The sequence below is a fragment of the Virgibacillus halodenitrificans JCM 12304 genome (genome assembly GCF_001310895.1).
Lineage (GTDB): Bacteria > Bacillota > Bacilli > Bacillales > Amphibacillaceae > Virgibacillus_Q > Virgibacillus_Q halodenitrificans.
The window spans coordinates 1-57,671 of sequence record NZ_BAZS01000025.1; the positions used below are offsets into that span (position 1 = coordinate 1).

The 57,671-nt window shown below is 37.7% G+C and carries 56 protein-coding genes and 1 pseudogene (1 of these 57 running past the window's edge); 40 read left to right on the forward strand and 17 right to left on the reverse strand.

From position 1 onward, the window contains the following. Positions 1-211 precede the first annotated feature (211 nt). The 3 genes from JCM12304_RS12980 (at position 212) to JCM12304_RS12990 (ending at position 4,701) form a co-directional block, all read left to right on the forward strand. Positions 212-2,314, forward strand: a complete 2,103-nt coding sequence (locus JCM12304_RS12980; RefSeq protein ID WP_060680828.1) for a methyl-accepting chemotaxis protein — start codon at positions 212-214, stop codon at positions 2,312-2,314. Between the two features lie 319 nt (positions 2,315-2,633). Then, entirely contained in the window at positions 2,634-4,088 is a 1,455-nt protein-coding gene (gene aldA / locus JCM12304_RS12985; protein WP_060680830.1) for an aldehyde dehydrogenase, read from the forward strand. 112 nt (positions 4,089-4,200) lie between these two features. Further along, on the forward strand, positions 4,201-4,701 hold the full coding sequence (locus JCM12304_RS12990) for a small multi-drug export protein (RefSeq protein ID WP_060680832.1): 501 nt from the start codon (positions 4,201-4,203) through the stop codon (positions 4,699-4,701). Positions 4,702-5,485: 784 nt separating this feature from the next. Here the strand turns inward: JCM12304_RS12990 and JCM12304_RS12995 are convergent. After that, positions 5,486-7,219 carry an ABC transporter ATP-binding protein gene (locus JCM12304_RS12995; RefSeq protein WP_060680834.1) on the reverse strand — a complete coding sequence of 578 codons (1,734 nt, stop codon included), beginning with the start codon at positions 7,217-7,219 and terminating at the stop codon, positions 5,486-5,488. Between the two features lie 211 nt (positions 7,220-7,430). On the opposite strand from JCM12304_RS12995, the gene hpaB reads away from it, so the two are divergent. Continuing rightward, positions 7,431-8,870, forward strand: a complete 1,440-nt coding sequence (hpaB, locus tag JCM12304_RS13000; protein WP_060680836.1) for a 4-hydroxyphenylacetate 3-monooxygenase, oxygenase component — start codon at positions 7,431-7,433, stop codon at positions 8,868-8,870. Positions 8,871-9,111: 241 nt separating this feature from the next. After that, entirely contained in the window at positions 9,112-9,348 is a 237-nt protein-coding gene (locus JCM12304_RS13005) for a DUF3006 family protein (protein ID WP_019379188.1), read from the forward strand. 73 nt (positions 9,349-9,421) lie between these two features. Here JCM12304_RS13005 and JCM12304_RS13010 read toward each other — a convergent pair whose 3' ends face one another. Beyond that, positions 9,422-9,775, reverse strand: a complete 354-nt coding sequence (locus JCM12304_RS13010; RefSeq protein WP_019379187.1) for a SpoIIAA family protein — start codon at positions 9,773-9,775, stop codon at positions 9,422-9,424. A 206-nt stretch (positions 9,776-9,981) separates the two neighbouring features. On the opposite strand from JCM12304_RS13010, the gene JCM12304_RS13015 reads away from it, so the two are divergent. The 8 genes from JCM12304_RS13015 to JCM12304_RS13045 all read left to right on the forward strand — a co-directional run bounded on the left by JCM12304_RS13015 (position 9,982) and on the right by JCM12304_RS13045 (position 18,251). Beyond that, a complete protein-coding gene (locus tag JCM12304_RS13015) occupies positions 9,982-11,475 on the forward strand; it encodes a BCCT family transporter (RefSeq protein WP_060680838.1) in 1,494 nt (497 codons plus the stop codon). A gap of 216 nt (positions 11,476-11,691) precedes the next feature. After that, the gene (locus JCM12304_RS13020; RefSeq protein WP_082388045.1) at positions 11,692-12,354 is read left to right on the forward strand and encodes a helix-turn-helix transcriptional regulator; all 663 of its coding nucleotides are present in this window, start codon (positions 11,692-11,694) and stop codon (positions 12,352-12,354) included. Continuing rightward, a complete protein-coding gene (locus JCM12304_RS13025) occupies positions 12,354-12,728 on the forward strand; it encodes a Rid family detoxifying hydrolase (RefSeq protein ID WP_060680842.1) in 375 nt (124 codons plus the stop codon). The genes JCM12304_RS13020 and JCM12304_RS13025 overlap by 1 nt, the downstream gene beginning before the upstream one ends. A 34-nt stretch (positions 12,729-12,762) precedes the next feature. Continuing rightward, positions 12,763-13,995, forward strand: a complete 1,233-nt coding sequence (locus tag JCM12304_RS13030) for a threonine synthase (protein ID WP_060680844.1) — start codon at positions 12,763-12,765, stop codon at positions 13,993-13,995. Between the two features lie 249 nt (positions 13,996-14,244). Beyond that, on the forward strand, positions 14,245-15,723 hold the full coding sequence (locus JCM12304_RS13035) for an APC family permease (protein WP_060680847.1): 1,479 nt from the start codon (positions 14,245-14,247) through the stop codon (positions 15,721-15,723). An 18-nt stretch (positions 15,724-15,741) separates the two neighbouring features. Then, positions 15,742-17,022 (forward strand): histidinol dehydrogenase, encoded by a 1,281-nt coding sequence (hisD, locus tag JCM12304_RS13040; RefSeq protein ID WP_060680848.1) that lies wholly within the window; start codon positions 15,742-15,744, stop codon positions 17,020-17,022. 15 nt (positions 17,023-17,037) lie between these two features. Further along, positions 17,038-17,280 carry a hypothetical protein gene (locus tag JCM12304_RS19755; protein ID WP_218185784.1) on the forward strand — a complete coding sequence of 81 codons (243 nt, stop codon included), beginning with the start codon at positions 17,038-17,040 and terminating at the stop codon, positions 17,278-17,280. Then, positions 17,253-18,251 (forward strand): DegT/DnrJ/EryC1/StrS family aminotransferase, encoded by a 999-nt coding sequence (locus JCM12304_RS13045; RefSeq protein WP_218185785.1) that lies wholly within the window; start codon positions 17,253-17,255, stop codon positions 18,249-18,251. Before JCM12304_RS19755 ends, JCM12304_RS13045 begins: the two co-directional genes overlap by 28 nt. Positions 18,252-18,378: 127 nt before the next feature. Here the strand turns inward: JCM12304_RS13045 and tatA are convergent, their stop codons facing one another. From tatA to JCM12304_RS13075, 6 genes are all read right to left on the reverse strand, one after another. Next, positions 18,379-18,549, reverse strand: coding sequence for a twin-arginine translocase TatA/TatE family subunit (tatA, locus tag JCM12304_RS13050; RefSeq protein ID WP_060680849.1), 171 nt, complete (start codon positions 18,547-18,549; stop codon positions 18,379-18,381). Positions 18,550-18,587: 38 nt separating this feature from the next. Next, on the reverse strand, positions 18,588-19,181 hold the full coding sequence (locus JCM12304_RS13055; RefSeq protein WP_060680850.1) for a hypothetical protein: 594 nt from the start codon (positions 19,179-19,181) through the stop codon (positions 18,588-18,590). A 62-nt stretch (positions 19,182-19,243) separates the two neighbouring features. Then, positions 19,244-22,345, reverse strand: coding sequence for a molybdopterin-dependent oxidoreductase (locus tag JCM12304_RS13060; protein ID WP_060680851.1), 3,102 nt, complete (start codon positions 22,343-22,345; stop codon positions 19,244-19,246). Positions 22,346-22,347: 2 nt separating this feature from the next. Continuing rightward, the gene (gene nrfD / locus JCM12304_RS13065) at positions 22,348-23,619 is read right to left on the reverse strand and encodes an NrfD/PsrC family molybdoenzyme membrane anchor subunit (protein WP_060680852.1); all 1,272 of its coding nucleotides are present in this window, start codon (positions 23,617-23,619) and stop codon (positions 22,348-22,350) included. Positions 23,620-23,633: 14 nt separating this feature from the next. Continuing rightward, positions 23,634-24,512 (reverse strand): 4Fe-4S dicluster domain-containing protein, encoded by an 879-nt coding sequence (locus JCM12304_RS13070; protein ID WP_060680854.1) that lies wholly within the window; start codon positions 24,510-24,512, stop codon positions 23,634-23,636. A 439-nt stretch (positions 24,513-24,951) separates the two neighbouring features. Beyond that, a complete protein-coding gene (locus tag JCM12304_RS13075) occupies positions 24,952-26,199 on the reverse strand; it encodes an SH3 domain-containing protein (protein WP_060680856.1) in 1,248 nt (415 codons plus the stop codon). A 256-nt stretch (positions 26,200-26,455) separates the two neighbouring features. Between JCM12304_RS13075 and JCM12304_RS13080 the strand changes: the two genes are divergently transcribed. After that, on the forward strand, positions 26,456-27,127 hold the full coding sequence (locus JCM12304_RS13080) for a response regulator transcription factor (RefSeq protein WP_060680858.1): 672 nt from the start codon (positions 26,456-26,458) through the stop codon (positions 27,125-27,127). Positions 27,128-27,219: 92 nt separating this feature from the next. On the opposite strand, the gene JCM12304_RS13085 is transcribed toward JCM12304_RS13080, so the two are convergent. After that, positions 27,220-27,468, reverse strand: coding sequence for a hypothetical protein (locus tag JCM12304_RS13085; RefSeq protein WP_060680859.1), 249 nt, complete (start codon positions 27,466-27,468; stop codon positions 27,220-27,222). A gap of 307 nt (positions 27,469-27,775) precedes the next feature. Between JCM12304_RS13085 and JCM12304_RS13090 the strand changes: the two genes are divergently transcribed. The 5 genes from JCM12304_RS13090 to JCM12304_RS13110 all read left to right on the forward strand — a co-directional run bounded on the left by JCM12304_RS13090 (position 27,776) and on the right by JCM12304_RS13110 (position 32,024). Continuing rightward, positions 27,776-28,492, forward strand: coding sequence for an EAL domain-containing protein (locus JCM12304_RS13090; RefSeq protein ID WP_081504630.1), 717 nt, complete (start codon positions 27,776-27,778; stop codon positions 28,490-28,492). A gap of 213 nt (positions 28,493-28,705) precedes the next feature. Beyond that, entirely contained in the window at positions 28,706-29,479 is a 774-nt protein-coding gene (locus tag JCM12304_RS13095) for a hypothetical protein (RefSeq protein ID WP_060680861.1), read from the forward strand. Next, on the forward strand, positions 29,476-30,777 hold the full coding sequence (locus JCM12304_RS13100) for a glycosyltransferase family 2 protein (protein ID WP_060680863.1): 1,302 nt from the start codon (positions 29,476-29,478) through the stop codon (positions 30,775-30,777). The genes JCM12304_RS13095 and JCM12304_RS13100 overlap by 4 nt, the downstream gene beginning before the upstream one ends. Positions 30,778-30,803: 26 nt before the next feature. Then, on the forward strand, positions 30,804-31,595 hold the full coding sequence (locus JCM12304_RS13105) for an SDR family oxidoreductase (protein WP_060680865.1): 792 nt from the start codon (positions 30,804-30,806) through the stop codon (positions 31,593-31,595). Positions 31,596-31,655: 60 nt separating this feature from the next. Then, complete coding sequence (locus JCM12304_RS13110; RefSeq protein ID WP_019379167.1) at positions 31,656-32,024, forward strand: YbgA family protein; 369 nt, start codon at positions 31,656-31,658, stop codon at positions 32,022-32,024. Positions 32,025-32,155: 131 nt separating this feature from the next. Here the strand turns inward: JCM12304_RS13110 and JCM12304_RS13115 are convergent, their stop codons facing one another. From JCM12304_RS13115 to JCM12304_RS13140, 6 genes and pseudogenes are all read right to left on the reverse strand, one after another. Beyond that, a complete protein-coding gene (locus JCM12304_RS13115) occupies positions 32,156-32,992 on the reverse strand; it encodes a YitT family protein (protein WP_060680867.1) in 837 nt (278 codons plus the stop codon). Positions 32,993-33,310: 318 nt separating this feature from the next. Beyond that, positions 33,311-34,111, reverse strand: coding sequence for a hypothetical protein (locus JCM12304_RS13120; protein ID WP_019379165.1), 801 nt, complete (start codon positions 34,109-34,111; stop codon positions 33,311-33,313). 30 nt (positions 34,112-34,141) lie between these two features. Beyond that, positions 34,142-34,609 (reverse strand): hypothetical protein, encoded by a 468-nt coding sequence (locus JCM12304_RS13125; RefSeq protein ID WP_172675292.1) that lies wholly within the window; start codon positions 34,607-34,609, stop codon positions 34,142-34,144. A 186-nt stretch (positions 34,610-34,795) separates the two neighbouring features. After that, a pseudogene (locus JCM12304_RS13130) lies at positions 34,796-36,387 on the reverse strand (T7SS effector LXG polymorphic toxin). Positions 36,388-36,419: 32 nt separating this feature from the next. Continuing rightward, positions 36,420-36,704 (reverse strand): YwqI/YxiC family protein, encoded by a 285-nt coding sequence (locus JCM12304_RS13135; protein ID WP_060680869.1) that lies wholly within the window; start codon positions 36,702-36,704, stop codon positions 36,420-36,422. A gap of 6 nt (positions 36,705-36,710) precedes the next feature. Continuing rightward, entirely contained in the window at positions 36,711-37,103 is a 393-nt protein-coding gene (locus JCM12304_RS13140) for a YwqH-like family protein (RefSeq protein WP_060680871.1), read from the reverse strand. Between the two features lie 435 nt (positions 37,104-37,538). Here JCM12304_RS13140 and JCM12304_RS20405 point away from each other — a divergent pair, with 435 nt between their 5' ends. The 14 genes from JCM12304_RS20405 (at position 37,539) to JCM12304_RS13210 (ending at position 49,608) form a co-directional block, all read left to right on the forward strand. Further along, entirely contained in the window at positions 37,539-38,171 is a 633-nt protein-coding gene (locus JCM12304_RS20405) for a DUF443 family protein (protein ID WP_369813168.1), read from the forward strand. Next, positions 38,172-38,879 (forward strand): DUF443 family protein, encoded by a 708-nt coding sequence (locus JCM12304_RS13150; RefSeq protein ID WP_060680875.1) that lies wholly within the window; start codon positions 38,172-38,174, stop codon positions 38,877-38,879. It begins immediately after the preceding gene. Positions 38,880-39,129: 250 nt separating this feature from the next. Then, positions 39,130-39,813, forward strand: coding sequence for a DUF443 family protein (locus JCM12304_RS13155; protein WP_060680877.1), 684 nt, complete (start codon positions 39,130-39,132; stop codon positions 39,811-39,813). Between the two features lie 102 nt (positions 39,814-39,915). After that, positions 39,916-40,497 (forward strand): O-antigen ligase family protein, encoded by a 582-nt coding sequence (locus JCM12304_RS13160; protein ID WP_060680879.1) that lies wholly within the window; start codon positions 39,916-39,918, stop codon positions 40,495-40,497. A gap of 240 nt (positions 40,498-40,737) precedes the next feature. Next, positions 40,738-40,938 (forward strand): YjfB family protein, encoded by a 201-nt coding sequence (locus JCM12304_RS13165; RefSeq protein ID WP_060680881.1) that lies wholly within the window; start codon positions 40,738-40,740, stop codon positions 40,936-40,938. 112 nt (positions 40,939-41,050) lie between these two features. Beyond that, on the forward strand, positions 41,051-41,572 hold the full coding sequence (locus tag JCM12304_RS13170) for a cupin domain-containing protein (RefSeq protein ID WP_060680883.1): 522 nt from the start codon (positions 41,051-41,053) through the stop codon (positions 41,570-41,572). 208 nt (positions 41,573-41,780) lie between these two features. Continuing rightward, positions 41,781-42,710, forward strand: a complete 930-nt coding sequence (locus tag JCM12304_RS13175; protein WP_060680903.1) for an alpha/beta hydrolase — start codon at positions 41,781-41,783, stop codon at positions 42,708-42,710. 188 nt (positions 42,711-42,898) lie between these two features. Continuing rightward, entirely contained in the window at positions 42,899-43,924 is a 1,026-nt protein-coding gene (locus JCM12304_RS13180; RefSeq protein ID WP_019379142.1) for a sialic acid TRAP transporter substrate-binding protein SiaP, read from the forward strand. A gap of 19 nt (positions 43,925-43,943) precedes the next feature. Continuing rightward, the gene (locus JCM12304_RS13185) at positions 43,944-44,411 is read left to right on the forward strand and encodes a TRAP transporter small permease (protein WP_019379143.1); all 468 of its coding nucleotides are present in this window, start codon (positions 43,944-43,946) and stop codon (positions 44,409-44,411) included. Beyond that, entirely contained in the window at positions 44,412-45,692 is a 1,281-nt protein-coding gene (locus tag JCM12304_RS13190) for a TRAP transporter large permease (RefSeq protein ID WP_019379144.1), read from the forward strand. It begins immediately after the preceding gene. Between the two features lie 145 nt (positions 45,693-45,837). Beyond that, the gene (locus JCM12304_RS13195) at positions 45,838-46,686 is read left to right on the forward strand and encodes a MurR/RpiR family transcriptional regulator (protein ID WP_019379145.1); all 849 of its coding nucleotides are present in this window, start codon (positions 45,838-45,840) and stop codon (positions 46,684-46,686) included. 158 nt (positions 46,687-46,844) lie between these two features. Continuing rightward, entirely contained in the window at positions 46,845-47,528 is a 684-nt protein-coding gene (locus JCM12304_RS13200; protein ID WP_060680885.1) for an N-acetylmannosamine-6-phosphate 2-epimerase, read from the forward strand. Position 47,529: 1 nt separating this feature from the next. Then, on the forward strand, positions 47,530-48,336 hold the full coding sequence (locus JCM12304_RS13205) for an N-acetylneuraminate lyase (protein ID WP_369813167.1): 807 nt from the start codon (positions 47,530-47,532) through the stop codon (positions 48,334-48,336). A 375-nt stretch (positions 48,337-48,711) separates the two neighbouring features. After that, a complete protein-coding gene (locus JCM12304_RS13210; RefSeq protein ID WP_019379148.1) occupies positions 48,712-49,608 on the forward strand; it encodes an ROK family protein in 897 nt (298 codons plus the stop codon). An 82-nt stretch (positions 49,609-49,690) separates the two neighbouring features. Here the strand turns inward: JCM12304_RS13210 and JCM12304_RS13215 are convergent, their stop codons facing one another. After that, a complete protein-coding gene (locus JCM12304_RS13215) occupies positions 49,691-50,185 on the reverse strand; it encodes a PTS sugar transporter subunit IIA (RefSeq protein ID WP_019379149.1) in 495 nt (164 codons plus the stop codon). A gap of 163 nt (positions 50,186-50,348) precedes the next feature. On the opposite strand from JCM12304_RS13215, the gene JCM12304_RS13220 reads away from it, so the two are divergent. Both JCM12304_RS13220 and JCM12304_RS13225 read left to right on the forward strand, forming a co-directional pair. Continuing rightward, positions 50,349-51,887, forward strand: a complete 1,539-nt coding sequence (locus tag JCM12304_RS13220; protein ID WP_060680887.1) for a PTS transporter subunit EIIC — start codon at positions 50,349-50,351, stop codon at positions 51,885-51,887. Next, complete coding sequence (locus JCM12304_RS13225; RefSeq protein ID WP_060680889.1) at positions 51,888-52,577, forward strand: N-acetylmannosamine-6-phosphate 2-epimerase; 690 nt, start codon at positions 51,888-51,890, stop codon at positions 52,575-52,577. Positions 52,578-52,623: 46 nt separating this feature from the next. On the opposite strand, the gene JCM12304_RS13230 is transcribed toward JCM12304_RS13225, so the two are convergent. Continuing rightward, the gene (locus JCM12304_RS13230; RefSeq protein WP_060680891.1) at positions 52,624-53,430 is read right to left on the reverse strand and encodes a MurR/RpiR family transcriptional regulator; all 807 of its coding nucleotides are present in this window, start codon (positions 53,428-53,430) and stop codon (positions 52,624-52,626) included. A gap of 268 nt (positions 53,431-53,698) precedes the next feature. Between JCM12304_RS13230 and JCM12304_RS13235 the strand changes: the two genes are divergently transcribed. The 5 genes from JCM12304_RS13235 to JCM12304_RS13255 form a co-directional block, all read left to right on the forward strand. Next, positions 53,699-54,271 (forward strand): STM3941 family protein, encoded by a 573-nt coding sequence (locus JCM12304_RS13235; RefSeq protein ID WP_060680893.1) that lies wholly within the window; start codon positions 53,699-53,701, stop codon positions 54,269-54,271. Positions 54,272-54,668: 397 nt separating this feature from the next. Further along, positions 54,669-55,859: a coenzyme F420-0:L-glutamate ligase gene (locus tag JCM12304_RS13240; protein WP_060680895.1), complete on the forward strand. Its 1,191-nt coding sequence runs from the start codon at positions 54,669-54,671 to the stop codon at positions 55,857-55,859. Positions 55,860-56,058: 199 nt separating this feature from the next. Then, a complete protein-coding gene (locus tag JCM12304_RS13245) occupies positions 56,059-56,763 on the forward strand; it encodes a FadR/GntR family transcriptional regulator (protein WP_060680897.1) in 705 nt (234 codons plus the stop codon). A gap of 32 nt (positions 56,764-56,795) precedes the next feature. Then, the gene (locus tag JCM12304_RS13250; protein ID WP_060680899.1) at positions 56,796-57,512 is read left to right on the forward strand and encodes a (Fe-S)-binding protein; all 717 of its coding nucleotides are present in this window, start codon (positions 56,796-56,798) and stop codon (positions 57,510-57,512) included. A gap of 14 nt (positions 57,513-57,526) precedes the next feature. Next, positions 57,527-57,671: the 5' portion of a LutB/LldF family L-lactate oxidation iron-sulfur protein gene (locus JCM12304_RS13255; protein ID WP_019379157.1), read on the forward strand. The gene runs 1,280 nt beyond the window's last position; only the first 145 of its 1,425 coding nucleotides appear in the window; the start codon lies at positions 57,527-57,529; its stop codon lies beyond the right edge, outside the window.

Consider the following 57,671-nt stretch of genomic DNA (forward strand, 5'->3'; position numbering starts at 1 on the left):
CCTCCAACTATGAATAATGTACGATTTTAGTTTATACTCCAACAGTTGCAGTAAGACTATTAACTCTAAAGTAATTGGATATAGCTATATAACACTATTTTGATAGAAATCTAATTTACATCCTTCATAATTCTCCCAGTCCTGCCGATAACATAATGGTAACTACTACTAGTACTTATTTACCATACAACAGGAAGGACAGGACCTAATTATGAAGAAAAGAAATAGTATATCATGGAGATTATCAGGCCTGATTATCGGCTTGTTTCTCGTGTTGTTCATTGCTTATGCCACCGTTTCCAGCAGCATTCTGCACACCAAAGCGGTAGAGGATGGGGAGAAATTTGCAAATGAGCATACGAGATATTATTCTTCGATTTTAAGTGATAATTTGAATCAAACAAAGAAAACATTGGATACAATGAAACTTGTAGTTGAAGGAACTTATAATGACAACACCATAACAGCTGACAGTGTCCTATCGATGATGGAAAATGTACTTGCAAACAATCCATCCATTTCCGGGGTTGCCACTGTTCTGGAAGAGGGGGTATTACCGGAAAAGGATTCTATTGATGCAAGTTTGGTAGATTCACAAAATCGCTTTATCCCTTTTGCTTCTAAAGTAAAGGGAGAGGTTTATACAAATCCCGCTTCTGGATTAGATAAAGCAGGTGATGGCGATTGGTATATCATTCCAAAAGAGGAAAAGAGGTCTGTTTTAACTGAACCTATCTCTTACAAAGTAGGAGAAGAAACTAAATCCGCATCTTCTATTGCTATTCCATTACTATCTAAGGATAATCAATTTCTTGGAGTTATTTCAGCACATTTTGAAATGGGATTCTTGGATGAATTGGTAAAAGAGATGAAGCCAGATGGAGGGTATTCTTCGATTATTACGGATCAAGGATTAGTTGTTGCTAATAGTATTAATCAGAAATTGGTGGGTTCTAATATGGCGGAGGCTCTAGACTGGGCTCCTCTAAAAGAAGGATTAATAGCTGGAAATGTTACAAATACGTATGTGGACTCTAAGCAACTTCAGGAAAAAGCATTTAATGCGTTTGCCCCTGTCAATCTACAAGGAATTGATGAAGTTTGGTCTATTCAAACCGTTATAGGCAGATCTACTATTATTAAGACATTTACTGACTTTGCGGTAATTACAATTATTGCAGGAGCAGCAATGATTTTACTCATGGCTGGAGCTTCTTCCATGTTTATTCATCGTAATTTACGTCCATTGAAATTTTTATATGAATCCATGGGCACCGCAGCTTCAGGGGATTTAACTAAGAAAGTTGACGCGGAAAAAATTCGAAAAGATGAGATAGGCGCTGTGGCGTTGGCGTTTAATGATATGCTGGGTGAAACAAGTAAAGTCATTCAAGTCGTCAAAGAATCATCAACAAATTTAAATGAGTCATCCACAGATGTTTCACGAACAGTAAATGAAGTAACGGCAGCAAGTGAAGAGGTGGCGCTTGCAGTAGATGAGATTGCACAAGGTGCCTCCCAACAATCGGCAGATGCTGAAAATACAAATCAACAAATGGCAGACTTATCAACCCAAATTGATGTTTTATCTGACCTTTCAAGAGAAATGGAACATTTTTCAATGAATGCCAAAGAGTCTACTGACGAGGGAATTGAGCAAGTATCTCAATTGCGTCAGCATAACGAGGCTACCAATGATATGAATAGAAAGGTTCAGCAACAAATTCAGTCTTTGACAAGCCGTATTGCAGCTATTGATAAGGTGATTGAAACAATTCATGGCATTACTGCACAAACAAACTTACTTGCATTGAATGCTAGTATTGAGGCAGCACGTGCGGGTGAGCATGGTAAAGGATTTGCTGTTGTTGCTGAGGAAGTTCGCAAGCTTGCAGAGGAATCCAGTAATGAAACGAAGGTGATTCAAGAGACTGTTCAAGAGATTTTAAATGAATCGGAACAGACCGTTGCATTAATTGCTGAAAATGGAAAATTAATGGAGCAAAATAATCATTCTGTTTCTAATACGGAGGAAGCTTTTAATAAGAATGCAGAGTTGGCCAAACAGCTTGGTCAATCAGTAAATCAATTGTCCGCAAAACTTACAGACATGATGGATTATAAAGAACAGGCAATGACTGCGATTCAAAGTGTATCAGCTATTTCTCAGGAAACAGCCGCATCTGCAGAGGAAGTAAGTGCTTCTGCTGCAGAACAACAGACACAAATGCAGCAAGTAGCTTCATCCACAGAGCAAATGGATAAAATAGCGAATGAACTACAGGACGTAGTAAACCGTTTTAAAGTAGAATAAAAGATGGACCTGGCGCGGTTCTCTTGACCTAAATAGATTGGGTCAGGAGAACCGCCTTTTTGTTTGAAACATGCTTTTTATTTCAATAGACGATAACCCTGTCCTCCTGCTTATAAAATCAATCTGCCACGGATCCTTCCTCTACTACCAATAGTTTTTGTCGCAATGCTAAAGCATCTCCTTTTACTATGAATCTTCTATTTACCGTTTACTCCACCAACATTAGCCATAGAACCGCTCTTGTTTAACTCCTTTTTTTAAGTGGAATAACACCTGTAGACAACAAATCATCTAAAGAGGATGAAGGAGGAGCATAGGCATGAAGAGACATCAATTATACATTAATGGAGAATATACAGATTCTACAGGGAACGACTGGCTTGATATTATTAACCCTGTTACAGAGGAGGTAATTTCTCAAGCCCAACGAGGCACAAATGGAGATGTTGATCGAGCGGTTCAAGCGGCATTTGAAACTCAAAAATCGTGGGAGCTTACTCCGAACATCGAGCGCGGTAAAATCGTTCGCAAATTAGGTGAGGCGATACAGGAAAAACGGGAAACTTTTATTGAATTGTTACAAGAGGAGCAAGGCAAGGATTATGAGCTGGCACAGGGCGAAGTTGATTTGGCCATTGATTATTTTCAGTATATGTCAGAATGGGCCCGCAGAATAGAAGGAGAGATCGTCCCAAGCGATCGGCCAAATGAAAATATCTATATTTATAAAAAACCAATTGGTGTGATTGCGGGTATTGTTCCATGGAATTTCCCTGTATTCATTCTTGCTAGAAAAGTAGCCACTGCACTCGTCACAGGTTGTACTATTGTGTTAAAACCAAGTCAAAAAACACCAAACACAGCAATGGCTTTTACAGAAATTGTAGATAACATGGATGATATTCCTAAAGGTGTTTACAATGTGGTCACAGGAACTGGTTCGGAAGTTGGGGATGCATTAACTAGACATGAAAAAATTGCGATGGTTTCTATGACAGGAAGTATCCCTGCTGGAACAAAAATAATGGAGGCTGCTGCACAAAATATCACCAAAGTTAACCTTGAGCTAGGTGGGAAAGCACCTGCTATTGTAACGAAGCATGCTGACCTTGAGGTTGCTGTTGACAACATTGTAACATCACGCTTAGCCAATAATGGACAAGCATGTACAAACGCAGAGCGTGTATATGTACATGAAGATATTGCTGATACGTTTGTAAGCAAGCTGAAAGAAAGCTTCGAAGGTAAAAAAATTGGCGATCCTCGAGAAAATAAGGATGCAGATGTAGGTCCTTTAATTAGTAACGAACGCTTGGAAGCTGTTTCGTCGATGGTAGAGCAAGCAAAAGAAGATGGTGCAAAAGTAGTCACTGGCGGAGAACGTGCAGAAAGTGAAAAAGGCTATTTTTATAAACCGACCATCCTGACAAATGTAGACCACGAGTCAGCTATTATGCAGGATGAAATCTTTGGTCCGGTGATTCCTATTGATACGTTTAAAACGTTGGACGAAGCAATCGAAAAAGGTAACGACACGGTTTATGGACTCTCCTCGTCTGTATATACGGATGATATGAACGAAGCCATGCGTGTGATTAACGAGTTAAAATTTGGAGAAACGTACGTAAATCGCGAGAACTTTGAGGCTGTCCAAGGTTATCATGCAGGTATGCGCAAATCTGGTCTTGGAGGTACGGACGGAAAACATGGTGTAGAGGATTTCCTTGTTACACAGGTTGTTTATATGCAATATAACAAAGATAAAAACGAATAAAAGTTGTACGTAAAAGAGATTAAAATGTACGCAGTGATGAAACCCGGACTAAACTTTCCTCACAGTCCGGGTTTTCATTTATATTTTTGGTGAAAAGCGAGGGGTAAAAAGAATGAGTATTTATATAGCTTATCTCGTTATTTTCTTGCTGGGAGCAACTCCGTTTTTTGAAGTGGTGGGTGTTATCCCAATTGGTGTAGCAGCAGGCTTAGACGCTGTACCTGTTACCATCCTGGCTTTTGCCGGAAATATGGTGACAATATACTTGTTAATTTTGTTAACTGACAAGGTAAAAGCATGGCTGCATCGTCGAAAGGAAAAGAAGATACAAAACGGAGAGCATGTTTCTGAAAAAAAGGAGATACGCGCTGGAAGGGTATGGAAGAAATATGGTCTTCCTGGTCTTTCGTTAGTGGCGCCATTCATTACAGGCAGTCATCTAGGTGCTATTTTAGCTATGGGATTTGGTGGTTCCAAAATCCAGATAACTGTTTGGATGACGATAAGTGTTGTTGTGTGGACACTTGTTATGGGTTTTGCATCTTATTATGGCATGGGTTTCTTAACGAAGAGTACGGGAAGTACAGGGTTTCTCGCCGATTTGCTGAAATAAAAAAAGCTCTTCTGCAAAGGTTAGGGACAAACATATCTTGTATATTCATAGTTGGAGTAAAGTGTCAACTATTTGATGGTGCTCCAATTCTCGTTACGTGAAAATATTACGCTTTCCGCGGGCGGCCTGCGAGCCTCGGGCCAACAGGATAAGGAAAGCTTCTAAGAGAAACATCGCACGCAGAAAAAGCGGGTTTCTTTTTCAAGGATGTTGGTCATGAAGGCGTTGCGACAATGGGTTTCGATGGGGCGAGTATGCGCAAACGGTCTTTGATGGGACGAGTAATCGCAGTCCCAGCCCCAGGACGTCGCGACTTTAGCCTTCCAACCTTTGTTTGAATGTGGGGTCTCGCTAGTCTCGCTTTTTCCGCGTGACAGGGAAAGCTATGTCAGCAAGGCATCGCACGAAGAAAATGTGTATTATCATTTTCAAGGAGTTTTCATATTTTCCCTCCGCTAGTAAAACCTATACCAGTTGATTGGAATGGAAGATGACGACTCCTGCCGGAATAGCATGAGCTGAAGACCCTGGACGAAGCGTAGCGGAGGAAGCGGCTGAAGCCATGCCGGCGGAAAGCGTTCATCTGCAATGGAAAGCAACGGCGGTAAATGCTCTCCAGATCGTATTTATGTAACCTATAATGCTTTTAAGAACGGCCATTTGCAAACAACCAAGTTAGTATATCCGTTTTCCGAATCATTGATTAACCCCATCATACATATCAGAAACTAAAAAGAAGCTCTACTGTCCCATTCATTGGATCAGCAGAGCTTCTTTATCGACCTTAGGTTAATTGTTGCTCAGCAAATTCGCGATAGAGTGCATGTTGCTTTATTAGTTCCTGATGTGTTCCTATTCCGGTAACCTTCCCTTTTTCAATGAATACAATCTTATCTGCATCGACAATTGTTGAGAGTCGATGAGCAATTATAAAAGTAGTTCTTCCTTCCATTAACCTGCTCAGTGCTTGCTGTACAATACCTTCTGATTGGCTGTCAAGACTGGCTGTTGCCTCGTCCATCATTAAGATTTTCGGATCTCTAAGAAAAGCACGGGCAATTGCAATACGCTGACGTTGTCCTCCAGAGAGCTTGATACCGCGTTCACCAACCTGTGTATCCAACCCTTGCGGAAATTCTTGAATAAACTGTGCTGCATATGCCATTTTAGCAACCGCCCAAAGTTGATCATCATGAATTTGCTTTTCCTCGAGGCCGTAACAGAGATTCTCTCTAATCGTACCAGCCATCATTGGGCTATCTTGTGAAACATATCCAATTTGCTTACGCCAGGATGTAAGAGACATATTTTGAATGGGTGTTTCTCCTATCAAAATTTCTCCCGCCTCTGGAATATAATAACGCTCAAGCATGCCGAATAAAGTAGTCTTTCCACCACCGCTTGGTCCGGCAAAGGCAACCATTTCACCCGGAGCAGCTGTAAAAGTGATGTCCTCTAAAACGGTTTCCTCCTTATTATAAGAAAAAGATACGTGTCGCACATGGACACTTTCTCCTGTTATATCTCGGTCCTTGCCTTCCTGTCCCTTTTCTAATTGCTGATCCAAAATTTCAATAATACGTTCCGTCGCACCCTTTGCTTTTTGAAGCTGTGTAAAGAACATCGCAAAAGTGGTGACAGGCATGATAATTTGAAACAGATAGAGTAAAAACGCAACCAAAGAACCTGTGGACATAGTTCCACTTGCTACGCGCATCCCGCCATAAGCGATAATCATTACGATCACAACCATCATGACAAAATACATAATGGGAGCAATCAGTGCGTAGATTTTTGCTTCCTTCAAGCCAAGATCTAATAATTTTTTAATTCCCAGCTTACCTTTCGCCGCTTCGGCTTTTTCTGCGTTGGATGCTTTCATTAAACGAATTTCACTAAGTGTCTGTTGCACATCACCAGTGAAAATAGCTGTTTCATCCTGCAGACTTCGTGAAATTTTCCCCATTTGTCTTCCAAGTGGTAAGAGGATTAAAACTATGAAAGGGACGCTTATAAGCATTACCAGCGTCATCTTCCAATCCATAATAAGCAGTATGGTGATTGCGCCAATAATAGAAACAATTCCAGTAATAAATTGAGGGAATTGATCAGATATTAGATCGCGAACCACGTTCGTATCATTAACTACACGGCTGACAGTTTTTCCACTTGAAGTTGTGTCAAAAAAGCGAACTGGTAAACGAATGAGCTTCAGCCACATTCTCTCACGAAGTTTTGCAACAACATGCTGACCCACAGCGGATAAGGTATAAATGGATACACCATTCATGACAGCTTGAAAAATAAAAGCGATGGCAATCGCAATTATAATTGGAGTACTTAGTGTTGCTGTAGAGAAATTATCAACAAGGTTTTTAGTCAATAAAGGAACAACTAAGCCAGCGAGGGTTGTAATGATACTTGTCAAAAGTCCGATCCCTAAGAGTATCTTAGGTAATCCAGTCGAAAAAATAAGGGAGAAGAAGGGTTTTATACTAGTTGGTCTATTGTTTTCCATCTGAAATACTCCTGTCAAATAGGTTGTAAATTATTCTCTCTTAAGTCTACTCGTCCGATGGGGAAAAGCAAGCAGAAGGTATAACAGCTTGGATAAGATAAGAAAAAGAGTAACGTATTTGGGTTGGGTAAATAAAATAAATAAAAAGGAAAATAAACATAATTTTAAAAGGATGTAATATTTAATTACAAGAGAAGTCAGGGGTGGGTGTATGCCAGCAATTAATGGAAATGAATATAAGAAGCGGATTGAACAGCTGCAGGCAGAGATTTGGATCGATGGGACTCAGGTAAAAGGAAATATTTCTGAACATCCGGCTTGGAAAGGAATTATAAAAAGCCAGGGGGCATTATATGATCTTCAATTCGAGCCCAAATTAAAAGATATCATGACATATTCCTCCCCATTATCCGACGAACAAGTAGGGATGTCTTATTTACAGCCAAAGACAAAAGAGGATTTAGTGAAAAGACGAGAGATGATTCAGCAATGGGCGTTAGCAAGTAATGGCATGATGGGAAGAAGCCCGGATTATATGAACACAGTACTTATGGCACTGGCATCATCAGCGGGATTTTTAGAGGGGAAGGAAAATTGTTATCCGGAAAATTTAATGCGATTTTATGAATATGCTCGAGAAAATGATATCTCAATGACCCATACCTTTATTAATCCACAAGTAAATCGAGAAACTTTCTATGTAGAAGATACGGAGCAGCCCATAGCTGCAAAAGTGATGAAAGAAACCGATGCTGGAATAATAGTTAATGGAGCCAGATTACTTGCAACACAAGGCGGAATAACGGATGAAATACTTGTATTAGCTGCTGGTGGCATTCAGGATAAAGCAAATGGATTCGCTTTTTCTATTCCGAGTAATACAAAAGGGCTCCGGTTTATTGCCAGAGAGTCTTTTGTCGGGGGAGAATCGGCATTTAACTATCCATTAAGCTCCAGATATGAAGAGATGGACATGGTGGTGGTGTTTGATCATGTATTAGTCCCATGGGAGCGCGTATTTTATTATAATAACATTTCAGTATCCAACACATTTATGGCATCAAGTTCTTTTCTACCGTTCACCTTGCATCAAGCTGTATCCCGTCAGATTATAAAAACAGAATTTATTCTGGGACTTGTCCAGTCTATCATTAATAGTATTTGTATTGGCGAATATCAACATGTACAGGAAAAAACAACAGAAATTATTATTGCTTTGGAGACATTGAAAGCATTGATCCTGAAAGCAGAAGCGGAAGCAAAACTGGATGAATGGGGTTTTATGCGACCAGAACAGGCCACGCTTGCTGTTGCCTGTAATATATTTCCAAAAGCTTATGCCCGGTTTACAGAGATTATTCAACAACTGGGTGCAAGTGGGTTAATTTCCATCCCTCCAGAGGCAGCTTTTGATTCTGATATAAGAAAAGATTTAAATCATTATTTGCAGTCGAAAGCTGATGACGCGTTGTCTCGTGTAAAGCTTTTTCGCCTTGCTTGGGAAATTTCCATGAGCGCATTTGGTACGCGGGAGATTCAATATGAACGATTTTTCTTCGGCGATCCTGTTAAATTAGCAAGTGGACTTTATCAATCCTACGATCGTTCCTTATTTGTTGAAAGAATCTCAAGCTTTTTAGAGAAAGAGTAAAGGTTAGTGACCTCTGCTCATCAGGGCTAAATAATTTTTTTGCTGATTTGAATTTTGTACGGCGGATTTACTCATCCGCCTGCTGAATAGCACTCGCCCCTGCTTATTTCCTCCTATCTAAGCAGATAGTTAATCCTCATGATACTTTGTACAATCCAAGGGAGTTGCCGCTAGTTGTTTCACACTACTCCTAATTGGGAAATGAAATAGTATAGAATCTTTTATATAGGGAGGAACAATCATGAAAAAGTATATTGTTGATAATTTTGTAGGTGATACAGTGATTCTGCTAGATCAGGAGAATGAGAGAGTAACCAAAGAAATAGACATGGGTAAACTTCCACTCGATGTTCAGCAAGGTGATCTAGTTGTGGAGGATGATCGAAATGGAGTAATGAACTACCGAACTTTAATTGGAGAGTCAGAAAAAGCAGCAGAGGATACACAGGATGTTGCTAAGCATATGCATGAGGAATAATTGGAGGGACAAACATAACCTATTGTCCCTCCAATTTTATTATTTATTGGAACAATGACTATACGTCGAATGGTTACGTATACAGCCAATTGTTTGCTGATTGTATTTCTTCTGGAGGATAATAGACTACCTGCACACCAGGCAGTTTATTTTCTAATTTCGCATCTGCTTTTACCCACTTTTCATCAGAAACCACGGCAATTTTTTTAATGCTTTTCACATATTGAATCATCTTCATGTCTTCTAACAGACCTTCTAACGTAATTCCATCCCAATTCTTTATTATCAGTAGAAGATTAATAGGCTCTTGTTCAAAAATTTTTCTCTTAAATTCATCTTCAAAACGCTGTATATCTTCTTTTGTCAGTTTGCCATGGCAAATTATTTTTAATACAGCACTATGTTCTGTAGCGTTGACCTCTAGCATAATATCCCGTCCTTTCTCTTTTTTTATCGATTCCTTTTTTAAATGTGGATTAAACTTTGTAGTAATAACAACATCTACTAAGGTGTTTAATAGGTAACTACTACCATTAAAAAATTTTGGATTTTTGGTTTTTCTTTTATAAATTAGGGAAATTAGGGTTAAGCAGTTTAAAAGTTATACATACATATTTTTATTGAGGTGGAGAAATGAAACAGGTAACTTCTGTTTTCTGGTATGCGTTAGCAGGGTGTTTGGCTTTAGTGGCTTGGGGGTCGTTTGCCCCAAAACAATTAGAAAAAGTGACATCAGGTCTTACTACATTTATTTCTGAAAGATTTGGCTGGTATTATTTATTACTTGTTACAGCAATTGTTGTGTTTTGTGTTTATTTAATTTTTTCCCGGTTTGGCAAGATTAAGCTTGGGAAGAAGGGCGAAAAACCTGAATTCAGTTTGTCATCTTGGTTTGCTATGTTATTCAGTGCTGGAATGGGGATTGGGGTTGTGTTTTGGTCAACAGCCGAACCTATTACGTATGCGTTTAAATCAGCTCCTACTGCAGAGCTTGGTACAGATCAGGCAATTGATGATGCCCTAAAATACACATTTTTACACTGGGGCATTAGTGCATGGGCAATTTATGCCATTGTCGGTATGGTGCTTGCCTATTTTAAATTTCACAAAGGCTATCCGGGATTAATTAGTGCCACACTTATCCCATTATTAGGTGAAGATCTTATGAAAGGGTGGCTTGGCAAAATAATTGATGTGCTTGCCGTATTTGCCACAGTTGTTGGTGTAGCGGCTGCACTGGGGTTTGGATCAGCTCAGATTACTGGTGGATTCAATTTTTTATTTAATACACCCCAAACCTTTGCTGTACAGCTACTTGTTTTAACAATTACCACGGTTCTGTTTATAATTTCTGCATGGTCCGGAGTAGGAAAAGGAATTAAGTATTTAAGTAATATTAATATGGGAATTGGTTTTATATTATTTGTCATGCTATTTGTTATTGGACCAACAATGTATATTCTGAACATGTTTACAAATACTCTTGGGAATTACATTGCAGATTTCGTCCAAATGAGCTTTCGGCTTGCTCCTCAAAATGCGGAAGAACGGACATGGATTAACAATTGGACACTATTTTATTGGGCATTCTGGATTTCCTGGTCTCCGTTTGTCGGTACATTTATTGCAAGAATTTCCCGAGGACGTACGGTGAAAGAGTTTATGATGGGAGTGCTATTTGTCCCAGCCCTTGTTTGTTTTATCTTCTTTTCCATCTTTGGAGTTTCAGCTCTGTATGTAGAAGGGAATGGTATGGCTGAACTATCCAAGTTAAATCTTGAAACAATGACATTCGGCATGCTTGAACAATATCCGCTTGGTATGGTGATGTCGATATTAACTATTTTAGTTGTCAGCATTTTCTTCATAACATCAGCAGATTCAGCAACCTTTGTGTTAGGAATGCTAACGACAAACGGACTTGTAAATCCCGCAAACACGGTAAAAGTGATCTGGGGATTTACCCAGGCAGCTGTAGCGGCAATCGTGGTATATTTTGGAGGAACGCAAGGATTGCAGAACACGGTTATTATTTCTGCACTGCCATTTTCCATAATTATTATTATGATGGGCCTCTCGTTTTTAAAGGCAGGAAAAGCAGAACTCAAGAAGAAATCGGAAAGATAATATGTACCCTCTCTACTATCGCGATTTAGGTGATAAAGGGAGGTTTTTTTATTTGCTTAGGTAACTTTAAGAATGGGTTCTAATGCTTAAAAATAATCCATACTTACTAAAAAATTTTAAGCATTAAAAAATTGTTGCAAATATAAAATTTCTTTGTTATTATATGAATTATCAAATTAACTAATAATTTGAAAGTATTTGTTTAGGAGAATTAATTTGAAAAATGAAAAGGATATAATCTTTGATCAGGCGATTAGAACAGCAGATATTTTAGTGAAAATGTTTGGTGCCAAATGTGAAGTAGCAGTACATGATTTTAGTAATTTAGAAAGCTCACTCATTCATTTGGCAGGAACGATCACAGGCAGAGAAATAGGATCACCCATTACGGATTTAGTTTTGGAACAATTACGGAGTGAAAATGTAACCGATTTCGCAAATTATAAGACTACCTCCAACAAAGGGTTGGTGATGAAGTCTTCCACTGTTTTCCTTCGGGATAGCGAAGATGCCGTAATTGGTGCTCTGTGTATTAATATCGATATCAGCCTGTTAATTCAAATAGGGGGGGAGATTAAAGACTTTATAAGCTTTGCAGATGACGGACAAAGTAAAGAAAGCTTTCATACAGATGTTCATGACGTAATTGAAACCATGACAAATCAAGCATTGCAAAAATACCATAAAGCCCCGGCACTTTTAGACACAGAGGAAAAGATTGAAGTGGTTAGAGAATTAGAATCTAAAGGGGCATACTTGATTAAGGGAGCTACAGAATACTCGGCTAGTGTGCTGGGTGTGTCTAAATTTACAATTTATAATTATTTACAAAAGATCCGTACAGAATCTAATTTTAATCAAACACAGGAGTTGAGATAATGTTTACTAAAGTTCATACAGAACATGCACCTGTAGCAGTGGGAGCTTATTCCCAGGCAGTGGAAAAGAATAATATGGTATTTGTTTCAGGTCAATTGCCTATTGATGCAAACACAAATGAAATGAGTGAGAATGTCGTAGAACAGGCAGAGCAATCACTTAAAAATATTGAAGCAATCCTTAAGGAATCAGGCCTTAGCTTAGAAAACGTTGTAAAAAATACGATTTTTATGACTAGCTTAGAGAAAGCTGCCGAGGTTAATGAAGTATATGCTCGCTTCTTCGGTGAGTATAAGCCTGCCCGTGCAATGGTTGGTGTGAAAGAGTTACCTAAGGGTGCACAAATTGAAATTGAATCTATTGCCATTCGCTAAATCTATTAATCTATCATGATCAGGAGGTTTTAAAATGACTTATAGTTATGTCTCTCATCTATATTGTCCAAAATGTGAAGAAACATATAGCACGAAGGAAAAGCAGCAATTATGCAAATGTGGTTCACCATTGCTCGTATCTTATAAAATGGATGAATTAAAAAGCAATTTCAGCAAAGAGGATTTGTTAAAAAGAACACCGGATCTGTGGCGCTACCATGAGTTGCTTCCAGTGGAAGACCCGGAAAACCGTGTTACATTGGGAGAAGGAATGACACCAATGCTGCATATGAAAAATTCGGGAAAAGAGATGGATATCCCTAATCTTTATATGAAGGATGAAGGCTTAATTCCATCTGGTTCATTCAAATCAAGAGGTGCTGCAGTTGGTGTATCCAAGGCGAAAGAAGTAGGAGTGAAGGAATTAGCGATGCCTACAAATGGCAACGCTGGAGCAGCTTGGTCACTATATTGTGCGCAAGCTGAGATAACTTCTACTGTTGTTATGCCACTAGATGCACCGGAGATCACACGGAAAGAATGTGTTGCTGCAGGAGCAGATTTATATTTGGTAAATGGGCTGATCGGAGATGCTGGCAAAATCGTTGGACAAGCCGTTAAGGATTATAACCTGTTTGATGCATCAACACTTAAAGAGCCTTACCGTATTGAAGGTAAAAAGACAATGGGCTTAGAGATTGCCGAGCAATTTAACTGGGAAGTCCCTGATGTTATTCTTTACCCAACAGGTGGAGGTGTCGGCTTAATTGGTATCTATAAGGCACTTCGCGAATTACAGGAATTAGGCTGGATCGCTGAAGGTAAAATGCCAAGATTGGTCGCTGTTCAATCAGAAGGGTGTGCCCCAATTGTAAAAGCATGGGAAGAAGGGAAAACAAGCGCGGAGCCTTGGGAAAATGCAGAAACGGTAGCATTTGGAATTAATGTTGCGAAAGCGTTAGGAGATTTCCTTATCCTTGATGCGATTCGTGAAACGGATGGATGTGCTATTGCCGTAAACGATATGAAAATCTTAGATGAAGTCGCTTCCGTGGCTAAAGCGGATGGAGCGTTCGTTTGTCCAGAAGGTGCAGCAGCATTTGCGGCAGCCAAGGAATTGCGTGCGCAAAACTGGATTAAGAACGGAGAAAAAGTTGTCGTATTAAATACTGGTGCAGGAATTAAATATCCGAACACGGTGGAAGTAGATGCACCTATCCTGCAAAAAGATGAAAAAATTATTAAACAAGCAACGACAAGTAAGTAACTTTGTGCAGCCCTCTTCCTTTAAGAGGGCGCACAACCACTGTTTTAGCAAAAGATAGTGTAACATTTAAAGAATATGCTACTAGCAGGTACCATATTCAGCTTCAACAGCCTGGATATGACGTAGCCCCTGCGAGTACGTGCTTTTTACACGATTAAATATCTGAATAATAAGTATACTTAACCTAAAAATGGAAACGTTATCAATGGATTGTTTCCATGGCAGAAGATAGGTGAGGAGGAACACTTTTTGAAAGAACAAACGGAACTACTAAAAACGTTAAAACCACATTGGGTTGTTGCTATTGCTTTCGGTTCCGCTATTGGATGGGGCGCCTTCGTGCTTCCTGCAGATTGGATAAGGGAAGCAGGGCCCTTAGGAGTAATACTCGGTGTTCTTATCGGGTCATTACTGGTTATGATTATTGCCATTAGCTATGGATTTATGGTGGAGAAATTCCCTGTTTCCGGGGGAGAGTTTGTATTTACTTACCTTGGGTTTGGTAGAATAAATGCCTATATCTGCGGTTGGTTTGTAACATTATCGTATGTGACATCTGTTGCTTTAAATGCCTCTGCGATTATTGTTTTATTCAAATTCCTGTACCCGAGTATTGTAGAAATTGGTTATATGTATTCAATCGCTGGTTGGGATATTTATTTCAGCCAAATTGTACTGGCGACTATTGCTTTAATAGTTTTTGGCTATGCGAATATTAAAGGAATAACATTAACCGGAAGAATGCAATTTATTTTCAGTACGGTACTATTTCTTGGGGCAATTGGGATCGGTATTGGTATGACACTTCATCCTGATACGACCTTCGCTAACTTGAAGCCTGCATTTAATACGGACATTGGTGGCTGGTCATCCATTCTTGTTATTGTCGCCACAGCGCCATTTTTATATTCAGGTTTTAATAATATTGCACAAGCATCAGAGGAATTTAATTTTTCGGCTAAGAAGGCTTTTAAGCTTATGATCTTAGCCCTTGCCTGTGGTGGTATTGTCTATTCTGTAATGGTTTATGCTACTGCAATGGGCGCGCCATGGCAACCATTAGTGGAAAGCAAACCGATTTGGGGAACAGGAGATGTTGTTACAAGCTTGTTCGGAAATGTAGGCTTAATGCTACTTACTGCAGCACTATGTATGGGGATTTTTACGGGTATTAACGGTTTCCTTGTTTCATCAAGCAGAATGCTGCTAGCTATGGGAAGAGCACGTATATTACCTGCAGCCTTTACTAAAATACACCCAAAGTATAAAACTCCACATATTGGAATTATTACAGCAGTCATCGTTTGTTTTATCACTCCATGGTTCGGTCGTCAGGCTCTCCTTTGGATTGTTGATATGACTGCAACAGGTGTAGCAATTGCTTATTTCTATACATGTGCATCAGCATATCGATTCTTCGCATGGGGCGAGAATCCGTTACGAAAATTCTTTTCTTTATTGGGTACAGCAATAAGTCTCGTGTTCCTAGGTCTCCTATTCATACCTGGTTCACCAGCCTTTTTAGCAGCACCATCCTTAATCGCACTGGGCGCGTGGATTTTAGTTGGCGTACTGTTTTATCTGATAAATGGAAAAAGATACAACCAAATACCAAAGGAGACTCTGGATTACTATATTCTTGGTGATGACATTATGAAAGTAAGAAAAGAACAAGAACAAGTGCAAAATAGCCAAGTGGTGGATTTAAACAAACAAATGCAAAATTAAACAGAGGAGAGAAGATACATGGCAGAATTTATAAAGCAAAGTCAACATATAGAAAAGCAGGATACAGGAAATGTAAAGGAAATTGTTACGAAAGCATTGTCCGATGTAAGAAAAGATGGGATAAAAGCAGTTCGAGGTCTATCAGAGAAGTTTGATAAGTGGAACCCTGAATCCTTCCGCGTTTCACAACAGGAAATTGAGCAGGCTGTAAAAAACGTTCCGGAGACGTTTAAGCAAGATACGCAATATTGCCAAGCACAAGTACGGGCATTTGCACAAGCACAGCTGGAAAGCTTATCTGAATTTGAAAAGGAAATTCAGCCAGGTACATTTTTAGGTCAGAAGCTGATCCCACTTTCGAATGTAGGTGCTTATGTCCCAGGAGGGCGCTATCCAATTGTTTCCTCTGTGCAAATGAGTACCATTCCCCCTAAGGTTGCAGGAGTAGAGCGAGTAATTGCATGCTCACCTGCCCGTGACGGAGAAGGTATTCATCCAGGCGTTTTATATGCTATGCACTTGGCGGGAGTAGATGAAATTTATTCTCTTGGTGGCATTCAGGCAATTGGTACAATGGCATATGGAGTAGAAGGAATTGAGCCAGTTGATTTTATAGTAGGACCAGGCAATGCCTTTGTTGCTGAAGCCAAAAGACAGGTTTTTGGTAAGGTAGGAATTGATCAAATTGCAGGTCCAAGTGAAAACCTTATTATTGCTGATGAGCAGGCTGATCCAGTACTGGTAGCAGCAGATATTTGGGGTCAATGTGAGCATGACCTAAATGCGGTTAGTATTCTTGTCACTACCTCCAGAAAATTGGCGGAAGATGTACAGGAAGAAATGAATAGACAAATCAGTACTCTAGAAACAGCAGAGGTAGCTCAAGGATCGTGGGATCGAAACGGTATGATTATTTTGGTTGCAGATAAAGAAGAAGCGGTTAAAGTGGCAGATGAGTATGCTATTGAACATGTTCAGGTACAAGCAGAGGACCTTGACTATTATCTTGCAAAACTGAAAAACTATGGATCTTTATTTCTTGGTGAAGAAACGACTGTTACTTATGGAGATAAAGGAATTGGAACAAATCATATTCTGCCAACTGGAGAAGCAGCCAAGTATACAGGTGGCTTATGGGTAGGTAAGTTTATTAAAACAGTCACATATCAAAGATGCACACAAGAAGCCAGTAGCAAGCTTGCACCGATCATTGGCAACCAATGCCGTTATGAAGGAATGGCAGCACATGCTGTTACTGCAGATGTGAGAGGAAAGAAATTTAGCAAACTTAATGTGTAGTTTGGAGGGGTTATTTTGAAGGGGACATCGGAGGAAACATTAATTTTTGAAAAGGAATTTACACGTCAGGAACCACTTCCGCAAGCTGCTATCGATCGAGTAACTGAAATCTTACAATCTGGTAGACTTCATCGCTATAACACGGTAAAGGGAGAGGTAGCTGAGGCAAGTCTTTTAGAACAGGAATATGCAGATTATGTTGGATCAACATATTGTGCAGGTTTTTCCTCTTGTGGCAGTGCATCTATGTTGCATTAAAAAGTGTTGGTGTCCGCCCAGGTGATAAGGTTTTATCAAATGCTTTTACTCTGGCACCTGTTCCGGGAGCCATCAAAAACGCTGAGGCGGTACCCGTATTCGTGGAAATCACCGAAGACTACGTTACAGACCTAAATGATTTAGAGAAAAAAGCAAAAGAATCTCAGGCAAAATATTTCTTGCTATCACATATGCGTGGTCATATTGTTGATATGGACCGTATCATGGAAATTTGCAATCGTTACGGCATCGTTGTAGTGGAGGATTGTGCTCATACGATGGGGGCAACATGGGATGGAAAATTTACTGGAACTTTTGGGAAAGTTGGTTGTTTTTCTACCCAAACGTATAAGCATCTTAATTCCGGTGAAGGTGGCCTGCTGATAACAGACGATGCTGATGTAGCAGCACAGGCTATTCTTTATTCGGGCTCCTATATGCTTTATGAGAAGCATATTGCCAGACCGAAAGTAGAGGTTTTTGAGAAATATAAAAAGCTAACACCTAATTTCAGTCTTCGGATGTCTAATCTTGTTGCGGCACTCATCCGTGTACAATTGCCTTCGTTAAAAAGGCAAGGCGAGCGCTGGAATGAGCGCTATAAAGTAATCGAAGCCGAATTAACAGATGTGGAGCGTATCTATCTGCCAAAACGGCCTGCAAAGGAAGGCTATGTAGCATCATCCTTTCAATTTACATTAAAAAACACGTCGGTAGAAAAGGTGGAAGCATTCATTAAGGTCTGTGCTGACCGAGGCGTGGAGTTAAAGTGGTTTGGGAGCATGGAGCCCAAGGGATTCACCAGCAGATACGAAAGCTGGGAATACTTTGGAGAAACAGAGCAGCTTCCAAAGACAGCAGAAGTGCTTAACTTTATGTGTGATTTCCGTCTTCCATTAACATTTTCCTTGGAAGATTGCAGAAAGATAGCTAAAATCATTAAACAAGTAGTGATAGAAGTCATTGAATAATAATACGGAAGAAAACCCAAACCTAGATGGGATAAGTTGAGTTTGGGTTTTCTATGATTTAGATATTGCCTTTACAGGAATTAAAAGTTGCTAATAATCGTAATAAGATAACGCCGGGACCCCGCTCTTACTTCTCTTGTTTTTCATCATGTACCAATTCAGTTGTAGCCTTTTTAAATTCCTTCAGAGTACTGCCAGCAGCTTTACCGATTTCCGGTAGCTTGGATGGACCAAAGACAATCAGTGCAATAATGAGAATTAAAATTAAACCAGGAATACCAATACTGGACAAACTCATATGAATCACTCCTTTAATATGGTAAAAAACTGTTTTGGTTATACTTCTATTGCTAATGCCTGCATATTATTAACATAGTAAGGTATAAACGCTTGAAAGAATGGATCGGATAATTTGTTTGTACTGTGTTGTAGCATTTTCTCAAGCGAAGCTTTCATGTAGTTCCGATAAACTTCTATCAGGAGCTCATTAAGCTTGGATCTAGTTTCTTCATCCTGTTGTTGAATAGCTTTGACTTGTTCGTTTAACGCTGCTGTAAAAAATGCAGTTAGACTTCCGAAATGATCAGGGAATTCTTTCTTTTTCAGTGGATAATAGAACCCCAATTTATCAAATTCACCAATCAGGCATAATATATCCTGTCGCGCTTTTTCCTGTTGTTCCTCTGACTTTCCGTAATAGCTGGAAAGATAGGGAGGAATAAAGTATTCTCCCGGGATGGTGAAATAATTTTCCCTCCACAGTGCAGTTTCCTCCCTGTCATAGTGTGCATGAAAAGGGAATGCTGCAGAGACCTCTTTGGGAAATTCCTCCATTCTTTTTTCGTACTCGTTCCATTCCCCGAACCAGATATTTGTAAATAGCTGGCATAATACTAAGTTGCCATAAGTTTCTTCGAGTGTCTGTGGCATAGGATACGCCTCCTTTACTATAGACGGTAGTATTGCTTTTGGGTAAATCATTTGTGCATACTCTATAATTTTTCAATTTCAACGAACATATCTAACTGTCCTGGAGCACCACCAATTTCATCATAGATAGCTCCATTTTTTGTATGTTGATCAAGATGTGTCAGCTTGTTGGCAGCAAAACCACCAGCACGACTTCCTGGGTAACCATCATCCTCATGCATCGGCTTTTTAAAGTCAAAAGGGGTATGATTATACGTTGGAAGCTTCTCTGTTTTCTTGCCATCTATCGTTTGTCGAGTGACACCATAACCCTTTTGCCCCATGTTGTAGGCTGAGCCGACAACACCAGGGGCAATTCCGGCTGTTATATAGACGGTTCCCTTAAGCTCCAAGCTGCCATTTTTGATTCTTACTTGATCGCCGGTTTGAATACCACGCATAGCGGCATCGCGTTTATTCATCCAAATATAGTTGTCGGCACGTACCTCACGCAGCCAACTGGAGCTAATATTCCGGTACGTTCCTAAATTACGTGCCTTCCAGTTTATGAATTGCAATGGGTCGGGCTGACCAATTTTCGTCCGGTTGAAGGACTTAATCTCTTCGTAATACGGCATACCTTCGAAATAACCACCGTCGTATGAGTTCTTTCCAGCTGCTACTCCTTCATCATAAAAGTCTGCCTGTCCTCCGAAACCGTATTTCACATGATTCATAACATATTCATTGCCAGATTCTTCAAAACGACCACCACGGTTCAGGACATAGACGACTTTCTTCCATTCCTCCGGTTTAACAGCCTGCTTCCATCCTGCTTCATCAAAATAGGTGCCGAGTGCTTTCTTCCGGACTTTCGTGAATACTTCCATTTCACGTGCATTGGCATCGGGTACTGGTGTTTCATCATAAGCAATGTTTGCAACACGCTTTAAATAAAAGTCCTCTTCCCGATCAAGCGAGCTGCCATCTACGAAAGCATTCGTACCAAAGCCAGGAAGCTTCATTCGTTTAGCTATTTCAATCACGCTGTTTTCAAATGATCGGACATTTGGGAATACGCGAGTTACTGGCTGATAAATACTGGCGAATTTGGTGGTGATTGTCGGATAAATTGCTTCTCGTCCCCATCGCTCTAAATATACGGTGTCAGGTAAAATATAGTCAGCAAATTTAGTTGAATCGCCGATTTGAACATCTGATGCTACGAATAAAGGCAAAATCTTTGTATCTTTTAACGCCTGCTCCTGGATTGGCCCGTTTGGAGCGGACAGCACTGGAGAGAAACGATGTGTAATCAACGCTTTGATTGGATATGGGTATCCTTCCACCGCACTTGGCAATACGTCGCCAATAGTCTGTGGACTAAAAGGAAACCACGGGCGTTTTGCCGGATACCCGTCACGCTCAAATACAGAAGTATCTTCATACTTTACTTGATTCCGACCAGTAGGAATACCCCATGGTTTTCTACCATTCGGTACAGTCATTAAGTCATATTTTCCTTCGAATTCCTTGTAGAAAGCTCCTGTTGTGATATTGCCGCCTTTCCAGTCATAGCTTCCGATCAGGTGATTTAGGCTGGCGATCAGTCGCTGAGTATAGTAGCCATTCACATGCATTGCTGGTCCACGATAGGACATGATGGAAGCACGCTTACCATAGGAAGTGAACTGCTTTGCAACCTTAATAATCTGTTCTTTTGGTATTGTTGTAATAACACTATACTCATCCAATGTTTTTTCCATTGTTCTATCTTTATATAGTTGAAAGGCAGATTTTACTTCTATACCCTTTAGCTTCCGTTCTACTTCTAAATCGCCTTTTTTCGCTTTGTCGTGTGGAACGGGTGAACCGTTTTCCAGGACGACAAATTGTTCTTCCGTGCCAATGCCTATGTCACTTGCGCGAAGCTTTGGACGTTTTGGGTCACTCATGTTAATAAGGTGAGTGGCATCGCTCCATGTTGGTTCATTATCCGCGGATGCAGCTTGTTTGTTCGGATTAGTCAAATAAGTTTCATCATACATATTTCTTTCAATGATGGTGCGTCCAATGGCCAGCGCTAAAGCAGCGTCGGTGCCGGGTTTAATTGGCAACCAGGTATCTGCTTTTTCTGCTGTTTTACTGAAGCGTGGATCAACTACAGCCATCTGCATGCCATTTTGAATCGCGTTGGTTAGTTTTGGTGCTAGAAAAGTTGGACCTTTATTAGCTACCATCGGATTTGTCCCCCAAACAAGAAGGAATAGGGTGTTTTCAATATCTGCATATTGTCGCTTCTTCTTTTTCTCTGCTCCGGAGTAGGATCTTGTATTACCAACTACTGAACTGATTCCGCAAACACCACCATGATGATAATAATTATTTGTACCGAGGCTACTATTTATAAACCGTTGCATAAAGTCCCGGCGATCCCCGACCATAAAGGTCACCTGATTTACTTTTGATCCGAAATCAGGATGCCTCGTATCTACCAGTTTATCTGAATACTTTGCATCAAAGTCAGCCTGTGACATTTCACCCGTTTTCACCTTATCCCAGTCTTCCATAACTGGCTCTTCAGGCACATAGGCTGCTAATTCCTTTAGTCCGGGTGTTTGCAAATCTTTGCTTCCATTGACAATTTCATCATAGGCTTCTTCCCACGTAATTGTCTTCCACTTTCCACTGCCTCTTGGCCCAACACGTTTTAATGGATCTTTTACTCTATATGGATCATAGGCAGTTTGGATTCCAGCTTGGCCTTTTAAGCAAATACGCCCACCACGTGCACCGCGACCACCACGCTGAACGTCACCATTTCCTTTGACGGCTTCATCAATTGGTGTAGCGTAAGCAATAGCACCAAAAGGAACCATATTTAGTGGGCTGTACTGATTACCGGCAAGCTTACGAATCACTGTAGAATAAGGGCCTTCTTTACTTCCACTGGTTACATAAGCTTTAATCGTACAATATGTGTTACACTGCTCACAGGTGGAGAATATAACGTCCTCTGCGCCATAATCTTGAAAATCTGTTCCATAACCATGTCCTTCATCAATCCAGACACCGTTCATTATTTGTTTGACTGGACCAATAAATGCTGGACCAACCACTGCAACTGCACCAAAGGCGCCAAGCGCTTTAATAAATTTTCTCCTGCTCATTGATTTGTCTTCCATATTCAGCCCTCCAATTCCGTGGTGTCTACCGATTCTTCAAGTGGCAGCAGCCGATCCCCAATAGTAAAAATTAGTAACCCCATCGCCCCAATGCCAATGCTAACCATCCACTCGTTTAAAGTCGGGTAATAATCTCCAAACGGTCTTCCTTCAAACACTGGTGGAATTTGTGATGGAACGACGATATTAAAACGTACACCGATTATGCCTATTACAACAAGAATTGCAGCAATTAATATGGCGTGCATATTTTTTGCTGTCTTTTTATAAAATACGAGGAAAATCGGAACCACCGCTCCTAAAAACATTTGTACTCCCCAGAACGACCAGCTATACGGTCCACCCATTTGAATAGCCATACTTTGCAGGTGACCATCCTCAAGTCCATATACGCCAACAAGATATTCATAGAATTGCATTAACAGATCGATAAATAAGAAAGCAACCATCATTTTTCCAAGAGAGATAACCATTTCTTGATCAATTGGCTTTTTGGTTACTTTTTGTTTAATTACGTATATCGCCAGTAATAACGCTGTACCAGAAACCATTGCTGAAATAACGAAAATAAGGGGGAATAAACCACTGTTCCATGTTCCTCTTGCTCCTACTACAGCAAATAATGCTCCTGTTCCACCATGAACACCAAGAATGGCAAGTGGAATACCAACTGTACCAAGAATTTTCATCCAGCGATGGTCTCTTTTTTTCGTTTCTTCCGTTATTTTACTATTTTTAAATGTTAGCCATCTGGCGATCATTCCTCGCCAGGTGTCGTGCGTGCGTAAACGTACTAAGTCTTCGCGCATAGCAATATATAATTCGGTCACGAGTAACGTAATGTAGACAAGATAAAAATGAATTTCCCATGCAAGTATACTAATTACATTCCAATGAATTAATGCGTTCATAAAGCGGTCCGGCCTGCCAAGGTCCATTAATACAAAGGTTAAAGCAACAATCATACAGACTATTGCAGTAAATAAGGCCATTTTTCCTACTCGCTCGTATTGTTCCATTCCAAAAACAAAAATTAACGTAGATAATAGAAAGGAACCTGCACTAAGGCCGACAAAGAAAATATAAAAAGCAATCCAAGCGCCCCAAGGTGTAATTGACGAAAGGTTGGTTGTATCAAGACCTAAGACAAGCCTTTCAATAATAAAATATCCGCCGACCGCAAATAAGACTAGTAAAATACCTATCCACCATTTAAATTGCTTGGAAAAATTACCTATTGGGGGTAACGCTGTTGTTTTAGCGTGTAATGCCATTGGTTTCACCATCCTTATTTTAAGTAGATAACGTTTGGGCCTGCGCCTGATTCACTTTTTAGGCGAAAGGCACGCGGACTATTTGCTAATTTGGAAACTGTGCTGTTCGGATCATTCAGATTACCAAAGAAGCGGGCATCGCCAATACATGTTTCAACACAAGCAGGCTCTTCTCCACGCTCCAGCCGATGTAGGCAAAAATTACATTTTCTTACTGTACCAATTGGTGTCTTCCTGTCTTCCCTTTTTCCACGTTCAATTCCATATTCAGGACTCGTCACATCATTAAAACTTAGCATTTCTTCTTCATAGCTTTCTCCAAAATCATATGATCTTGCACCATATGGGCATGCAATGATGCAGTAGCGGCACCCAATACAGCGATCGTTGTCAATAGTAACAATACCGTTATCCAGCTTAAATGTTGCGCGCACCGGACATACTTGCACACAGGGGGGATTATCACAATGCATACAAGGCATTGGTAAATTTACCTTTGCGACATTTGGGAATTCTCCTATTTCTTCTTCTAACACAACATTGTAGGAAATTCCCGGGGGAGTTCTATTTTCTGCCTTACAAGCAACCGTACAAGAATCACAGCCTACACATTTCTGCAAATCAATGACCATGCCCCACTTCAAACTTGAGGAGCCATCCGATTTTACAGGCTCCTGAGTAAATAGATTACCAAACTCACCTAAAAGGGAAGAATGGTATTTTTTGTGAAAAGCTTCGATATTCAGACTCCCTGCAACCACTTTTTTTGCATCGTTTGCCATATCTAATCCAAGCTTTGTATCATAAGGGGATTGCTCCAATTCATTCACAGGGTCTGCTAATCTCTCATTTGCAAGTCTGTCCCAATCTGTCTGTAGCATTTGTTTCAGCATAAGCCTCACCTCTTTTATCTATTGTTAATCCCAGTATAGGTCTGATATCTATTAAATAATGTGATATTTGTTACATTTTTAGGTGAGTTCATAAATTTGTCATCAGCTAATATAGAAAACTTGAAAACTTGAAGCATGGCTAAGACATAGCTAAATAGATTTATAATAAAGAAGTATACTTGTACAGATGGGGGAAAGGTGCTTCACTTTCTGTTCAGCTGCTACGCTCTGTTCCAACAGGACAAGGAAAGTAATAACATCTCCCGAAAACTTCATTTAACCGAGCAGTCTGTGAATTTTTCTTACAAAAAAATCCGAACCATGATTCATAATAAGAATCAGTTCGGATTTTACATATATAAATATTAATTCTTCCAGTCATTAAGATGTGATCGCCATTCAACTATTATGGAAAAAAATATAAATAGCATCCAGGCTCTTAATAATTGGATAACTTGCTTTCAGGTGTCTGGATAATCACAGGATTTTTGGCTGGATTGATCCACTTTAAAATGGAGACCATATGAGACTGCGAAACTCCTGTGCAACCAAGTGTATGCCCGTTCGCTACGTGAAAGAAAATAGCACTTCCTTTTCCTGGTGTCCGAGCAGTATTATAGTTAATGACAAACCCATACGTATACAACGCGATATCCATGTTTTCTGCACTGTTCCACTGACCTTCTGTTTTCTTTCTGGACTGCCAAGAATTATAAAGACTTGATTTCGGATCATCTACCCATACATCATCAGAACTAATGCTTCGAAAAGGTAGCTTTGTTCCAGGGTTGCCAGCTCTGCCAAAGGCAGTGCCTATACTATATTTTCCTGTAGGGCTTTTTCCATCACCCTCTACTTTGCTTCCTGCAAAGCCATTCTTACCAATAAATCCATTTGTATGCATAACTCTCTGCCACTCTCCAGAGGAGCCACGTTCAAATGTCTGTACTTTTGCTGAGCTTGTACCATACCCATTCGTTGTAACTAAAATTAATTGATTATTGTTGCCAACGGAGCTCAGTTTTTCAGCATCATTTTTAGGAGTCGCTTTCACTGGCTTTTCCTGCTTTTTATCAGAAGATGCCTGTTCTTTTGGTTTATTTGCTTGCTTTTGCGTCTGTGTATTTTTGTTGTTCGCAGATTTTTCGGTTGTTTTCTTTTTTACTTTTTGAGCAGTGGCAGTAATTACTTTTTTCTCACTGGATAAATACTTACTGTTTACATATCCGTTTCCCGACTTCGTTTTTACTTTTATCCAGCCGTTGTCTAAATTCGTATCTGCTGCTTGAATTTCTTCATTTAGCATTAGAACACCCAATACGTCTGATTGGGTATTGGGATCAGAACGCAAATTTAAAGATGAAACCGTTATGTATTTCTTTTCAAATGAAATGCTTTCTTCTTCATTATTCTTTTGCTCTGTATCATCTTTTTTCGTTTCCTTTTTCTTGCTCTCTTCCTTCGCTTTCTCTTCTTTGCTGTCTGTTTCTTTTTCCGCTATCTCCATGTTTGGCTTTTCCTGTTCAGTCGGCTCGGCTACAGGACTTGCCTTTTCAGATTTAATCTCTTTTTGTTTAGCTTCTGCAGGTAAAGCTGGCTGGTTTTGGGTAATTACTAAAAACAATATAAATGCAGTTACAATAATTGCAATTCCCCCAAAAATAAAGCCTTTTTGCTTGTTCGACATCCAATTTCCTCCTCCTATTTACCTAATCGAACTAAGTATACAGGAAGTCTTTGCCATTATACAGTGGTTTGGAAAAATTAACTAAATAAATAACAGTGTAATAAAATACCTCATAACAAGATCTAATAACTTTATTTTGTTATATTATAAAAATAGGAAATTTGTCTTATATATTTTGGTATTTAGCCGATATATATAGCAAACAATACGAAAATAAAATAGTTTAGTAAAAAACTAAGAGAGAGCTGGAGCAGCGATGAATATATTGTATGTATCAAATACGATTTTCCCCCATGAAATAATAAAGGTTTTAGAGGATAACCCACTTGTTGACTTGGTAAAATTTACAGGGATTAAGCAACCAAACAATGAAGAACTGCGTGTTTTTCAACCTGCACTCATGCTTCTGGATATGGAAGGTTTGCACTTTCAAGAAGCAGGCAAAATAATTCAGGAAGCTAAGAACTACTGGAAAGACATGCGCACATTCCTTTTAACATCACCTTTCTCACAAGATGATTTGCATGATATTCTGCTGATTGATACAGATAGTATTTTAGTTAAAATGGACACGGTGGCTGAGACAATTAATGAAGCAATTACCACCAACCAACCTGATCAATTTATTTTTCCCACAGCATTTACGAAGAATTTGATAGATCTTCTGGAGGAAACAGAGGAATACAATATAGAATTATTTCAGTACCGTCTGTACGCCCACCAGTTTGAATTATCCAAAAGACAAATTGAGGTAGCTTATTTCTTGAAGAAAGGACTTCGTAATAAGGAGATTGCTGAACTTCTTCAATTGTCAGAAGGCACGGTTAAAATTCATGTTAGTCAAATTTATCAAAAGATAAATCTAAAAGGGAGGAAGCGTGTTACTCTATTTTTGAATGAAATGATGATAAAAGAGAGGGAGGTGTAGATTGGTACTTGAAAGGGATACAGGGGGAGAAATAATTTTGGTCTCGTATTTTGTTTTGACAACAAATTAGAAGATGTGCTTATCTCCTCTATTTATGCCTGCAAGAGCTCCAACTTAGCCCCATGGACGCTTAACCGATATGCATCCTCACCAATTTTTTCTACAAACTCTTTCTTTACTAATCCATCTATGTATTTATGTATGAGTGTTTGATCTTCCGGATTTTTGCTAATTAAATCTACAGTAACCAATCTGCCGCGATGTTTACGTAAATTGACGAGAATACTTACTTCAATTAGATTAAGATTATTTTGCTTCTTTATTTCTTTACCAGTTTTCAAAGGAATTCCTCACCTTCATAAGAATAATTGATATAAAAAAGTCACTTCTTCTCTATTATACAAAAAATATAAATATATGGTAATTTCGTATGTATTTTCCATAACAACAAGGCTTGTTTGGTATTTAAATGTTTTAGAAGAGGATGTAATAGGGAAATAGTAAATGGATGGATAGAAAATTCAAAATATGAGAAGCGACTTTATAAAGAATGCAGACCACTATTCATCTATAATATAAATTTGTTTTAACGGAGTAGTTAACCCTTTGAAAAAAGAAGATACGAAAATAATTTAAATTTAAGTCAAAATGATACTGGGTGATTCGATGTTTAAAACGATGAATGGGGAGAAGGATAGACTGGATTTCCATCATGTTTTTCAATCAATAGTCGCACTAAATGAAAACGAAGTATACGGGTATGAAGCATTGCTTAGACCAAAAAACTTTGATAACCCTGAGTTACATTTCATTGATGCAAAAAAGAATAACTATTTGTTTGAGCTTGATATGACATCCATTTATAAAGCTAGTCTTCAATACCAACAGTTACCTAATAAAGAGAAATTGTTTGTGAATATATGCCCTTCCACCATTATTTCACCTAAGTTCCCTGAAATAATGAATGAAATTATTGATGACACAACAATTTCTCCAGAAAACACAATATTAGAGATTAGTGAAGCAGAGAAAAAGGAAGATTTGGATCTTCTAATAGAGCGGGTAAATGATTTGAAAAATTGGGGTTTTGAAATTGCATTAGATGATATTGGAAGAGGAGAGTCCACATTAGAAGCTATTATTGAATTAGATCCGGATATTCTTAAATTTGATCGTTTCTTTGCTCATGGAATTGTATACTTTCAAAAGAAACGGGAATATATGCGAAGAATCGTTGAGATATTCGGAAAGGATAAATTAATCGTGTTGGAAGGGATGGAGACAAGAGAAGAAATGCAAACTGCCATTGATATTGGAATCACGCATGGGCAAGGTTATTATTTAGGCAGGCCAGGTATTTTATAAAATTGTTTCCAATGGAAGCAATAAGGAAAATATTCCCCAGTGGATACTCTCTCATATATTTGACCATGAATAGATATTTTTGTCAACAATATTCAAAATAGTCAAACTCGCTAACCTTATGGCCATTTTTCCCGAAAGGCCCATGAAATAGGGGTTCACGGTATGTTATACTGCCCTCATATGCAGTTTATGTTTTGTAAGGAGTGTGCGTACATGGATAGGCTAAACAAATTGAGTATAGCGGCATTAGTGTGGATTGGCACATTTTTGCTGCTGTTTTATTTTACTCAAACTTTCATTTCTTCTTTTTATTTTGTTCTACTTGCAATTATACCTTTTATTGTATTTTTAAATTTGAAAGAAAAATTGGCGTTTTTAGTTTTCATAAGCTTTATATTAATAAGCTCCTTTGGCTTGCTAACCTATGCTTTTCAACAAGCATGGGAGACTCCTGTTCAATTGGCGGCTGTAGGCATACATGCAATTATTGTTGCTCACATTGGAACTGCTTACGTTTTAACAAAATGGATAAAAGCACTAGCCATTGAAAACCGCCAATTGCAGCAGCGGGTAAATGAGCTTGCTGAATACATTGCCAATACGAGAGTACTTTCTTTTAGAGAGTTTAATAAACAGAAAGAATTAATTACAAATGCAATGGTGCGGAGAAAAGAAACGGGTTATCTGCTAACTCTGCGGATGAATAAGTGGGCAAGAAGAGTGAAAAAATCAGGAATTGATCTATTGGCAGAAAGTGTATACACGTCTGTCAGGGAACATTTTGACGTTGTTGGTAAACAGGATAAGGACACCATTTTAATTCTTCTTCAGAACACAGGGGAAGACGGTCTACATATTGTAAAAGAACGTATCAACAACCGCTTGGAGGATGTCTTTACACCAGAAACTATTAATAAGATAGAATGGGATAAAGAGATAGTCGGGTATGGCAGGCAAGCAACTGTGAAAGAAGGGGACGCTCAATGAAAAAATGGTTTATTTCTTCTTTTTTTATTGGGTTTCTTATACTTATAGGAGTAAGCTTTTATTTTGAACTCATTTCCTTTCGTGGCCTTCTATTGTTTATTACAGGTTTATTTATTGTCCTGTTACTCTATTATTCTGTACTTGCTCTGGCCGGTTTATATTATCGTGCTAAACGAAAGGGTAATATGCCCTCACTCGAGTATTATCCAAGTGTTGATATACTGATTCCTGCCCATAATGAAGGCATTGTATTGGAACAGACATTGGAAGCAATGGTAAGGCTCAGATATCCAGGAAGGTTAACTATTTATGTTCTAAACGATAATTCAAGTGATGACACTGCGGATATTGCTGATGAATTTGAACAAACCTACCAGCGTGTTCGTCATATTCGCGTACCTGCAGGGGAGCCTAAAGGAAAATCCCGGGTACTAAATCATGGATTGGAAATTTCGGATGGAACCTATTTTTGTGTATATGATGCAGATAACCAACCAGAACCAGAAGCTCTAATCAAACTGGTTGAAATGGCGGAAAATTATCCGAATGCAGGCGGTGCTGTAGGACATGTTCGAACGATGAATGAAGAGAAAAATTTGCTTACCCGGATGATCTCTATAGAATTTCAAGTTTTTCAGCTGTTAATGCAAGCCGGAAGATGGCAGCTTTTTAAAACAGGCTCTTTAACGGGAACAAATATGCTTGTAAAAAGATCAGTCATTGAGGATCTTGGAGGCTATGACCCCTACGCGATTGCAGAAGATGCGGAACTAACATTACGGATAACAAGACAAGGAATGTTCTTGCCGATTGTGCCACATTCCATTACCTGGGAGCAGGAACCGGAAACGATGCCAGTTTATATTAAACAACGGACCAGATGGCTGCTTGGCAATCTTTATATTGTAGAAAAAACATTGCTGGAGCCTGGATACTTTAAAGGGAAGCTGCTTGTACATTCCCTTCACCAATTGATGGTATACGTTATTTTCTGGATATTTTTAGTTATTTCCTATATTTGGTTTGTTCTCGGTGTATTTGGCTATTTTCATGTGATTATTACTATTCCACTTATGGTTATTTGGTACATTGCTTATGTTGTGTATACTATTCAATTGCTGAGTGCTCAATCAGCGGAAAAAACATTCACACCGCAAAATATTCTGGTCAGCTTTATCATGTATTTTACGTATGCGCAGTTGTTTTCTTACCTGTTCGTAAAAAGTACAATTATGTATATGAAAGCAAAAAGAGAAAAACGTGTTATAGGCTGGGATAAAACAACTCGATTCAAGTAATTATAAAATGAGGGAGCGTGTTTGATATGGATTTACAGCTTAACGGAAAATCTGTCATTGTACCTGCAGGTAGTAATGGTCTTGGAAAAGCTATGGCTAAGCGATTTGCTTCAGAAGGTGCGCGTGTTGTGATAGCCAGCCGTAACGAGGAGAATTTAAAAAGTGCCAAAGCTGAAATCAGCTCGGAAACAGGGAATCATCATGTTGATTATGTTATTTGTAACCTAACAAAATCGGAGGACATAAAAAATCTTGTTTTGAGAGTAGAAGAACTTCACGGTAGCATTGATGTTTTAGTTAATAATACCGGAGGGCCGCCTGCTGGAGACTTCGATAGTATGTCAGATGAAGACTGGCAATACGCGTTTGAACTGAACGTTCTTAGTTTTGTGCGAACAATTCGTGCGGTGCTTCCTTCTATGCGAAGGAAAAGGGCAGGTCATATTGTTAATATTGCCTCTTCCTCTATGAAACAGCCTATTGATAACCTGATCTTATCAAACACGTTTCGCCCAGGGATAGCTGGACTTTCTAAAAGCTTGTCACAGGAATTGGGACAGGATAATATTTTAATAAATACAATTGGTCCTGGAAGAATAGCTACTGACAGAGTAGCACATTTAGATCAATCGATTGCAGAAAAAACAGGGCAAAGCTATGAAGAAGTTAGAAGAGGGGCTGAACAGGCAATACCTTTAGGCCGACTAGGTACACCAGAGGAATTTGCCAAAATGGCGATTTTCCTTTGTTCAGGAGCAAATACGTACATTACTGGTCAGTCCTTTCTGGTTGATGGTGGAATGATTAAAACAATTTAATGGGAAAGAAGCTATGCAACGTTTACATGTAGCTTGTTCAAATAAGTGGGGGAGAAACCAATGTCCAGTAGAGCTGGTATAGAAAAATTATGGGCCCAAGAGAAATATCGCGTTATGTTCCATAGCCAACGGTATTATAACCTTATTAGGGAGATGCTCAAAAAAGATTCCTCCCTTGAAGAAATTGAAAGATTAATAGATGAAGCTATTCATGTCCAGCCAACTAAGGGATCTGTAATTAATACGTATCAGCATATGTGGGGATATTTTAAAAAATATGCTACAAAGGAAGAAAAAATTGCTTTTCAAGAAAAGCTTGAACAATTTCAGAATGATGAGTTGGATAAGCAGGAACTAGTCATGTTTATCAGATTGCTCGCTGAGAAGTATCAAGTGAATTATTTGCTGAATAGTACCTTGCTACATTAGAGGATGGTTTTACAGGTGTCAGCAGTAAGTAAGGGAAATCTTTCTTAGGCTGAGCGCATGTCAGTAAGAAGATTATATTTCTAACAAACAAAAAGCAGTGGAAAGGAAGATACATTCCTTTCTACTGCTTTTTACTTTTTCCCCCATGAGAAGCTTCCGCCAAATACGTCACGGACATCATGGATAACAACAAATGCTTTATCATCAACGGAATTAATGATTCGCTTTAACTTCATCAGCTGGTATTTATTAATAATGATATAAGACATATCCGCTTCTTTTTTTAAATATCCTCCGTACCCTTTAAATACTGTTGCACTCGTATCCATCTGACGAATGACTTCATCCGTAATTTCAGGTGCTTGTGTCGAAATGACACTGACAGCCTTTCGCGGATCAAGCCCTTCAATTATGAGATCAGATGCTTTCTTTCCAATAAATAAAAGAATGATCGTATACATTGTATTTAGAGTTCCGATAATAAATAGCCCTGATAATACAACGACTGCATCAAATGCAAAATTTGTTCTTGTTAAATCCCAACCAAGCGTGTGATGTAACATACGTGCAATGACACTTGTCCCACCCATAGAACTACCTGTTCGAAAAATAAGCCCTGTACCTATCCCACCGAAAAAACCGGCGAAGATTGCAGAAACAAGGGGATCACCTAATGGCTCGATGTTATTTTCCGTAATAAAAATAAATAAAGATATAAGAGGTGCAGCAAGTACAGTTAAAAAAATATTACGTCTTGGCAGCACACGGTAACCAATTAAAATAACGATTGTAGCTAATATGAAATTCACGATACCTGGAGACCATCCAAACGCATAGTGGAGGATAACTGATATACCGGTTAGGCCCCCGTCACCAAGATTATTTGGGATAATTAAAAACGTGACGGATAACGCATAAGCCAGTGCACCAAGCGTAATAAATATAATATCTCTAAATAAATTTCCCATCCCAAAGCTCCTTGTCCATATAATAATTAGGAATAAAATGCTCACCTAAACCGCATTTTTCCCTATTTATAAAATATAAAACGCATGGGAAGAGATTGGGTAATTAGGGAGGGGAGTTAATGTGGGAACACCATCAGTCTTATTAGAGAGTATTAAATTATATAATTAACTACTTGTTAAAATCTCATTTCGGTTCTTGAAGAAATAATACAACTAGTATTAATTCATGGCGATAAACTTTTGAGACTAGGGTCGATTTATACACTATATAAAAAGCCACAGAAATATCTGTGGCATCTACAGGGTTTGACGATATAATTAATGAGAAATTCCAAAAAAAGCATAAATTGCATTCTGAACTTCCTCGAAATATGTATTTACGGGAACAGGCTGCATCATAACATGCTGATTCTTTTCTAGTCCATCATAATCCATATGCCAGATATAATGATCTCCAGGAACAAAGAATTGCACATTATCAAATTCAGAGTGGTCTTTTACATAATTTGATTCCATAAACGATATATTATTAAATTCTTGACCATTCCGCAGAAAATCAGAAGCAAAGTGACGTATCGGAACTGGTTGATTAAGATCATCTGCCATAGCCTGAACTACAGGGGCTGGAGATGTGTGGAACTCGTCCACAAGTTGTTCTGAGAGTTGCAAGGGTTGCCAGCCGTTCATTACTCTATCAGTATTTGGTAAATCATAGTGAGTCCGTAGTAGATCACTAAGCTTATTAGCTTTATCTGGAAAGGAAAAACGATGTTCGGCTTCTTCAATTTGTTGAACAAGTATGTTATCTTTGTTTAAAAAATGAATAATTAACACTTTACGGGTTTGCATATTAATAGAACGAATCTTTTTCTTAGCATGGACAAGTAGATATAGAAGGTCCTCTAATCCTCGAGCAATACCTGTTTCTTGATTAGAATCCCAATATCCCTTTTGCTTTAAAGAGGTTTCTGTTTCTTGTACGAAACGAGAAAACTGTCCTTCGTCATTAACTAAGCCGTGATCATTAATTATCTGACTAGCGATACTCTCATAACCACAAAGGGATAAGGATGCAGCCAATTCATTAACTGTTAATTTGATTTCACCAGTTTCTGTCATAATAATCTCCTTTCATCCTATAATAAATTTTTAATCACCAAAAATCATATTAACTCCAAATAACTGCCAAATCAGTAAGAGGACAAAAATTACTGCTAATAACTTGTTTATCACTAACGGCACAGAACGCAATAATTGCTGAGTGTGGTAATTAATTCCAGTCGTAAATATAGCTATGTACTTATAAAAGTAATCCATCTTTGTATTGCATTTATCAAATACATTGGCTTCATATAAAGCTATGGTTAATGGATGAAAGATAACTGAGAATGCCGCAACCATGAAGTTAGTTGTAATAGCAAGAAAGACAACGGTACTTGGAAAAGCAACACCGGCTCCCAAAAATAGAAGGGAGAATAATAATACAGCTGTAATCGCACTCACTAAACCAATCCATTCATTTCTGCTATTTCTAAAATGGTAAGTAAATTTATTCTCCGTTTTACGGAAACCAGCGATTATTGCTAACAGAACAAGGAAGGCTTGAGGGAATAACATAAATATATAAATATAATCAGCACCATCCCAGTCCCAACTTTTGTAATTAATGAGAAATAACAATAAAACTATGCCGAGAATGCAGTTTGCTTTTAGAAAGAAAAAAAAACTTTTGAAAACAGAGAAAGCCGCTTTCTTTTTTTTGTTTAAATGCTTCTTCATATTTATACCCCAATTCTATAGTTCTCAATTAAAAATGCCAGACAGAAATTTTGTTGAATCAGAAATAAAGTCTCCTACTTCTTCTGTCAACTTTTTTGTGGTATTAATAACCGCTTCTTTACTATCTTGGTAGCGATCACCAATCCATCCACCAACTTCCTCTCCTACTTCTTTTATATTTTCTTCTATTAAAATTGACCCTACTATACTTATCCCAGCACCAACAGCTCCACCAACTATAGTGCCTATACCTGGAGCGATAGCAGTACCAATAAGGGCCCCGGTTGTTGTAAGGCCGGCAGCACCTATATCCAAACCAAGACCTGCTACAAATCTACCAGTCTTTTCTGAGCCTGAAAGGTTTTTGTTTTCATCTTTAATAAACTCGGTAGTATTAAAGCCGATAGATAAAGCCATTCCTACATAAGGAACTCTCTTTAATAAATTCTTAGCTTTCCTAGCATCGGTTACTTGTTCTGCAGTCTTCTTCCAATCTACTTTCATACTATAGTCCTTTAAGCTATTTTTATCGAGCACAAGAACATTAGAATAATTGTTAGCAACTTTTCCAAAACTGAGTTTTGTTGTGCCTGGTTTCATTCCAATTAGTTGTTTAAGAACACCACTGGGGGCGTTGTTATACTTTGATAGGTATTTCCTTAAAGGGTTGGCCGAAGCAGGGTCACCTTGTTTTAATAGTTTATGGATATTTTCTGCTAACTTTGATCCATATTTACCATTTACCTTTTTCCATTTTGAAGAAGCAGTAACAACAAAGTTACCTTTTCCATCTTTCGTCATTTCAAGCATGTTACTATTCATAATTTGAAATGCGATAGCTCCTTTTGCGACTCCGTATGCCTTAGAAGCATTACCCATACTACCGATCCAATTAGCAACTTCGCCTTGTATCGTGCTGTCTCCTTGCTCAATGGAAAGTTTTGTAGCATTTTCTATCATCTTCTCAATCATATCCGATTCAGAATAATAGGTTTCTATTTCCTTTAATTGTTTATCAGTCAAAAATACGCCACTATTCGTCCAGGTCTTTATTTTGCTGGTAAACTTTGCAACTTCATTTATAGACTCCTCCGAATTTTCGAGACTTGCAGTATTTACTTCATCAAGTGTCCCCAACTTGTTTACGGTACTATCACACTTCTCTCTAGCATTGGCTATCTCTTGATTAAAAAAATAAGAAGATACAGATCCAGCACCTGCAATGTCGCTAACTAAATTATACTCATTATTGATACTTTCAATAAGTGTACTAGACATATTCTCTAACTGGTTTAATTTCGTTTTGACTGTTGTTTCAATAAATTCAGTTTGAATAAATGCGTCATTATTTTCAAAAGCATCCACTGAATTTTTAATCTCTTTTAACGCACTTATATATTCTTCAAGAAATAGATTGAATAGAATTACTGCATTCAGATGCAATGTTACAAAGTGATCTCTTATGCGTCTCCGCCTTCACCTTCTAAAGCACTATCCAAATTTATAAAACTGTTAATTGCATCCCTTAAAGCAAGTATTTGCTCTTTTTCGGTTTCTTTATTTTGAATGAGCTGATCCAATCCATCCTTTACTTCGGATACTTTAATCGCCTTCATTTCTCCCGCTCCTTGCTTATTATCAGTTATCTTTAATCTATTCTTTGTGGCCCCATTTGACCTGCTAATTGTTCATCCTTCTCTACATATGTTTGAATACTCGACTCTATATCTTTTTCCACATGAAGTAAGGCAGATTTATATTGCTTTATTGCTGCGTAATAACTTTCTTCGACTGATTGGATTTTATCTATGAAGTTAACAGTTGATAGGGAGAATTCTGGTTGTGGGTTAGTCGTATCCAAATCCTGTGTACGCTCATTTAATTGTTGCAATACAGGGGAAACGACTGATTGGTTCACTTTAATTTCTGGCATTAGTAACTAACCTCCATCAGTTTGTTGTAGAAAACGTATCTCGTTTCTTTTAGATATGATTGTACTACTTAATTGGTCATTCGAATTTTCTAATACAGCTATTTTAGAGGAGATATTATCAAGAAGTGTTTCAATTTGTGATTGTAGAATATTGGTAAATTGACTTCCAACTTCCTCTCTTATTTCCAAAAACTCTGTTGCGTATTTACCTTGCCATGTATCATTACTTAGGTTCGGTTCTGTAACAAGGGTTCTCTTAGACCCAAGTTCTTTTTGATCAGCAATTATATTCGTTTGTGCATTTTTTAATTTCGCAATATCAGCATTATTATTGGAGATTTGACTATTTAGAGCATGAATTCCATTAGTTAATAAAAGAATCTGATATGAATGATCCATTTCTACTACTCCTCATAATAAATAATGGTAAATTTTACTTCCTTATGAGTATATACAAAATAGATAATTTAAGAAATAAGTTTCAAATGAAATGATGCTTTATATCTAGTATAAAATACTCGGTTATTAGAGAATTTTAATAAATTAGTCATTAATACCTAATTAGACCGTGTAAGAAATAGAACTCATATACATGATTTCAAACTAGGGTTGTTCAGTTATCAGATAAGAATCTTTAGATTATTAAGCGAGTATAAATGATAGTCGGGGAATAATTTTAACTCAAGAAGACTCTTGGTATTTTAAACCTTAGAAAATCGCTTATCCTAATGTTAATATCTTAAATTATATGATACATTAATTAAAATAGTAGGTTACTATAGTTGTTAAAATTATTTTTGTTTACTGAGGATGATTTAGTTAAAGTACGGTGATATAAAAGGAGTATATAAAAATCCAAGATACCGAATTTTAAGCATGGACAATAGTAGTTATATTATGGATGTAGGAGACTCATTATGGAAGATTTTTATTCCGTTTGTATATTGGTTTCTGCCTCATAAGGTATATAAAATTGAAGATTATCAAATTGTTGAAAAACTAATTAGCCCTTCTGTTAAACAGAGCAACACACGACCTATATTCGGAACTGGAATATCTATTTTGATTGCTAGCTTAATCACTCCCTTTATCAACATTTTTGATATACCTACATCTTTGATATTTAATATTTCAGTCATTGTATTCCTGTTGATTGTTAGTTTTATTTTTTTATCTTATTTGAACAAGATGTTTCAGCGTCATTTAAATTCGAAAGTAAATATAAACGAATTACAAAAGAGCAAACTATTAGTAAGGCCGAGGTCTTTAAAGTATATAATTAAATTCCTATTCAGTTATTTTTTTATTTTATTGTTTATCGTAATGGGGAGCTCGCTCTATTTGATCCACGGAAATGCATTGGTGTTGGTAATTACTTTATTTTTGTTAGCCTTTTTATTCTTAATAAGCTTATTAGCTATTCCTGTGGGGGAAGTAATCTCACATTCAAAACACAAGGAGAATTAAATGTTTCATAGACAAAAGAAGGGTAGTGCACAAACTGTGAATTGTGAGGTTGAATTTGTAAATAAAAATATGAGATATAATTTGCTTACAATTAATGGGGAAACCTACATTTTTGATAAAGATCGTTCTTTCTGGGTGTTTTTCTTTCCATTTGCTATTTGGTTGACCTCACACTATGTTTTTAGAATAGACGACAAAAGTAAAATAGATCAACTTAAAAATCCTAAAGATTCTCATTCTAAAACAGGGTTATTTAGTTTTCTTGGAGTTGGCGTATCCATACTTCTGGCTAATTTACTAAGACCACTAATGGACTATTTTAATATACAAATAACACCACTGTTTACTTATTCAATTCTTTTATTTGCTTTTTTTATAATCATTTCAATTAGAAAGTATTTAAGTAAAATAAACAAAAAAAGTTTATGCAATATAATTGAAATAGAGAATATAAAAATGGAAAAAATTAGAATTAGACCAAAGTCTATTAAACATTTTCTTAAGTTTATATTTGGCTACTTATTTATTTTAGCGTTCAATATTCTTAGTGTTGCACTGTTTATTGAATTTGGAAATATAATGGTATTGTTGTTTTTTATGATCTTTGCACTCGTTCTATTCATTTTTAATATTGCTACCGTCGTACCCGGTAGAACAAAGATTAAATTTGTAAATGCTAATTCTGTTGGCAGTGAAAATATTCATTAATTATAAAATTCGATAGGTAAGGAGAAAGTAAGTTTTCAATTGGTTCAAATTGTTTATTTTAAAAAGCACAAGTAAACTCATGAATATTAATAGAGGACCAATCTTGTAAGTAGAAGAAATAAATATTTAATTTTTCGAGTTGTATTATCTACAGTGGTTTAGTACTTTATCAGGTGAATATTGAGCAACAAGCAACGAAGCTTTTATAAAAGATGAAGTAATCTCACGTGTGAAACACAAGGAGAATTAAATGTTTCATAGACAAAAGAAGGGTAGTGCACAAACTGTGAATTGTGAGGTTGAATTTGTAAATAAAAATATGAGATATAATTTGCTTACAATTAATGGGGAAACCTACATTTTTGATAAAGATCGTTCTTTTTGGGTGTTTTTCTTTCCATTTGCTATCTGGTTGAGCTCACACTATGTTTTTAGAATAGACGACAAAAGTAAAATAGATCAACTTAAAAATCCTAAAGATTCTCAATCTAAATCAGGAGTATTTAGTATTTTTGGAGTTGGCGTATCCATACTTCTAGCCAATCTGTTAAGACCAATAATGGACTATTTTAATATACAAATAACATCTTTGTTTATTTATTCCGTTCTTTCCATCACCTTTATTATAATTGTTTTAATTAGAATATTTTTAAGTAAAATGAACAAAAAAAGTTTATCCAATATAATTAATTCAAGTAATTTTAATTTTGAAAAAGTACGGATAAAACCCCTGTCATTTAAATATGTTTTTAAATTTCTATTTAGTTACTTATTTATTATTGCGTTTAATATAATATGCATTGCATCATTTGTCATATATGGAAATGTGATGATGTTATTGTTTTTTATGTTTATGGGACTGGTTCTATTAATTTTAAATATTGCTACCGTCGTCCCCGGTAGCACAAAGATTAAATTTCTAAATAATTATTAGTTAAAAACGTGTAAGTTGTATAGCAGCAATTTACTTCACTTAACTTGAGATGAAGTAAAAAATTGTTCATTGTAATTAAAGAGAGGGTGCGAAGGCTGAAACATGAATAACAAATTTTTTTACATTGGCCCTATACTGATTTTTCTCGTCTTTATGCTTGCAATGTTTATTATAAATTCAAGTATTAGCATGATTGGTTATGTTTTAGGAGTAGCGACACTAATAATAAGCTTAATTTTAGTTGCTAACCAGCGATTATCAAGAAAGCATTTTAGCGGGGTTTTTTTGGGGTTAATTTTAATTCTTGGTTTAATTATACTAATGGTTAAAACTCAAGACTTTCCTGTGGTTACAAAAAAGCAAATTCATGCTGCAACTGATCATTTAGAAAATAACAATGATATATTACAAGCTGTAATAGAAGTGGAAGAAGAAACAATTTCCTGTTCGATGAAAGTGAAACACAATTCTTCCGAGGAGGAAAAAGAAGAGCTTGGAGAAAGTTGTGCAAAGGTGTTGGCAAAAGAAGTGAGTAAAAATAGCGCTTTAACTAAACCAACTGCAAATTATTTGGGTGAGCTTTATGACTTTTATTCTTTGGAGCTTATGGTAGGAACAGATCATGAAGAAGATGAAATTATGTTTATGAGGAAAAATAAAGATACAAAAGAATTAGTATGGTAGGAATGCTTCGCTTTCATTATTGTCTTCAAATAAAGATGCCAAGTAATGAAGAGGTAGTTTTGGAGGGATTGGGTTTTCACGAAAGTGATGCGTGCTATCTAAAAAAGAAATAGGCGATCATAAATATCTTCCCTCTTAATCTTATAATACCTTTACATAAATAAAAATTAGCCGATAATAACAACAATTGCTCCACACTAGTACAATAATTTAAGAACAACAAAAAGGAGGTAAGCTAAAATGGATGTTGCGTTAATGTCGATGGCTCTTAGTCAAGGTAAAGTACAACAACAAGCCTCTTTGTCTGTAATGAAAATGGCTATGGGAGATGCAAAGCAAGAGGGAGCAGCAATGCGGGAATTACTTGGTACAACAGATGCATCGATCATACAACGTGTTGCTCAGCCGCATATAGGTGGTAATGTAGATATAAAAGGATAGGAAATTTAAAATAGCAGCCACTAAAAGGCTGCTATTTTTGTTCGTGATGAGTGAAATTAACGATAAATAGGATTAGTATTTTAGTTAAAGATAATACAAAGGAGAGTGTATCATGAATAAACGAGAAGCTGCGTATTACATTTCCAAGCTTGGTCTGGAAGCCCATCCTGAAGGAGGGTATTATAAAAGCACCTATCAGTCGGAAGAGGCGATTTCCGATAAGGAACTAACCGTTAATTTTGCAGAACAACGTAAACTGTATACGAGCATTTATTTTCTGCTTACCTCTGAAGATGTGTCCCATTTTCATCGGTTGAAGTCTGATGAGGTGTGGTATTTTCATGCAGGTAGTCCCTTAACCATTCATATGATTAAGCGAGATGGGCAATATGAGGAGGTAAAGCTTGGGTTAAATCTTGAAAATGGGGAAATTCCACAAGTGGTAGTTCCTAAAGGCACTATTTTTGGATCGTCTGTTAAGGAGAAGCATACTTATTCACTTGTTGGTTGTATGGTGTCACCTGGATTTGATTTTCAGGATTTTGAGTTATTTACTCAGGATCAATTGTTATCCAATTACCCTCATCATAAAGAAATTATTAAAAAATTGGCATATGAGCATATACCGGAATAAATGGTTGGATGGAGAACAAGCTGCAACGTGCTTGTTCTTTTTTCTTCAAATCTCACTTAATTGAAGGAGAGGAGACCTATATACTCCTTCTGTAAACTATCAGTCTTTTATAAAAGTGTAATTGACAGTAAGTTATCAAATTGATAGACTGCTTTTTAAACCAGTCCTTTTCTAAAAATATTAAATTCAAAAAGGGGAAAAGAAAATGATAGAAGAGCGGGTCCATCCTGATTTAAAGAAATATTTTCAACGACTAACAGAGAAGAATATAGACAACGTGCAAGAACTGCGTGCTGGCGATGAAAGAGAAGCTGTGCCGGTACATGAAAACATAGAGATTACGAATCGATACATACAGGGAGAGGAAGAGCATGAAATCCGGTTAAGGATGTATGCAAACATAGAGGCTGATCAGGGCGAAAAGCCGTGTCTTTTATGGATTCATGGTGGCGGTTACATTAGTGGCAAGCCGGAAATTAACGATCGTTTATGCCAACGATTTGTGTTAGAAGCAAATTGTACTGTGGTTTCTGTTGCCTATCGTTTAGCTCCTGAAAATCCCTATCCTGCGGCATTAAATGATTGTTATACAGCATTAAAATGGATTACGGATCATGCAACAGAGTTAAAAATAAATCCTGAAAAAGTTGCCATTGCAGGAGTAAGTGCAGGCGGTGGTTTAGTTGCGGCACTATCCCTCCTGGCAAGAGATCGAAAAGGACCCAAGATAGCCTTCCAGATGCCATTGTATCCAATGATAGATAACCGTATTGCAACATCTTCCAGTCAAGAAATTTCCGACCTGCGAATTTGGAATGGAATATTTACACAAAAGGCATGGAAACACTATTTAGGTGACTTACCAATGGAATCAATAGATATGTATGCCGTACCGAGTCTTGCAGAAAATTATCGTAATCTCCCTCCAACATACACGTGTGTTGGCGACTTGGATCCATTTAAAGATGAAACATTGGAGTATGTACAAAAGCTAAGTGAAGCTGGTGTGCCGGTTGAATTTCATCTGTATCCGGGTTGCTTTCATGGCTTCGAATCAATGGTACCGGAAGCAGCTATTAGCAAAAAAGCTGAAAGCGAATATGTCTCTGCTTTGAGATTTGCTTTCTATAATAGATAGATCTATCAAGCTAAGCTATTTTTGTAATAACTAACAAATCTCGTTAATTATGATTCTTTTAATTTCATGACATTTCATAATCAAATAAAAAATAATGTTGACAATTGATCATCATTAATGATAATATTTATGTAAATTAAATGAAAGCGCTTTTAGCTGCTTTTCAAATTTCAAAGGGGGATTTATAAATGAAGAAAAGTTTACTTTACTTAGGAATTCTACTTCTAGCATTAGTAGGTTTAGCGGCCTGCTCTGATGATAGTGGAGAAGGATCAGCAGAGGGAGGAGACTCCAAGGAAAGCTATGAATTGAAATTTGGTTTGGTTGCTGGTAATCAGCAAGTAGAATATAAAGCTGCTGAAAAATTAGCTGAATATGTTGATAAAGAAAGTGATGGTCAATTGTCAATTAAAATTTACCCAAGTTCTCAACTAGGGGATGACCGTGCAATGCTTGAACAACTTCAAGAAGGTACATTGGATGTGACATTGGCAGAAGCTGGACGTTTTGGAATCTGGGAACCTCGTGCATCCCTATTGGCTCTACCTTACGTAGTAGATGATTTCGAACAATTGAAAGCAGCAATTAACAATACAGATTACGGTAAGAATTTATTAAAGGATTTAGAAGAGAAGCATAACTGGAAAGTTGTTGCGAGTGCATATAATGGTACACGTCAAACTACTTCCAATCGTGCAATTGAAAAGCTGGAGGACATGAAAGGTTTGAAATTACGTGTACCTGAAGCAGATACATTGTTAGACTATGCAAAGTATACTGGCGCATCTGCTACTCCAATGGCATTTACAGAAGTATACACAGCTTTACAAACAAATGCAGTAGATGGACAGGAAAATCCATTAACTACAATCGATGCACAGAAGTTCTATGAAGTACAGGATTACCTTGCAATGACAAATCATGTTGTAAATGATAACGAGTATGTTGTAAGTACAAAAACACTTGAAAAATTACCTGAAGATTTACAAGGAATCTTAATCGACGGAATTAACATGGCAGCAGATGAGCATACAAAGATGGTGCAGAAGCAAGAGGAAGAGCTTGTTTCCAAGTTTGAGGACGAAGGTGTAACCGTTACCGAACCAGATCTAGCGCCATTTAAAGAAGCTGTTTCTGAAGCATATCCCAAATATTTGAAAGAAATCGGCGACGGAGCTGAAGATTATCTAAAACAAATTCAGGAAGCAAAATAAAAAGTTAAGGTGAAGTCTTATGAAGAAGTTTTTTGCTAACCTGGAAGAAATTATTGGAGGGTCATTATTCATCATCATGTTGATGATATTGACCCTGCAAATTTTTTCCCGGCAATTATTTGATATACCATTAACATGGTCGGAGGCATTGGCGAAATTTATTTTTGTGTATGTTGGTTATCTGTCTATCTCATTCGGGATCAAAGAAAGCAACCATGTACTCATTGATTATTTTGTTAATAAGTTCCCCCCTGTTATTCGAAATGCGATCTATTATATTTTTCAATTGGCAATCTTTGTGGCAATTGCCGTGATTGGTTATTTGGGTTATATTATGGCATTGCGTAAGGTGCCTGTAGAAATTGTTTCCTTGCATATTTCCTATATGTATATGTATGCGGCTTTACCTATCATCTCCATTCTTATGCTTTATAGATTGATAGAAGTAAACGTAAAACACATCAAGAAGAAAGGGGAGGTGGAGTAAATGAGTGCAGTTGCAATTCTTATTGGTTGGCTCGTACTACTATTTCTTGGAATGCCGGTTGGATTCACGCTAATTATTGCTGCGCTCGTTTATTTCGCTACCAATGATTGGAACATGGCGTATTTCTCTGCTGCTAAGTTAATTGACAGTATTGATACGTTCTCTTTATTGGCAGTTCCTTTCTTTATTTTAACTGGTTCGTTAATGAATTCATCAGGAATTACAGAGCGTATTTTTAACTTTGCAAAGTCATTTGTCGGTCATTTTACTGGCGGATTAGGTCATGTAAATATCATGGCAAGTCTTCTTTTCTCCGGTATGTCCGGTTCCGCATTAGCAGATGCTGGTGGTATCGGTCAGTTGGAAATTAAGTCCATGCGTGATGAGAAGTATGATGATGATTATGCTGGAGGATTAACAGCTGCTTCAGCAATTATTGGACCAATTATTCCTCCAAGTATCCCGTTAATTATTTATGGTGTAGTGTCAGACCAATCCATTGCTTCTTTATTTTTAGCAGGGGTCATTCCTGGTTTAATTATGACAGCGAGCTTGATGGTTATGGCTTACTTTCTGGCAAAGAAACGTGGTTATCAAAAGGCAGAGAAAGCATCAGGAAAAGAACGATTTAATTATTTTAAGAAATCTTTTTGGGCATTACTGACACCAGTAATTATTATAGGCGGAATTTTCTCCGGCTTCTTTACACCAACAGAAGCGGCAGTAATTGCTACTTTGTATGCGATGTTCCTAGGGTTCTTTGTGTACAAGGAACTAACTTTAAAGAAATTTTTTATTAATGTCGTAGACTCCATGCGTTTAACCGGGATTGCGGTATTAATGATCATTGGTGTGGAGTTCTTTGGACAAATGATTGCGATTGAGCAAATTCCAATTCAAGTAGCTGATTTCTTCTTGAATGTAACCTCTAATCCAATCTTGCTATTATTGCTCATTAACGTATTGCTGATTTTCCTTGGTATGTTTATTGAGTCTTTAGCATTGTTGATCTTATTAATTCCTATATTGGTTCCGGTTGTGGTAAGTGCAGGAATTGATCCGGTACACTTTGGAATTATTGTCATTTTAAACTTAATGATAGGTATTTTAACACCACCAATGGGTATGGCCTTGTTTGTGGTGTCCAAGGTAGGGAACATTCCAATGCATGTCATTACAAGAGGAGTTATACCGTTCTTAATTCCACTTGCAGTAACCTTGCTACTACTTACACTGTTCCCGCAGCTTGTACTGTTTTTACCAAACTTACTGAATCCATAAGGGGTAAGGAGAAAAATACCTTCATGTATTTTTCTCCTTTTTTAAGGATATGGGGTATACAAGAATAGGCACTTGCGCTTTTCTTTATAACCTTTGATATACTTATAGTAATCATTAACTATTTATGGTAAAGGACGGGGATGGGATGTTAAATAAGGATGCTGTTCAGGGGAATAAGCGAAAGCCAACATTAATCATGGAGCAGAACAAACCGGGTTTTACGAAGTCAGAGCATAAAATATACAACTATATTAATGAAAATAAAGATGCGGTAATCTATAACTCCTTAACAGAACTATCAGAAGCAAGCGGCGTTGCGGAGGCCACTGTACTGCGTTTCTTTCGGAAGCTTGGCTTTAAAGGCTTCCAGGACTTTAAATTTTTATTAGCCCAGGAACAAATTATGGTTCCAAATCATGATAATGATCGTACAATCGTGGAGAAAATCCGCAGTCATATTGTTCAGGCTGTTAATGATTCTGCTGAAATGGTCGATCTGGATGTGTTAAATCAGTGTGTGGATATCATCGATGATAGTCAGGATGTAGTTATTATTGGTGTAGGCTCTTCTGGTATAGCATGTGAGGATATGCATAATCGATTGATGCGTATTGGTAAACATGCGGAAGTTTTGACCGATCCGCATTTTCAAGTAATGAGGGCATCAACTATGACGGAAGATACGGTGGTCATTGCTGTAAGTCTTTCCGGAAGTACGAAAGACGTCTACGATACAGTGGAAATTGCCAAAGCGAACGGAGCAAAGGTGATTGCGTTGACAAACTATGTGAAATCACCACTCACTCGCTTGTCCGATTATGTTCTTTTATCCTCTGTGAAGGAAAGTCCGTTGGATAATGGTACATTAGTATCGAAAATTTCCCAGCTTTACTTAATTGATTTAATTTGTACAGGATTAACGATGAAAAATGTGGATAGGGCAAAACAAATTAAAATGAAGATCAGTGAAAATGCTGCAAATAAATTATATTAAACGAACTCCTTTCGTTAATAAGAAAATATTAGTTAGTTGTCAATAATTTTGAAGATATTGACAACTAACTTTCATAAGACTACAATGACAACAGAAGAAAAAATAGTAAGTGATCCATTTAATATGGTAAACCGAAAAGGCTACTGAGGGGTTTTTATATGGAAATACTGGAAAAAGTAAAAAATCAACTAATTGTTTCGTGTCAAGCATTGGAAGATGAACCACTGCATAGCGATTTTATTATGAGCAAGATGGCATTAGCAGCGAAGCTTGGCGGAGCTGCTGGTATTCGTGCCAACACGGTAAAAGATATTAAGGCGATTAAACAAGAGGTAGAACTTCCTATCATCGCAATCATTAAAAAGGATTATCCGAATAATGATGTTTTTATTACACCGACGATCGAAGAGATAGATGAACTTTATCAAGAAGGTGCAGACATTATTGCTTTTGATGGGACAGATAGAGAACGCCCGGATGGTAAAGATTTCAAGGAATTCTTTACAGAGGTTCGTGAAAAGTATCCAAATCAGTTGTTTATGGCTGATGTGTCTACATTAAAAGAAGGTGTAATGGCCGCTGAAGCAGGAGTAGATATTGTTGCAGCGACTCTAGCAGGCTATACACCTTATTCTAAGGGAACAAAGCCTGTTGAATTAGTCCGGCAGCTTGTGGAACATGTAGATGTTCCAGTAATCGCTGAAGGAAATTTTGACACACCTGAAAAGGCAAAAATGGCTTTAGATGTCGGTGCACATGCAGTAGTAGTGGGTAGTGCCATTACGAGACCTAAATGCATAACGGAAAAATTTGTCCAAGCAATTAAAGGAAGGGATGAGTAACATGAAAGGTATTTTTACAGCACTAATGTGTTCATTTGATGAGCAAGGAAATATTAACGAACAGGGACTTCGGGAAATCGTCCGCCACAACATTGATCAATCAAAGGTTGACGGACTATATGTTAATGGCAGCACAGGAGAGAATTTCCTGATTACTACGGAAATGAAGAAACGTATTTTTGAAATTGTTAAAGATGAAGCTGGAGACCAAGTGAAGCTAATTGCTCAAATCGGTTCACTAAATATTGATGAGGCAGTAGAACTTGGGAAATTTGTTACAGAGTTAAAATATGATGCTATTTCAGCTGTAACACCTTTCTATTACAAATTTGATTTTGAAGAAATCAAAGATTATTATGAAACAATCATTAACGAAGTAAATAATGACATGATTATTTATTCCATCCCTGCATTAACTGGTGTAAATATGAGCTTAGACCAATTTGGTGAGTTACTAGCACATGATCGGATTATTGGTGTGAAGTTTACAGCACCTGATTTCTATCTGTTGGAGCGTTTACGTCATGCATTCCCGGATAAATTAATCTATTCCGGATTTGATGAAATGCTCCTTCCTGCAAGTGTACTAAACATTGATGGAGCGATTGGCAGCACATTTAATGTAAACGGTAAGCGAGCTCGTGAAATCTTTGAATTAGCACAACAAGGCAAGATCACGGAGGCGTTGGAAATTCAACGTACAACGAATGATCTTATCAGTGCTATTCTGGCAAACGGTCTTTACCAAACAATTAAAGAAATGTTAAAGACTAAAGGTGTCGATGCAGCTATTGCCGTAAGCCAATGAAGCAGATTTCAGCTGAAAAGGTTGCCCGTGCGAAAGAATTAGCAGAAAAATACATGTAATTATTAAAGGGGGGAGGGAATTAATTTTTCTTCCTTCTTTTTTCTTGGAGAGGAAGGGTGGCGTTCTCTCAAAAGAGTGAGTGCGTGTCTTAAATGAGAAGGGTGCTCTCTCATATAAACGTTTTGATTCTCAAATGAGAGGGGCGTTCTCTCAAAAGAGTGAGTGCGTGTCTCAAATGAGAGGATGCTCTCTCAAATAATCGCTTTGTTTCTCAAATGGGAAGGGTGCTCTCTCAAATAAGCGTTTTGTTTCTCAAATGAGCAAGGTTCTCTCTCAACCAGGAAAGTAATTGCATATTTAAAAGGAGTTAAAAATATGATTGTTATTGATATTGGCGGAACAGCAATTAAGTTTGGTGTGCTTACAAAGGACGGAGAGCTTCTATATCATGATAGTAAGCCTACTGAAGCTCATCAGGGTGGTATGGCGTTAGTTCAAAGAATACTTGATATATGTGATGAACTCAGTGAAACATGGAAGGTTTCAGGGATCGCGATTAGCACAGCAGGTCAAATAGATAGTACTAATGGTTTGGTTGTTCATGCAACTGACACAATCCCCGGCTATACAGGAATTCCGATTGCACAGTTGGTATCAGAGCATACAGGTCTGCCAGTAAGTGTAGAGAATGATGTAAACTGCACAGCAATCGGAGAGCATTGGAAGGGAGCTGCTAGAGGTTATGATGATTTTATCTGCGTAACCATTGGAACTGGTATTGGTGGAGCTCTATTTATGAATGGGAAGCTTTATACTGGGACTAACTTTTCAGCAGGTGAATTTGGACATATAAATCTGTACAAGGATGGCAAACCATGTACTTGTGGTAATAATGGCTGCTATGAACGATATGCATCCAGTGCGGCATTAGCTGAATTAGTTGCTGAATCTACAGGTAATAAGAAGTCTCTTCCAGATTTCTTCCAATTGGTTAGAGAAGAAAATGCTTCATGTGTAAATATTTTTGAAAGCTGGGTAGATGATTTGACTACAGGACTTCAGTCACTCGTTCATATTTTTAATCCGGAATTAATTGTTATTGGTGGAGGCATCACAGCGCAAGGAGATTTGCTTTTAAATGCTATCGAGTCATCTTTATATGATAAATTAATGCCTAACCATCGAAAAAAGCTTTCCATAAAACTTGCTGAAAATGATAATAAAGCTAATCTTCTAGGAGCAGCAAAGCATTTTATGGATAAATATGAATAGCTAAATACCCCTTAAGAAGTTAGAAAGCCGCATAAGATTAAAACTTATGCGGTTTTTCCTACATTCCTTACCTACAGACTTCCTATTTATCAACGACCATCACTTCATCCTGTCCTGCTACTACTTGTTTTTTTTCTGTTTTTTTGATTTCCCCCATATCAGCTGTATTGGTAATAATAATTGGTGTGATAGTGCTAGCAGCTTTTTGCTCGATTATTTGCATATCAAATTGAACTAACTTATCTCCAACTTTTACGCTATCTCCTTCTTTAACAAAAACTTCAAAGCCCTCTCCCTTTAGGTTAACTGTCTCTAAACCAATGTGGATTAATATTTCAGCTCCATTTTCTGCTTGTAAGCCAATAGCGTGTTTTGTTGGAAAGACCTGCATCACTTTTCCTTGTATGGGGGAATAGACAGTAGAGCCACTAGGTTTTATTGCCATGCCATCTCCCATCATTTTTTCGGCGAATACAGGGTCCGGGACTTCCTCCAATGAGAGAACCTCGCCATCCAAAGGGGCAATGAGAGAAAGTTTCGTATTATTGTCTGTTTTACTAAAAAGTTTTTTAAACATATTTCTCCTCCTTTAAAAAGAATGAATAAGAGTACTGGTAGTTTGCACATATTAGAAAAAACCATGCCAAATTAATGAAATTACAAAAAAGTGTTGATAATAATAATTTACAATATTATTATTAATATGTAAATCATTTTCAAAAAATAATAGAGGTGAAAAGATGAAAAAAGTACTTTTTGAACAAGCACAGCGGTTTGGTAAATCATTCATGCTTCCTATTGCTGTATTGCCAGCAGCTGGTTTACTTTTAGGAATTGGTGGAGCTTTCAGCAATCCGGCAACAGTTGAAGCTTATCCTTTCCTTAATCAAGCATGGCTGCAAGCAATTTTTACGATTATGAGTTCTGCAGGTAATATAGTATTCGCAAACCTAGCAATTATTTTTGCTGTTGGGGTTGCTATTGGATTAGCCAGATCTGATAAAGGTACAGCTGGTTTAGCAGCTGTTCTGGGATACTTAGTTATGAATGCAACAATTAATGCCATGCTTATTATTACAGGGAAACTTGCAGAAACCGATCTTGCAGAGGTTGGACAAGGGATGATCCTTGGTATTCAGTCTCTGGAAACAGGGGTTTTTGGTGGTGTGGCTTTAGGTTTATTAACATACTGGCTACATCAAAGATATAATAAAATTGAATTACCGCGTTTTCTAGGATTTTTTGGCGGTTCCCGATTTATTCCAATTGTCACCGCTTTTAGTTCAATTATTTTAGGAATTATTTTATTTTATGTTTGGCCTATTATTCAATCAGGTATTTTTTCACTTGGAGGATTGGTTGAAGCAACAGGCTATATCGGAACATTTATTTATGGGTTTGTTTTACGTCTGCTTGGTCCGTTTGGTTTACATCATATTTTCTATATTCCCTTTTGGACTACAAGCTTAGGTGGATCCATGATCATTGATGGTACCCTAATTGAGGGAACTCAACGGATCTTCTTTGCTCAACTGGCACAGCCGGATGTAGAGCAATTCTTCATCGGAACAGCTCGCTTCATGGCCGGAAGACATATTACCATGATGTTCGGATTGCTTGGTGCATGTTTAGCAATTTATCACACTGCTAAGCCAAAGAATAAAAAGAAAGTACTTGGATTAATGTTATCCGCGGGTCTTACTTCCTTTTTAACTGGTATTACCGAACCAATCGAATTCTCATTTTTATTCATTGCCCCCGTCCTATATGTAATTCATGCTTTTTATGATGGGATTGCCTTTATGCTTGCACATATGTTTGAAATAACAATTGGTCAAACCTTCTCAGGCGGGTTTATCGACTTTCTATTGTTTGGTGTATTGCAAGGTGTGGACAAAACAAACTGGATCTGGGTGCCAATTATTGGTGTGCCATGGTTCTTCTTGTATTACTTCACATTCAAATTCGTTATTCGTAAATTTAACTTTAAGACACCTGGTCGTGAAGATGAAGACGTGGAAGTCCAAAACTTCACTAAAAATGAAAGAGCAGAAGCGATTGTTAAAGGACTTGGAGGAAAATCCAATATTAAAGATGTGGACGCATGTGCTACCCGTCTCCGCGTAAGTGTTCATAACTCGGAATTGGTGTCCAAAGAAGAATTAAACAAAACAGGTGCTAAAGGTGTAGTAGCAAGCGGTAACGGCATTCAGGTTATTTATGGACCAGAAGTAACGACAATTAAGAATCAAGTTGAAGAAGAATTGGGAGAGTTATAAATGAAAAGCGTATTAAAACAGCTGGAGAACCAACTGATTGTCTCTTGCCAAGCCTTGGAAGATGAGCCCTTACATTCTTCTATGATTATGGGAAGAATGGCAGTTGCCGCTTTGCAAGGCGGAGCAAAGGGAATTCGTGCTAATTCGGTTGCAGATATTAAGGAAATTAAAACGAAAGTGAATCTGCCGGTCATTGGCATTATAAAACAAGATTATCCGGACAGCCCGATTTACATTACCCCTACATTAAAAGAAGTTGAGGCGTTGTTGAAGGCTGATACCGATATGATTGCAATGGATGCGACAAATCGAAGCAGACCTAACGCAGAAAAACTTGCAGATATTGTTCACTATGTAAAAGAGAATAGACCAGATGTTGCACTCATGGCGGATATTTCTACAGTAGAAGAAGCCATTCAAGCAGAAAGGGCAGGTTTTGATTGTGTTTCCACAACACTTGTTGGCTACACAAAAGCCACTGAGGGTGACAGTATTTTCGCGAATGATTTTGCTATACTGAAGAAAATAGTTGCAGCAGTTTCCATTCCTGTGGTTGCGGAAGGAAAAATTGATACACCAACCAAGGCTGGTTTAGCATTAGAAAATGGAGCACATTTTGTCGTTGTCGGCAGTGCAATTACAAGACCACAATTAATCACAGAAAAATTTGCAGAAGCAATTCAGCCCTGAAATTAAAGAAAAAAGCATAGAATCCATGTCGTGTTTTTCGTGGATTCTATGCTTTTTTATATGCATGTAAAGCACGTAACGTTTCATTATGTTTATTGTAAATACGTTCATTTTGCAAAAGCATCATACTAAGAATATCCAACGAAATTAAGATGGACAATTGACTATTTAAAAATCCTTTATCAAGGTAATGCTGTATGCTGGCTGTATATAAAATTAAGTCTGAACTATTAGCTAAATCTGTTTCTGAATAGTTCGTAATGGAAATTACTCTTGCTCCTTTTTGTTTAGCTAAGTTTATAGCTTCAATGATCTCCTTTGTTTGCCCGGAGCTGGAAATGGCAATTACGACATCTCTTTCCGTAAGAATAGAAGCATTGATGATCATGGCGTGTGAATCAATATGTGTATCCACAAATAACCCCATTCTTGCTATTCGTGTTTTTAACTCCTGGGCAGATAAACCAGAGCTCCCAAGCCCATATATATGTATCTGTTCTGAATCCAGCACCCAGCTACATGCCGTTTTGTAATCCTGAATATTTGTTAAGGAGTTAGTTGATTTGATAATCGTTTGATAAATAGAATCAACGGTTTCAATAGCGTCATGTGGTTCGTCTCTCCTCTCTACGGCATCTCTCAGTAGAATTTTAAATTCTACAAATCCGCTGGCCCCTACTTTTCTACAAAATCGTGTAATTGTAGCGACAGAAACATCAATTTGCTGAGCCAACTCTTTTATATGTATATTTAATAAAGTTGTATTGTTTTGCATTACATAATCCGCTATTTTCTTTTCAGTATTACTTAATGTTTGGTACTTTAGCTGAATTTGATCGAGAATAGACTTCATTTCCTTGCCCCCAAGTTAAAGAAAGGTTAATTATTCAATATACATATAATTATAGCCTAGATGTGATTTGGTTTGAAAGTATAGTGTTGATAAATAAGAATAATACTGCTTTTCATTGGAAAAGGCAGCTTTAAATTTTAATTCATGTTCTTTTTTACGAGAAGAGCAATTATTTGAAACTTTATATCTAAAATGGGTCCTACTACACTTGTAATTAGAATTAATCATTATTATGCTGCTATAAGATGGAAGAAAAGGGAGTGTTTTAATGGAGGAATTTGTTGTTTATCCAAAGAAAAAAAGAATGGTTGTATTAGCGTTATTTTCCACCATCTTTGTGTTTTTATGTGGTGGAATCTTTTTATTACTTTTAGGTGACGGGGCAACTGGAGTTCTTGAAAATCTGTTATTAGTCCTAATGCCAGTGTGTGCTGCTTTCTTTGCAATAGGGACTTATTTTTTTACAAAATCCGTAATAAAAAGAAAGCCAGCTGTAATCGTTTCAAAAGAGGGTATTACAGATAAGTCCACCATGATCGGACCCGGATTAATTAAGTGGCAAGAGATAGAAAAAATCGATGTAGTTTCTATAGGTGGGCAACCTCACTTAGCTATTTTTACGTATGATCCGGATGCTATTAGAGATCGATCAACAGGACTTGTAAAGGTATTAAATTCCTTAAATAAAGGGCTTGTCAGTGCACAAGCAAACATTCCACTGAATAATTTAGATTGCTCCATTGATGATTTGTTTAAAAATATAAATGATCAATGGGAAACCACAATGAATTCCATGGAGCCTGAAGAAGTGGTCTCATGGACGATGCTAGATGAAGAATAAAGATTTCTAGGGATATGATTAAATTTAACAAAAATCAACTTGAAGTAGATTAGGCCGCGGAAATATGAGAGAAGCAGCCACTCAAATGAGAGAGAAAGCAGAAATATGAGAGACACAGCGTCGCAAATGAGAGAACCGGCAGAAATATGAGAGACACAGCGTCGCAAATGAGAGAAACAGCAGAAATATGAGAGACGCAACCAGACAAATGAGAGAACCAGCAGAAATATGAGACACAGTCGCCACAAATAAAAGTTCACCATAAATTCAATCAAAATCTTCATATTTCAATGCCTTCCAACACTATAGAATCTTTAACTTTTCCCTTTACTTCTACACTAAAAAACGCGTATAGTTATATAGTACTTATGCAGTTTACATACAAGGAGAGATTTTTGTGGAAAGAGTTGTGGGAACCGTAGTAAGAGGGCTTCGTTGTCCAATTATTAATGAAGGTGATCAAATAGAAGAAATTGTCGTTGATAGTGTTTTGAAAGCATCAGAAACGGAAAAATTTGCAGTTCAGGAACGTGATATAGTAACGTTGACGGAATCCATTGTAGCACGCGCACAAGGAAACTATGCTTCTGTTGACGATATAGCAAAAGATGTTTCAGCTAAATTTGGGGAAGATACAGTCGGAGTAATTTTTCCAATTTTAAGCCGAAATCGCTTTTCCAATTGCTTAACAGGTATTGCGAAGGGAGCAAAAAAAATTGTTCTTATGTTGAGCTATCCCTCTGATGAGGTAGGAAACCATCTTGTGGATTTAGATTCTTTAGACGAAAAGGGAATTAACCCATGGACAGACGTCCTATCAGAAGATGAATTTCGTACCCACTTTGGTTTTATGAAGCATACTTTTACCGGTGTAGATTATATTGAATACTATAAATCACTTGTAGAAGCGCAGGGAATTGAATGTGAGGTTATCTTTTCCAATAGCCCGAAAACAATCTTAGATTATACGAAAAGTGTTCTAGCTTGTGATATTCATACAAGAAATCGGACAAAACGAATCATAAAAGAGAATGGCGGTAGCAAAGTGTACGGGCTTGATGATATTCTGTCTGCTCCTGTAGATGGAAGTGGCTATAATGAAGAGTACGGTTTGCTCGGCTCTAATAAATCTACCGATGAAGCAGTGAAGCTTTTTCCAAGGGAGTGTCAGCCAGTGGTTGAGCGGATCCAGCAAATGATTTTGGAGAAGACAGGTAAAAATGTAGAAGTAATGGTCTTTGGTGATGGTGCATTTAAGGATCCAGTAGGTAAAATTTGGGAGCTCGCTGACCCGGTTGTATCTCCGGCATATACAAAAGGGCTTGACGGAAGACCGAATGAAATTAAATTAAAGTATCTTGCTGATAATAATTTTTCTGAGCTAAAAGGAGAAGAACTACAAAAAGCAATTTCCGAGTTCATTGACAATAAAGGCGAAGACCTTGTTGGCGCAATGGAGGCTCAAGGAACAACTCCTCGTAAACTGACGGATCTGATTGGCTCACTTTCTGATCTAACTACGGGAAGCGGAGATAAAGGTACACCAATTGTTTATATTCAAGGATATTTTGATAACTATACAAAATAAAAAGGCAGCATCTCATGTTTATGAGATGCTGTTTTTTTGAATAAGTATAATAATTAATCTTATTTGTTCCAAGAGGAAACTCTCTTTTAAGATACAATTTTCAAGAGTTATATTGACATGTGGTAGTAAATGGTATAGTTTTTAATTAACATAACTCATCAGATGACCTAATGTCTGTTGAAACAATGGAGAGATGCAAATGGAATATAAACCGATTAAAACTAAAAAGATTTACGAGGAAGTAGCTGATACAATCCTGAATTGGATAAAGACTGGTGACTTGAACCCTGGAGATAAATTAGCATCTGTTTCTCAACTGGCTAAAAATTTTGAGGTAAGTCAGTCTGTTATTCGTGAAGCACTAAGTGGCCTTCGAGCGATGGGATTGCTTACGATGAGGCAGGGAGAGGGCACATACGTTACAGAATATGATGCTTCTAAATTCTATCTTCCTGTTACAACAGCATTTCTTATGAAAAAAGAGGATGTAAAAGAATTATTTGAAGTGAGACGAATTTTGGAAGCAGGTGCTGCAGCTTCAGCCGCTGATAATCATGAGGAAGAGGATATAAGAAATCTGGAGCAAATACTAAAAGATATGGAGGCTGCCATTGGCGATGGAGAGCTTGGTGAACGGGCGGATTTCAATTTTCACCTGGCAATTGTTCATGCAAGCCATAACGCGATGTTAGTTAATTTGCTAAGTAGTGTTTCAGAGATTATGGTGGAAACAATTTTAGAAACTAGAAAACTACTACTATATACGGAAGGTAGAGATGAACAGTTACTTGCAGAGCATCAATTGATCTATGATGCAATTAAGGCAGGGGACGCTGTAAAGGCTAGAGAATATATGCTGGATCATTTAGTAGGTGTTGAACAACTACTGTTTAAGTATTTATAAAAATGTTTTAGGAGATAAGGGGAGGCAATTCTATGAAAGTATCATTATTCATTACTTGCATGTGTGACATCATAGGTTCAGGTGTTGGTAAACATACAGTAGAACTTTTGGAAAAGGCCGGATGTGAAGTAGATTTTCCTGAGGCCCAGACATGCTGTGGCCAACCAGCATTTAATAGTGGTTATTTACAGGATTCCAAAAAAGCGATGAAGCAGATGATGCGAGCTTTCAAAGATGCAGAATATGTAGTTGGGCCCTCTGGCTCATGTGTTGGAATGCTCAGAGAGTATCCAAAAGTATTCCGTGGTGATCCAGAATGGGAGGAACAAGCGAATAATCTAGCAGCGAAGTCGTATGAAGTCACTCAGTTTCTAGTTGATGTGTTAGGAATAGAAGATGTTGGAGCTACCTTTAATGGAAGGGTGACGTATCATCCATCCTGTCACATGACGAGGGTTTTAGGAGTAAAGGACGCACCGCAAAAGCTATTAAGAAATGTAAAAGGGATGGATCTGATTGAGCTACCGCTTGCAGAAGATTGCTGTGGGTTTGGTGGTACATTTGCTGTAAAGAATTCCGTGATTTCAGGAGAAATGGTAAAGGAAAAATCACAGCATGTTTCCGAGACAAGGGCTGAATATCTGATCGGTGGAGATATGGCTTGCCTATATAATATAGGTGGACGTATGACAAGAGAAGGAAAAAATATTAAGATTCTTCATATTACAGAGGTATTAAATCATCAATAAAGGGGTGGGGCTGAATGGGTTTGCAAATTGGAGATACTTCTTTTAAGGATCGTGTCCAGGAAGGCTTAAAGAACGATTTTATGCGACAGGCTGTTTCTTCTGCTCAAGGCCGGCTAAGAAATGGACGCCTAAGCGCAGCAGAAGAGTTGGGTGATTGGG

Coding starts and splice junctions, on each gene's coding strand:
- JCM12304_RS13115 (WP_060680867.1), bottom strand. CDS start 32,992: ATGGGAAATTTATTTAGAGATATTATATTTATTACGCTTGGTGCACTG.
- JCM12304_RS13235 (WP_060680893.1), top strand. CDS start 53,699: ATGGAGGAATTTGTTGTTTATCCAAAGAAAAAAAGAATGGTTGTATTA.
- JCM12304_RS13030 (WP_060680844.1), top strand. CDS start 12,763: ATGACTTATAGTTATGTCTCTCATCTATATTGTCCAAAATGTGAAGAA.
- JCM12304_RS13220 (WP_060680887.1), top strand. CDS start 50,349: ATGAAAAAAGTACTTTTTGAACAAGCACAGCGGTTTGGTAAATCATTC.
- JCM12304_RS13180 (WP_019379142.1), top strand. CDS start 42,899: ATGAAGAAAAGTTTACTTTACTTAGGAATTCTACTTCTAGCATTAGTA.
- JCM12304_RS13200 (WP_060680885.1), top strand. CDS start 46,845: ATGGAAATACTGGAAAAAGTAAAAAATCAACTAATTGTTTCGTGTCAA.
- nrfD (WP_060680852.1), bottom strand. CDS start 23,619: ATGGCATTACACGCTAAAACAACAGCGTTACCCCCAATAGGTAATTTT.
- JCM12304_RS13210 (WP_019379148.1), top strand. CDS start 48,712: ATGATTGTTATTGATATTGGCGGAACAGCAATTAAGTTTGGTGTGCTT.
- JCM12304_RS13005 (WP_019379188.1), top strand. CDS start 9,112: ATGAAAAAGTATATTGTTGATAATTTTGTAGGTGATACAGTGATTCTG.
- JCM12304_RS13080 (WP_060680858.1), top strand. CDS start 26,456: ATGAATATATTGTATGTATCAAATACGATTTTCCCCCATGAAATAATA.
- tatA (WP_060680849.1), bottom strand. CDS start 18,549: ATGAGTTTGTCCAGTATTGGTATTCCTGGTTTAATTTTAATTCTCATT.
- JCM12304_RS13140 (WP_060680871.1), bottom strand. CDS start 37,103: ATGGATCATTCATATCAGATTCTTTTATTAACTAATGGAATTCATGCT.
- JCM12304_RS13110 (WP_019379167.1), top strand. CDS start 31,656: ATGTCCAGTAGAGCTGGTATAGAAAAATTATGGGCCCAAGAGAAATAT.
- JCM12304_RS13070 (WP_060680854.1), bottom strand. CDS start 24,512: ATGCTGAAACAAATGCTACAGACAGATTGGGACAGACTTGCAAATGAG.
- JCM12304_RS13060 (WP_060680851.1), bottom strand. CDS start 22,345: ATGGAAGACAAATCAATGAGCAGGAGAAAATTTATTAAAGCGCTTGGC.
- JCM12304_RS12990 (WP_060680832.1), top strand. CDS start 4,201: ATGAGTATTTATATAGCTTATCTCGTTATTTTCTTGCTGGGAGCAACT.
- JCM12304_RS13160 (WP_060680879.1), top strand. CDS start 39,916: ATGAATAACAAATTTTTTTACATTGGCCCTATACTGATTTTTCTCGTC.
- JCM12304_RS12980 (WP_060680828.1), top strand. CDS start 212: ATGAAGAAAAGAAATAGTATATCATGGAGATTATCAGGCCTGATTATC.
- JCM12304_RS13150 (WP_060680875.1), top strand. CDS start 38,172: ATGTTTCATAGACAAAAGAAGGGTAGTGCACAAACTGTGAATTGTGAG.
- JCM12304_RS13015 (WP_060680838.1), top strand. CDS start 9,982: ATGAAACAGGTAACTTCTGTTTTCTGGTATGCGTTAGCAGGGTGTTTG.
- JCM12304_RS13165 (WP_060680881.1), top strand. CDS start 40,738: ATGGATGTTGCGTTAATGTCGATGGCTCTTAGTCAAGGTAAAGTACAA.
- JCM12304_RS13195 (WP_019379145.1), top strand. CDS start 45,838: ATGTTAAATAAGGATGCTGTTCAGGGGAATAAGCGAAAGCCAACATTA.
- JCM12304_RS13100 (WP_060680863.1), top strand. CDS start 29,476: ATGAAAAAATGGTTTATTTCTTCTTTTTTTATTGGGTTTCTTATACTT.
- JCM12304_RS13095 (WP_060680861.1), top strand. CDS start 28,706: ATGGATAGGCTAAACAAATTGAGTATAGCGGCATTAGTGTGGATTGGC.
- JCM12304_RS13205 (WP_369813167.1), top strand. CDS start 47,530: ATGAAAGGTATTTTTACAGCACTAATGTGTTCATTTGATGAGCAAGGA.
- JCM12304_RS13155 (WP_060680877.1), top strand. CDS start 39,130: ATGTTTCATAGACAAAAGAAGGGTAGTGCACAAACTGTGAATTGTGAG.
- JCM12304_RS13055 (WP_060680850.1), bottom strand. CDS start 19,181: ATGCCACAGACACTCGAAGAAACTTATGGCAACTTAGTATTATGCCAG.
- JCM12304_RS13250 (WP_060680899.1), top strand. CDS start 56,796: ATGAAAGTATCATTATTCATTACTTGCATGTGTGACATCATAGGTTCA.
- hisD (WP_060680848.1), top strand. CDS start 15,742: ATGGCAGAATTTATAAAGCAAAGTCAACATATAGAAAAGCAGGATACA.
- JCM12304_RS13010 (WP_019379187.1), bottom strand. CDS start 9,775: ATGCTAGAGGTCAACGCTACAGAACATAGTGCTGTATTAAAAATAATT.
- hpaB (WP_060680836.1), top strand. CDS start 7,431: ATGCCAGCAATTAATGGAAATGAATATAAGAAGCGGATTGAACAGCTG.
- aldA (WP_060680830.1), top strand. CDS start 2,634: ATGAAGAGACATCAATTATACATTAATGGAGAATATACAGATTCTACA.
- JCM12304_RS13075 (WP_060680856.1), bottom strand. CDS start 26,199: ATGTCGAACAAGCAAAAAGGCTTTATTTTTGGGGGAATTGCAATTATT.
- JCM12304_RS13090 (WP_081504630.1), top strand. CDS start 27,776: ATGATACTGGGTGATTCGATGTTTAAAACGATGAATGGGGAGAAGGAT.
- JCM12304_RS13025 (WP_060680842.1), top strand. CDS start 12,354: ATGTTTACTAAAGTTCATACAGAACATGCACCTGTAGCAGTGGGAGCT.
- JCM12304_RS13120 (WP_019379165.1), bottom strand. CDS start 34,111: ATGACAGAAACTGGTGAAATCAAATTAACAGTTAATGAATTGGCTGCA.
- JCM12304_RS13135 (WP_060680869.1), bottom strand. CDS start 36,704: ATGCCAGAAATTAAAGTGAACCAATCAGTCGTTTCCCCTGTATTGCAA.
- JCM12304_RS13105 (WP_060680865.1), top strand. CDS start 30,804: ATGGATTTACAGCTTAACGGAAAATCTGTCATTGTACCTGCAGGTAGT.
- JCM12304_RS12995 (WP_060680834.1), bottom strand. CDS start 7,219: ATGGAAAACAATAGACCAACTAGTATAAAACCCTTCTTCTCCCTTATT.
- JCM12304_RS13190 (WP_019379144.1), top strand. CDS start 44,412: ATGAGTGCAGTTGCAATTCTTATTGGTTGGCTCGTACTACTATTTCTT.
- JCM12304_RS13170 (WP_060680883.1), top strand. CDS start 41,051: ATGAATAAACGAGAAGCTGCGTATTACATTTCCAAGCTTGGTCTGGAA.
- JCM12304_RS13215 (WP_019379149.1), bottom strand. CDS start 50,185: ATGTTTAAAAAACTTTTTAGTAAAACAGACAATAATACGAAACTTTCT.
- JCM12304_RS13225 (WP_060680889.1), top strand. CDS start 51,888: ATGAAAAGCGTATTAAAACAGCTGGAGAACCAACTGATTGTCTCTTGC.
- JCM12304_RS13125 (WP_172675292.1), bottom strand. CDS start 34,609: ATGTTATTCCCTCAAGCCTTCCTTGTTCTGTTAGCAATAATCGCTGGT.
- JCM12304_RS13185 (WP_019379143.1), top strand. CDS start 43,944: ATGAAGAAGTTTTTTGCTAACCTGGAAGAAATTATTGGAGGGTCATTA.
- JCM12304_RS13245 (WP_060680897.1), top strand. CDS start 56,059: ATGGAATATAAACCGATTAAAACTAAAAAGATTTACGAGGAAGTAGCT.
- JCM12304_RS13230 (WP_060680891.1), bottom strand. CDS start 53,430: ATGAAGTCTATTCTCGATCAAATTCAGCTAAAGTACCAAACATTAAGT.